This is a genomic window from Agromyces sp. NPDC052230, assembly GCF_040679595.1.
GTDB lineage: Bacteria > Actinomycetota > Actinomycetes > Actinomycetales > Microbacteriaceae > Agromyces.
In genome coordinates, this window is sequence record NZ_JBFAVC010000001.1 from 57,672 (window position 1) to 113,386 (window position 55,715).

Consider the following 55,715-nt stretch of genomic DNA (forward strand, 5'->3'; position numbering starts at 1 on the left):
AGGCCGACGAAGAAGTTCTGCTGGCGTACTGCTACGGAAAGGCTGATTCAGATGACCACGACGCGTAACCCCGGGCTGGAGGATCCAACAGACGTCCGAGCCATCCCTCGCCGGTCGATGGGGCAGACGCTCCTGGCCTCCGGCACGGTGATGGCCCTCGTCGTCCTGATCATCTTCTTCTTCGCGATGCGCCCCGATGTCTTCCTCGGCTTCACCAACGTGCGGAACATCCTGTACCAGGTGGCCATCCTGGCGATCATCTCCGGAGCTCAGACGATCGTCATGGTCGTCGGTGACTTCGACCTGTCGGTGGCGGCGACGTCGGCTCTCGCCGGCGCGGTGGCATCGTCCATGATGCTGGGCGGCACCCCCGTCCCCGTCGCGATCCTCGTCGGACTCGCCGTCGGACTCCTCGTCGGCCTCGTGAACGGCGTGCTCGTCGCCTACCTCAACCTGTCCGCGTTCGTGGCCACCCTGGCAACCCTCACCTCCGTGACCGGGCTCGCGTTCCTCGTGACCGAGGGGACGACCCTGTTCAAGATGCCGGCCGAGTTCAACAACCTCGGCCAGGGGCGGTTCCTGCAGATCCCGCTTCCGGTGTTCATCGCCACCGCCATCTCGCTGATCCTCTGGGCACTCCTCAGGTACACGACCCTCGGTCGCCGTTGGTACGCCACCGGCGGCAACGCCGAGGTCTCGCGGCTCTCGGGCGTGAACGTGCGACTCGCCCGACTCCTGGCGTTCACGGTGGCGGGCCTGGTCTCCGCCATCGGCGGAATCCTGCTCGCGGCACGACTCGGCAGCGCGAGCGCGGTGCAGGGTGAGGACAACCTCCTGTTCTCGGTCGCCGCCGTGTTCCTCGGAATGACCGTCGTCCGGTCGGGCGCTGCGAACATCGTCGGAACCCTGGTGGGCGTCGCGATCATCGGCGTCATGAGCAACGGCCTGAACATCCTCGGCGTCAACTCATATGTCCAACAGGTGGTCACCGGGTTGATCATCATCGCCGCGGTGACGCTGTCATCGCTCAAGACGCGCGAGCGATAGCGGCCCCCACGAACGCCTGGGCGGCGTCGAACCCGCCCAGTCCATCCGAATAACGCACTCACGACAACGCAATCACACAACGCAATCACAACAAGGGAGTTATCATGCGAAACACATTCAGGGCGACGGTGGTGCTCGCCGCGGCTGCAGCTCTTGCATTGACCGGATGCTCGACCGGCGGCGGAGGAGGCGGCGGGGACGCGGGCGGGGGCGGCGGCGACGAGCCGTTCCGGGTCATCGCGTTCACCTCGGGCAACCAGACGCCGATCGGCGCGTGGTGGGTCAAGGCCGTCGAGGCGAAGGCGGACGAACTCGGCTGGGATCTGACCATGATCCAGGGCGACTTCGACTTCCAGAAGATGAATCCCGCCGTCGAGAGCGCGATCGGCCAGGGTGCCGACGCCATCTTCAACGGCTACACGGATGAGGCGTCGATCCAGTCGATCGTCACGGCTGCACGGGACGCCGAGATCCCGATGTTCGCGATGGACGCGGGGACCGAGCCGACCGACGCGTACGTCTACAACGTCACGACCGACCAGCAGGGCATCGTCGACCAGACGGTCGGAGCGCTCGACGAGGCGCTCGGCGGCCTGGACGGCAAGACGGTGATGGTCATCGGGCACGACCCGCACGCGGGAATCCGGATGCGTTCCGGCCTCGCGGTGGAGGCGCTGGAGGAGGCCGGTGCCACCATCGCCGGCGGCGACATGCAGAAGGTCCAGTCGCCGGCGACCGGACGTACGGAGACGCTGTCCTTCGTCGCCGACTTCATGTCGGCGAATCCCGGCGCGCTCGATGGCGTGTGGGCCGGCTGGGACGACGCGGCCCTCGGCGCCGCGCAGGCGATCACCGAAGCCGGTGAGGCGGGCAAGGTGACCGGCGTCGACGCCGTGAGCGAGGCCCTTGCGCAGATCCAGGCCGGCGGTTCGATGCTGGCGACCGTCGAGCAGCCCTGGCCGGCCATCCTCGACCAGGTGATCGAGGCCATGGTGGCCTACCAGGAGGACGGCACGCTCCCCGATGAGAACTTCGAGGCGGCCGAGACCACGTTGGTCACCACCGAGAACGCGGCGGAGATCACTCCGTCGGACAAGTTGGAGTAGCCCGAGTCGAGTCCGCTCGCTGTGGGGCGGGGCGCTCCCGCCCCACAGCACCGACCGTCAACCTCAGACCGACCGTCACCTCAGAAGGAAGTCATCTCATGCGTTTGGAAGGCAAAGTCGCGCTCATCACCGGGGGCGCCAGCGGCATCGGGCGGGCGACCGTCGAGAAGTTCGTGCGCGAGGGCGCGAAGGTCCTCATCGTCGACATCAACCTCGACAGCGCTGAGAAGGCGGTTGCCGAGATCGAGGAGTCGGGCTTCGAGGGGGCAACGGTCGCCGCACAGGCGGACGTCTCGGTCTACGCCGAGGTCGAGGCCGCGGTGCAGCGTGCCGTCGACGCGTTCGGCAAGCTCGACGTGATCTTCAACAATGCGGGCATCGCTGGCGGCAAACCCCTGCTCGAGCACGACCCCGCCGTCGATTACGAGCCCATGATCCGGGTCGACCAGGACGGGGTGTACTACGGCATCCTCGCCGCCGGGCGCCAGTTCCGTGCCCAAGGCACCCCCGGTGTGATCATCAGCACGTCATCGATCTACGGCGAGCAGGCCGCCGAGCTCGCGTTCACGTACAGCGCGGCCAAGGCTGCGGTCATCTCGTTCACCCGGTCGGCCGCCTACGAGCTCGCGGAGTACGGCATCCGAGCCGTCGCCATCACGCCCGGCCGTGTGGGCACGGCGATCATCAACCAGTTCAGCGACGAGCTGAAGGCGACCTTCGCGTCGGAGCAGCTGCGCAACACGATGACCGCTCCTTCGGAGATCGCCGACGTCGTCGCATTCCTCGCTTCGGATGAAGCGAACGCGATCAACGGCACGGTGGTGCACGTCGACGACGGCTACTCCGTGTTCAAGCAGCGCCTCGACCTGCCCGTCTTCTGACGCTGAGGACACCTCGATGAATGCCGATCTCGACGTCGCCTGTCATCTCAACGTCCTGGTGGCGGATGCCGCACCCGAGCGCCTCGGAACGGCGCTCGACGCCCTCGCGGCCGCCGGGTACCGACGCGTCGTGCTGCCGCCGCTCGATCCCGAGACCGCGGATGCCGCGGCGTTGGCCCGGGCGTTCGCCGACCGGGGCCTCGCCCCCATCACGATCGCCGGGCAGATGCCCACGGCGGACGTCTCGTCGTCCGACGCGGCGGTGCGAGCCGACGGTGCCGCGATGCTCCGCGCCGCCCTCGATCTCACGGTCGCGCTCGGCGGCGACCAGATGAACGGCGTGCCCTACGGCCCGTTCGGCGGCCCGACGGCGCCGGTCGGGCGCGACGCGTTCGAGCGTGCCGCCATCGAGGTCGGGCGCATCGCCGACGAAGCCCACGAGCGGGGCGTCACCATGACGTTCGAGGTACTCAACCGGTACGAGACCGCGGTCGTCAACACCGCCGCGCAAGCGATGGACTTCGTCGCCGCCAGCGGCTCCGATCACCTGCGGATCCACCTCGACACCTTCCACATGGCCGTCGAGGAAGCCGATCTCGCCGCGGCCATCCGAACCGCCTTGCCCAAGCTCGGGTACCTCGAGCTCGGTCAGTCGGGGCGGGGCGCGCTCTCGTCCGGAGTGGTCGACGTCGTCGACGTGGTGCGTCAGGCACTCGACGACGGCTACCGGGGCCGGTGGGGCGTCGAGGCCTTCTCGCGTTCCGTGCTCCCCGCGCCGGTCGCCGACATGCTCGCCATCTGGCGCGAGCCGTACGACGACGGCCTCGAGCTCGCCGCCGACGCGCTCCGCGTGATCGACGCGGGCCGGAAGGCAAGCACGGCGGGCCGCGCCGCGTAGCCGAGCACGGTGACTCCCATCAGCGTGCTCGGCACGTCGTGCTCGCCGAATGCGTCGCGCACCACCTGCCAGACGGCATGGAGATCGGTTCGATCAGACGACGCGACCAGCACACGGGTGCTGATGACGTCCCCGATCGTCGCACCGGCCGCGGCGAGTGCCCGCGTCATCGTCTCGACGCAGATCCCCGCTTGACCGGCGTAGTCACCGACGGCGGCCGTCGTGCCGTCGTCATCGAGCGGGCATGCGCCAGCCAGGAAGATGAGGCGCGCATCCTTCGGGGCCGTCGCCGCGTACGCATACTCGGCGGCGGAGGAAAGGGTCGACGCGCGAATCAGTTCCACAGAAGTCGGCATACACCGATCTTGGCATTCACGTGATCACCCGATGCTGTCGGGAGTCCTGTCCTCGCCCGCCACGGGTTGCGCCGCGGACTCGGCGTGCCGGTCGCGCCCGACGAAGACGCCCACGATGGCCTGCGCGACGAGCGTGAACACGACGAGGAGGAGCGGCACGAGCCATCCGCCGGTCAGGGTCAGCAGCCCGCCGAACGCGACCGGACCGACCGCCGCGATCGCGTAGCCGCCCGACTGCGCCATGCCCGAGAGCCGGCCGGCGGCGACGGCCGAACGGGCGCGCAGGCTGAACAGGGTGAAGGTCATCGAGAGCGAGGCGCCGCTTCCGAGCCCGGACACGATGGCCCAGGTGAGGATGAGATCTGGCATGGTGATCAGCCCGGCGACGCCGACGATGCCGAGCAGCGGGATGAGCGCGGGCGTCCACCGGGCGAGGCGGGGCGCGCGGAGCAGGAACGGCACGACGAGCGACCCGATGAGCGAGCAGATCTGCAGCACCATCACGTCGATGCCGGCGACGACCTCGGAGCGGCCGAGCGTGAGTGCGAACGGCGCCAGCCAGGTGATGAGCATGTAGAACCACATCGCCTGGAGACCCATGTAGGCGAGCACCAGCCACGCGACGGGGTCCCCCCACATGCCGGCGCGGCCGGAGACGGGCTCGGACTGGTCGGGCGGTCCCGGGTCTCGTTCGCGCTGCCGATCGGCGGCGCCGCGCCGTGTGATGAGGTGCGCGCCCCAGGCGGCGATCGCCAGCGTGACGAGCGACCCCGACCACACGAGCGCCCAGCGCCATCCGAGCTCGTCACCGTCGACGACGATGTGGGAGATCGGCACGACCACACCCGACGCGAGGGCGCCGGTGCCGGCGAGGAACGCCGTGAACAGCCCCGTCATGCCGGCGACCCGATCGGGGAAGTCCCGCCTGATCACAGCGGGCAGCAAGACGTTCACGACGGCGAGGGATGCCCCGATCAGCACGGTGCCGACCCACAGGTTGGCCGGGGATCCGGGCAGCGACCGCCACACGGTGCCTGCCGCGAGCGCGACGAGCGACCACAGCACGGTCTGCGACATCCCGAGCCTCGTGCTCATGCCGTGCGCGATCGGCGAGAACACGGCGAACGCGATCAGCGGGATCGCGGCGAGCAGGCCGAGCGCCGCCTCGGTGGTGCCGAGGTCCTCGGCGATCTGGGCGAGGAGCGGCCCGACGCCCGCGATCGAGGCGCGCAGGTTCGCCGCGATGATGAGCACCGCGACGGCAAGGAGGAGGCGCGGATGCCGCACCGCTGACGGTGCCGGCATCCGCGCCTCCCTGCGCTCGATCGGGTTGTCGATCTGGTGCCTCAGTGGGCCATCGCGGCGAGCGCCTCGGGGTCGATCGTCGCGATCGAACGGGTGTCCTGGAACGCCCGGATACCCTCGATGCCCTGCTCGCGACCGAACCCGGACTGCCGCATGCCGCCGAAGGGGGCACGCAGGTCGAGTCGGGTGGCACCGTGGTCGTTGACCCAGACGTAGCCGCAGACGAGCCGCGACCCGACCCGCTGGGCGGCTTCGGGGCTCGCGGTCCAGACGCTGCCGCAGAGTCCGCTCCACGTGTCGTTCGCGGCCGCGACGGCTTCCTCCTCGGTGTCGAAGGGGATGATCGGGATGACCGGACCGAACTGCTCCTGGGTCACGACGCGCAGCGACGGGTCGGGATCGACCACGATGGCCGGCCGCAGGAAGTTGCCGCCCGCGAGCTCGGGGTCGCTCGGCAGCTCGCCGAACTCCCGCACGTCGGCGCCGGCATCCTTCGCCTCCTGGATGATCTCCTCGACGAATGCCTTCTGCGCCCCTTGGTGCAGCGGCCCCATCGTGGTGCCCTCATCCAGCCCGTAGCCGAGCCTGGCCTGCTCGAGCCGGACGGAGAGCCCGTCGACGAGCTCGTCCATGCGCGAACGGTGCACGTAGACGCGCTTGGCGTTCATGCAGATCTGGCCGGTCGTGTCGAAGATCGCGGCGTACAGGCGGTCGAGGTGGGTGTCGTCGAGGATCGCGTCATCGAGGAACACCGCTGCGTCGTTGCCGCCCAGCTCGAGCGTCACCCGGGTGAGCGACTTCGAGGCCATCTCCATGATCCGCTTGCCGCCGTTCACGCTGCCGGTGAAGCAGACCTTCGCGATGTCCTGGCTCGAGATCAGCGCCGACATGTTCGCGTCCTTGCCGGTCACGACGTTGAGCACACCGGGTGGCAGCTTCTCGGCGACGCGCTGCACCACGCGGGTGGTCGCGAGCGGCGTCGAGGGCGGTGGCTTGACGATCGCGGTGTTCCCGGCCAGCAGGGCATGCGGCAGGGAAGCGCCGAGGATCGCGATCGGCCAGTTGAACGGCACGATGACGGTCACCGGACCGATCGACTGGTATGCCACCTCGGTCGTCACCGGAATGTTCCCGGGAACGACCGGCAGCGTCTTGCCCGTGTCGACCTCGTCGGCCAGCATCAGCGCGAGATTCCACCGGATCTCGAAGACCAACGCGTCGATCCAGGACTCCATCCGGATCTTGCCGTTCTCCTGCGAGAGGATCGCGGCATCCGTGTCGCGGTCGTCGGCGATGCCGGCGATCGCCTCGGCCATCTTCGCCGCCCGCTCCTGCGCGGTCAACGCGGACCACGCCGGGTAGGCGGCCTTGGCCGCGGCGATGGCATCGGCGACATCCGCTTCGGACGCCGACGCGGCTTCACCGACGATCACACCGGGCTTGCCGGGGTCCGCGACCGTCAACACCTCGTCGGTGAACCGCTCCTCGCCGCCGATGTACAGCCCCGTCCTGACGCCCGTGGACGTCTGCACGCCGCCGGCGGCCCGCGTGTCCGTATCGGCTGCGGCGCCGGATGCGGCATTCGTACTCACTACAGCGTTCTCCATGTCGCTCATGCGACTCCCCACCTCTCTGTGTTCGGGATCATGCTCGTCTCCAGTCCATCACGGTTCCAGGTCACCGGAACCGGTTCGCGCAGATCGTCCGGGAGGGTCACTCCTTGACGATCGGCGTGCCGTGCGTGTGGAACGTCTCGATGGTCTTCATGCCCCACGCCTGGCCCTTCTTGCGCTCCTCGGCCGTCCACTCCACGACGGGCGAGTCGGGGTCGAGCAGCAGTCGCGCGCCGGCGTTCGCGAACTCGATGCGGTTGCCGCCCGGCTCCCACACGTAGAGGAAGAAGGTCTGGTTGATGGCGTGCTTGTGCGGGCCCGACTCGATGTGGATGCCGTTCTCGAGGAAGATGTCGGCCGCCTTGAGGATGTCCTCCCGCGTGTCGGGCGCGAAGGCGATGTGGTGCAGGCGGTTGCCGTGCTTCAGCCAGTCGTCGGAGTAGACGATGTCGTACGACTTGTTGTTGAAGTGGAACCACCACGCCGCGAACCCGCCCTGGTCGAGCGCGATGCGCTCGCTCTCGCGCCCGCGCAGCGCCCGCTCGACGAACTCGCCGTTGGCGACGACATCCTTCGCGAGGTAGTTGATGTGATCGAGCCGGCGGGCGTTCACGCCACGGCCAGGGAACGCCGAGGCCTGGTTCTTCAGCGCCGGCTTGTCGTCGGTGGCGACGTACCGCTCGGTCTCGTAGTAGATGCCCATCGTGTGGCCATCGGGATCGCGGAACATGAAGGTCGGGCCGACCCCGACCTCGCCGTCGACCCATCCCTCGCCGAGTCCCATCTCCTCGATGGCGGCGACCCGACGATCGAGCGCCTCCTGGCTCGTCGTGCGGAACGTGGTGCGGCCCACGCCGGCGTCGTCGGATGCCGTGAGCTTGATCGTGTAGAGCTGGTACTCGTCCCACGTGCGGAGGAAGACCGAGTCGCCCTCCTCGGCGACCACCCGCATGGCGAGCAGGTCGCGGAAGAACCAGAGGCTCTTGTCGAACGTGGGGGTCAGCAACTCGACGTTGCCGAGGTGGGCGACGTCGAACGAGGTGTACTCGGTCATTTCAGGTGTCCTCTCTGAGAGACGGGGTCGGGTTCGGCGTCACAGCCGGGATGGCGTCACAGCCGGGGTCGGGGGAACACGGTGCCGTCGAAGATCTTGCGGGCGGTGCGCAGCGAGGTCGAGGTGCCGCGCCACACGCCGTCGTCGCCGCGCTCGACGCGGACCCGTGCGGGGAAGGAACCGGTCGGGTGCTCGATGTCGAAGGGACGCCCGTCGTCGGGAAGGTCGGCGAACTCGGAGCCGACGGCGCCGGGCATGCCGACACCCGCAGCGACGGATGCCGCCATCAGCACCCCGATCGACGAATGCACCCGCGCCGGGATGAAGCCACGAGTGCCGACGACGCCACCGTGCCGGGGCGGCGAGAGCAGGAACATCTTCGGCACGGTCTGCTCGGCGACGTCGCCCAGCCCCATCAGCCGGCCGGCCTCGAGCCGGATCTCCTCGACCTCCCGGCGGAGGTCGGGGCGCGACTCGAGGTCTTCGGGAGACTCGTCGCCGTCGACGCCGAACTCGTCGGCTCGCAGCAGCACGACCGGCATCCCGTTGTCCACGAGGGTCACCCGGTGCCCGGCGATCTCGTCGACGACGTTGCCCGTCGGGAGCAGCGGCTTGTCGCCCGCCGCCATCTCGAGGTCGATGTTGCACGCGGTGCCGGGCACGCCGTCGATCGCAGCGTCGCCGTCGTAGTCGGGGCGGCCGCCCGGCGTCGCGAAGACGGCAGTCGCGACATCCCCGGTGTTCACGAGCCGGATGCGCACCGTCGTCGTCGTGTCGCCCGCCGGCACGAGGCCGCGCTCGACCGCGAACGGCCCGACGCCCGCGAGCAGGTTGCCGCAGGTCTGCGTGGTGCTCACCGTCGGCTGGTCGACGCCTACCTGCAGGAACAGGTAGTCGATGTCGAGGTCGGGATCCTCCGAGCGCGAGATGACCGCGACCTTGCTGGTGAGCGGATGCGCCCCGCCGAGGCCGTCGATCTGCTTCGGGTCGGGGCTGCCCATGATGCGCAGCAGCAGGTCTTCGCGCTCGAGCGGGTCGGACGGGACATCCGCCGCCAGGAAGTACGCGCCCTTGGAGGTGCCCCCGCGCATGAGCATGCACGGGATGCCGTCGCGTACCGGGTCAGCGCCGACCATCGTCGTATTCCGCCTGCGTCAGGTAGCGCACGCCGAGGGAGTCGAGCACGGGGCGCAGCGCGTTCACGTCCATCGAGATCTCGCCCGACTCGTACTTCGCGCGGTTCGCGGCCTCCTTCGCGGTGCGGGCGCGCGACGCCTCGAGGGCCTCGCCGGCACGCTCGCGCGGCACGATGGTCACGCCGTCGTCGTCGGCGACGACCACGTCGCCCGGGTTCACGACGACCCCGCCGAGGATCACGGGCACGTTGACCGAGCCGGCGGTGTCCTTCACCGTGCCCTCGGAGCTGACATGGGCGGTCCACACCGGGAAGCCCATCTCGCGGAGTTCCGCGGTGTCGCGCACGCCGCCCGACGTCACGTAGGCGCGAACGCCGCGCACCTGCATCTGCGTCGCCATCAGCTCGCCGATGAAGCCGTACGCCGAATCGGTCGTCGGCACGACGACGATGACGTCGCCGGAGGTGGACTGCTCGATGGCCACGTGCACCATGAGGTTGTCGCCCGGCGCGGTCTGCACGGTCACGGCGGAGCCGGCGATCGTGGCGCCCTGCTGGATCGGGCGGATTCGCGGGCCCGCGTAGCCGATGCGTCCGAGCGCCTCGTGCACCGTGGCCGAGCCGAACTCGGCGAGCGCGTCGACCACGTCGCGGTCGGCCCGCGCGATGTCGGTGACGACGATACCGGTCATTCGAGCACGCTCGTCACCTGCGGGAAGAACCGCACGTAGGCCTCGCCCATCGTCTCGTGCGGGAGGCCCAGGTTGGGGCCGGCGTTGCGCTTGACCTGCACGCCGCGGCGCACCGCGAGGTCGGTGTAGTACGACCACATGTGCTTCTGCGCCGGGAGGCACTCCATCGCCTGGCGCTTGAGCGGGAACGCGTCGGTGATGTCGAGGAGCACGTCGGGCCTGAAGTCGCACTGCTCGGGCTGGTGCGGTTCGAAGAAGAAGACGGGGGGCGCCCCGATGATGTCGTCCTTGGAGGGGAAGGAGCCGTCGGCGTTGGCCACGCCGATCGCCTGCGCGAGCACGCGCGCCTCGAGCGCCATGCGAGCGGCAGCGGGGTGGTCGCCGTTGTACGGGTCGGTGAGCGTGTGCGTGAGCACGACGGTCGGCTGCACGCGCCGGTACACGTCGACGAGCTTGGCCACCGCTTCGGGGCTCTCGCGGAGCGGGTAGTCGCCCAGGTCGAGGAACTCGATCTCGGCGCCGAGGGCGGATGCCGCGGCCTCGGCCTCGTCGCGTCGGATCTGCTTGATCTCGTCGAGGCTCTTGCCCTGCAGCCACTGGCTCGCGGACTCGCCCCGTTCTCCGTAGGAGAGGCACGCGACGACGGCGCGCTCGCCACGTTGCGTCGCCGAGGCGATGGCGCCGCCGGCCCTCCACACGAAGTCTCCCGCATGGGCACTGATGACCAGAAGGGTGTTCGCTGCCATAGGGACTCCAACCTGTCGATGCGCCATCAGTGAATCACAGCTCTGGCGGAATGGTCAACATTATGTCTACAATCTTGGCGACCGGATAACTCTGGACATAGGGAAACTCCCCCCGTACCATCGCGGACAACGCAGGACAAGGAAGTCGAGGACCACGAAATGGCCAGCAATCTTCAAGAGCTGCTCGACGAGAAGGGCAACGTCGTCGAGATGCTGCGCAACTCCCAGCTCGGCACGTACATCTACCCCGTCGTGCCCTCGGAGTTCACGAACTGGCGCCGTGAGCAGAAGGCGTGGCGTGAGACGGCGGTGCTCTACGACCAGTCGCACCACATGGTCAACTTCTTCGTGAAGGGCCCCGACGCGCTCAAGCTGCTCGCCGAGACCGGCATCAACGGCTTCAAGAACTTCCCGGTGAACACCGCGAAGCAGTTCGTGCCCACCGCCTCGAACGGCGGCGTGATCGGCGACGGCATCCTGTTCCACGAGGCCGAGAGCGAGTACGTCTACGTCGGACGAGCGCCCGGCGCCAACTGGCTCCAGTTCCACGCCGAGACGGGCGGCTACAACGTCGAGTTCACCTACGACGACCGCTCGCCGTCGCGCCCCTACGGCCAGGCCGTGAGCCGCAAGTACTACCGGTTCCAGATCCAGGGCCCGAACGCCTGGCAGATCATCGAGAAGCTCAACGGCGGACCGCTCGAGCAGGTGAAGTTCTTCCACATGGGCGAGCTCACCATCGCCGGTGAGCAGGTGCGCACGCTCCGCCACGGCATGGCCGGCGCCCCCGGCCTCGAGATCTGGGGCCCCTACGAGCAGCACGGCAAGATCCGCGACGCCGTGCTCGAGGCGGGTGCCGAGTTCGGCATCGAGCCCTGCGGCTCCCGCGCCTACTCCTCGAACACCCTCGAGTCGGGCTGGATCCCGTCGCCGCTGCCGGCCATCTACTCGAGCGAGGCCGAGCGCGCCTACCGCGAGTGGCTGCCCGCCAACAGCTACGAGGCGATCAACGCGCTCGCGGGCTCGTTCGTGTCGGAGAACATCGAGGACTACTACCTCAACCCGTGGGAGCTCGGGTACGGCTCGTTCGTGAAGTTCGACCACGACTTCATCGGACGTGACGCGCTCGAGAAGATCGACGCCTCGCAGCAGCGCAAGAAGGTCACCCTCGCCTGGAACGACGAGGACCTCGCCGCGATCTGGACCTCGTTCCTCGACCGCGACCGCCCCGGAGCGCAGTTCTTCGACCTGCCGAACGCCAACTACGGCTCGTCGAACTACGACGCCGTCGTCGATGCCGATGGCACCACGGTCGGCCTGTCGCTCTTCACGGGCGTCACGGCGAACGAGCGACGGGGCCTGTCGCTCGCCACGGTCGACGCGAACGTGGAGATCGGCACCGAGCTGCAGGTCATCTGGGGCGAGCCCGACGGCGGGAGCAGGAAGACCACCGTGGAGCCGCACGAGCAGTTCACCGTGCGTGCGGTCGTGAGCCCGGTGCCCTACGCGGTCACCGCGCGCACCGAGTACCACGGCGGCTGGCGCACGGCCGGCGTCGCCTGAGCGCCGAGGTCGCCTGACCATCCTGCGGCCCCTGCCGATCCGTCGGCAGGGGCCGCAGGGCATCCGAGACCCCGCTGCGGAGGGACGATCCGCCGGTACATCCGATCCCCACCCGTGGAGGCAGACCGTGAACCCAGACGCCGTACGCCAGGCCGTGCGTGATCTCCTGCTCGCGGTCGGCGAGGACCCCGACCGACCCGAACTCGCCGAGACGCCCCGACGCGTGACCGAGAGCTTCGCCGAGCTGCTCTCAGGATCGGAGGTCGACGCATCGGGTCTCCTGCAGGCGCTCCCGGGCGAGGGCATCGCCGACGGTGAGGCGGTCGTCGTCTCGCGCCTGTCGTTCCGCTCGATGTGCGAGCACCACCTGCTGCCGTTCCGCGGCATGGTGCACCTCGTCTACGCGCCCTCCGAGCAGGTGGCCGGCTTCGGATCGTTCGCCCGCGTGCTCGACGTGCTCGCCGCGCGCCTGCAGGTGCAGGAACGCCTGACCGGCCAGTTCGCCGATGCGGTGGAGTCGGGCCTCGACGCACGCGGCGTCGTCGTGGTGATCGAGGCGTCGCACGGATGCCTCAGCGACCGCGGTGCCCTGCAGGCCGACGCCCGGGCGATCACGATGGCGAGCCGCGGCATCTACCGCGACGCGGCCCTCCGCAGCGAGGCGCTCCGCCTCATCCCCATGCACGACGGCGACCAGCCCGCCCACCGGTGGATCACGGATGCCGCCGGCCCCGCGAACCTGGGCGGTGTGCTCGCCGGCGGCGGCCGGCGTTCGTCGGAGCCGCGCCCGCGCAGTCCTAGGATTCGAGTTCGCGCAGAGCGTCGATGACGCTGCGCAGGTGACTGCGGACGGCCTGTTCGGCCGCGTCGGCATCGCCGGCGACCACGGCGTCGATGATCGCGGCGTGCTGGAGCACCGAGACCTTGGCTCGCTGCGGGCGCGACGACAGCTTGAACTGGTGGCGCACGCTCTGGGCGTGCAGTCGTGCGAGCACGTCGGACGCGGTGGCATGCCGGCTGAGCTCGCGGATGCGCATGTCGAGGTACTGGTTCAGGCGCGAGTACTCGAGCAGGTCGCCGTCGGCGACGGCCTGGATCATCTCATCGCGCAGTTGCTCGAGGGCCGCGGCGTCGCCGGCGGTGAGGTTCTGCGACGACTTGGCGGCGCACAGTCCCTCGACCCCCATGCGCACCTCGATGATCTCGATGGCCTCGTCGAGCGAGATGGCGCGCACTCGGGAACCGCGGTTCGGCAGTCGCTCCACGAGGCCTTCGCTCGCGAGCTCCAGCAGTGCGGTGCGCACGGTGGCGCGGCTGGCCGAGAAGGTCGAGCTGAGGTCGGCCTCGATCAGGCGCTGGTTGGGTGCGTACTCGCCGCGGATGATCGCATCGCGGATGAGGTCGGTCACGCGTGGGTCGAGGGTCGCGGCGTCGGCGGCACCGGCAGCGGGTGAGTCCTGAACCGTCATCGTCATGCGCACACACTCTCTCCCGAATCGCCGGACCTGATATCGGGCCTGGGCGCGAACCACTATTGTCTACAATATTACGTGCAGTCGCCGGTCAAGGGAGTTTCCACGTGCGCGTCGCGGTGCTGGGTCTCGGGGAAGCGGGCGGCATCTATGCCGCAGAACTCGCCGAGCTGGGCTCCGAGGTCACGGCAACCGATCCCGTGGTCGCGTCCGCCCCACCCGGCGTGACGTTGGCCTCCGACATCCCCGAGGCCGTACGCGATGCCGAGATCGTGTTGAGTCTGGTCGGCGGGGGCGCCGCGGCATCCGCTCTCGACGTCGCGCTGCCGGCGATGAGGCCGGGGAGCGTCTACGCCGACCTCAACACCCTCGGCCCCGACGAGAAGCGACGCCTCGGCGCGCTCGCCGCCGAGCGAGGCATCCCATTCGTCGACGTCGCCGTGCTCGCGCCCGTGCCCCGCGCCCGGCTCCGCACCCCGCTCGCGCTGAGCGGGTCGGGGGCCGACCGGCTGCAGACGTTCCTCGAGCAACTGCAGGTGCCGACGACCGCCGCCGGCGCGGAACCCGGTGCCGCCGCCGGATTGAAGCTGCTCCGCAGCGTGTTCATGAAGGGGCTCGCCGCCCTCATCTTCGAGGCCGTCACCGCGGCTCGCGAGGTGGGGGCCGAAGACTGGGTGACCGAGCAGATCGCGTCGGAGCTCGGCCCCGGCGGCCGCGCGCTCGTGCAGCGCCTGCTCGACGGCACGCCGGTGCACGCCGTGCGCCGTGAGGCGGAGATGCGCGACGCGCTCGCCTTCCTCGAATCACTCGGCGCGGCGCATCCGATGACCGATGGCACCATCGCATGGCTGCACGCGCTCGCGGGCGGCGCCAACGCCGACGACCCGCGCTCCGCGGCATCCGACCCCTCGTAGCGGGCGGAACGCCGCCGATGCGTCCCTACGCGTCCGCCCAGACCTCGTTCGCCAGCGCGACGACGGCGTCGATCTTCGCCCACTGCTCGTCTTCGGAGAGCACGTTGCCCTCCTCGGTGGAGGCGAAGCCGCACTGCGGGCTGAGCGCGAGCTGGCTGATCGGCACGATCGTGGCCGCCTCGTCGATACGGCGGCGGATCTCGTCGTGGTCCTCGAGCGTGCCCGTCTTGGTCGTGATGAGTCCGAGTTCGACGACCTTGTCGCCCTCGGGCAGGAAGCGAAGGGGCTCGAAGCCGCCCGCGCGCTCGCTGTCGTACTCGAGGAAGTAGCCGTCGAAGTCGCACTCGCCGAGCAGCTGCTCGGCGACCGGCTCGTATCCGCCCGACGAGATCCACGTCGAGCGGAAGTTGCCACGGCAGACGTGCGTGGTGATCACGAGGTCGTCGGGCTTGTCGCGCAGCGACGCGTTGATGAGCGACGCGTACCGCTCGGCGAGATGATCGGTGCGGATGCCGCGGTCGGCGGCCTTGGCGAGCTCCTCCTCCGAACAGAGATACGCCCACGCGGTGTCGTCGAACTGGAGGTACCGGCATCCGGCGTCGTAGAACGCCTGCACCGCGTCGCGGTACGCCTGCGCGAGGTCTTCGAAGATGTCCTCGTGGCCGGAGTACTGCGAGCCCTCGAGGGCGTCGCGTTCGAGGCGGAAGTCGAGCACGGTCGGCGCGGGGATGCTGAACTTCGGCACCACGCCGGCCCGCTCGGCCACGGGCTTCAGGAAGCGGAAGTGCTCGAGCATGGGGTGGTCGGCCGGGAATCCGACCGGTCCGTCGATGTGCAGCCCGCGCGGGCGGGTCTGCACGCCCTGGAACTGGATGCCGTGGTCGAGCTCGACCACGTTCACGCCGTCGAGCATGCCGAAGAAGTCGAAGTGCCACCACGAGCGTCGGAACTCGCCGTCGGTGGCGAGCTTCAGCCCGGCGGCCGCCTCGCGTTCGACGAGGCGCTCGATCGCGGTGTCCTCGACGGCACGGAGGCCCGCGTCGTCGAGCTCACCGGCGGCGTGACGCGCTCTGGCGTCCTTGACCTCCTCGGGCCGGAGGAAGCTGCCGACGATGTCGGCACGGAACGGCGGGTTCACAGACATGACAACACCCTAATCCGCACTCCCCCGATGTCCACGGGGGTTTCGCCGGATTACGGCTCGGATGCCGGCGTCCCGGCCGGCAGCGATTCGAGGTATTCCATCGACCGCACCGACGACGCGACGAGCGGCCGGAACCGACCGCCGGGCGTCGCTGCGGGATGTCCCGTGGGCAGGTAGGCCGCACGCATGGCGACCGAGATCTCCCGCGCGGCGTGGGCGAGCAGCTCCACGTAGCCGAGCGCCGACGTGCCGTCGTTCGGCACGACGACGGAGAGCGCCGCGATGACATCGTGGTGCGCGCCCAGCACCGGCACGGCGATGCCCCGCGATTCGGCGTGGATGTGCCCCTCGGTGACGGCCCAGCCGTCGGCGCGCACGCGGCGCAGCGCCTCGCGCAGCTGCTCGGGCGTCTGGATCGTGCGCTCGTTGTAACGCACGAGCGGGGCGCTGAGCACCTGCTCGAGCAGTTCGGGGCCGGCGTACGCGAGCAGCACGAGTCCGCTCGACGAGACGGTCAGCGGCAGTCGCCCGCCGATGAGGGTCGCGTTGATGACGGCGTCGCGCGCCGAGAGCCGATCGAGGAAGACCACCTCGGTGCCGCTCAGCACCGAGAGCTGCACGTGCTGGCGCACCCGCGCGTGCACCTGCTGCAGCCATGGGCGGGCGATCTCGCGCAGACCCAGCGCCCCGGGGGTTCGGCAGGCCAGCTCCCAGAGGCGCACGCCGAGCCGGTAGGTCAGGTCGGGCATCCGCTCGAGCAGGCCCTCGCGTTCGAGTTCCGAGACGAGGCGGTGGGTGGTCGAGAGCGCGAGGCCGGCGCGCTGCGCGAGCTCGGAGAGCGTCAGGAACGGCTCGGATGCCTCGAACGCCCCGAGCACGCGGAGGTGCTTGCTGAGCACCGACTCACCGTTCGACGAACGTGCCATCGCATGTCTCCTCAGGAGGGCCATCGGCGGCCCGGTCCCGACCATCGTACCTTCCTTTCCATTGAACGGAATGGAACGAGCGGATGCCGCCGCCGCAACTTACCGTATGAATCTCCCGCGTGAACAGGGCGTTGATTCACGGGCACGAACGGGCGATCCTGTCAATAGGGGTTTCCGCGACGTGATGATCTCGATTCGATATCGACGCTCCGGGTCGTTTCCAAAATCGTTGACAATCTCGTTTTCGATCCGTAGCGTCGATTTCGTGCGGTCGTGAGATCGCGTCAGACCCGAGCAATGATGCGACAGGAAGGTGCACGATGGCCGCACGCCTGAGTCTGCACGACGTGAGCCTGCACTTCGGTGGTGTCAACGTGCTCCAAGAGGTGAGCTTCGACGTCGAGCCCGGAGTGATCTTCGGCCTCGTCGGCCCGAACGGCGCCGGCAAGACCTCCCTGTTCAACTGCATCAGCGGGCACTACAAGCCGAGTTCGGGGTCGATCACGATCGACGAGACCGAAGTCGTCGGGCTGGCTCCCTCCCGGCTCGCCCGACTCGGCCTGGCCCGCACCTTTCAGCATCCGGCGCTCCAGCTCGATGCGACCGTGCTGCAGAACGTGCTGCTCGGCGGCCACACCCGACTGCCCGGAGATCCTGCCTCGTGGTCGCTGCGTCTGCCGTTCACCGCTCGCTCCGAACGCGACATCCGCGCGGAGGCCCTCGAACTCCTCGAACGCGCCGGGCTCGGCTGGGCCGCGCACCTGCCCGCCGATGAGTTGTCGCACGGCCTGCACAAGGGCGTCGAGCTGTGCCGCGCGCTGCTCATGAAGCCCGCGCTCCTGCTGCTCGACGAGCCCGCGGCGGGTCTGTCGCACGGCGAGGTCGAGCAGCTCATCGGCACCGTGCGGCGCGTCCGCACCGAGGAGGACATCACGGTCGTGATCGTGGAACACCACATGGGACTCATCTCCGCCCTCACCGAGCGGGTCGTCGTGCTCGACCACGGCGCGAAGCTCATGGAGGGCACCGCGGCCGAGGCGCAGTCCGACCGGCGCGTCATCGAGGCCTACATCGGAAAGGACGCCGTCGATGACGTTGCTTGAGCTCACCGACGTCACCGCCTCGTACGGCCCCGTCCAGGTGCTGGAGGGCGTCTCGCTCAGCGTCCCCGAGGGCGGCGCCGTCGGCATCCTCGGCGCGAACGGCGCGGGCAAGACCACCACGCTGCGCGCGATCAGCGGCACGGTGCGCACGGGCGGGCGCATCACGTTCGACGGCCGCGACATCCGCGGCTCGCGTCCTGACAAGGTCGCCTCGCTCGGCATCGCGCACGTGCCCGAGGGTCGCGGCACGCTCGCCCAGCTCAGCGTGCGCGAGAACCTCCGGGTCGGGGCGTACCTCCGCAAGGACCGCAAGGCGATCTCCACCGACCTCGACTACTGCCTCGACCTCTTCCCGCAGCTGAAGGATCGCATCAACTCCCGGGGGGCGGCCCTCTCGGGCGGCGAGCAGCAGATGCTCGCCGTGGCCCGGGCGTTCATGGCCAAGCCCCGGCTCCTGCTGCTCGACGAGGCCTCGCTCGGCCTGGCGCCGAGCACCGCGAAGGCGGTGTACGCGGCCATCCGAAGGCTCCGGGTCGAATCGGGCATCGCCATGGTCGTCGTGGAGCAGAACGCCAACCTCGCCTTCACCCTCGTCGACACGGCGACCGTCCTCGAGACCGGGCGCAACGTGCTCACCGGCTCGTCCGACGAGCTCAAGGGCATGGACGAGATCCGACGCGCCTACCTGGGGGGCTGAGACCATGGATACCTTCATCCAGCTCGTCATCGACGGCCTCTCGACCGGTTCGATCTACGCCGCCCTCGCCCTCGCGATCGTGCTCGTGAACCAGGCGACCGGGCTCATCAACTTCGCCCAGGGCGCCATGGCCGTGCTCTCCGCCTACATCGCGTACGCGTTCACACAGGCCGGCCTGCCCATCCTGCTCGCGATCCTCCTGGCCGTGGTGATCTCGTTCGCCATGGGCGCAGTGGTCGAGCGCTTCCTGATGCGCCGCTTCGAAGGGGGCGATCCCGACACCGCCGTCGTCGTGACGATCGGCCTGCTGACGCTCATCACCGGTATCGCTGCATGGCTCTGGGGGTACAACAACCGCCAGTTCGAGTCGCTGTTCCCCCTGTCGAGCGTCAACATCCTCGGCGCGGTGGTGAGCGTCCGCTCGATCGCCACGACGCTGACGATCATCGCGATCATGGTCGTGCTGCAACTCCTGTTCCTCCGCACCAAGCTCGGCCTCGCCCTCCGCGCGGTGGCCGACAACCCCTCGTCGGCGGCCTTCTCCGGACTGCCGGTCGGGCGGCTGCTGATGATCGGCTGGGGTCTCGCCGCAAGCCTCGGCGCGGTCGCCGGCTCGCTCGTCGCGCCGCAGCTCACCCTCACGCCCGGCATGATGGACACCGCGCTCGTCTACGCACTGGCCGCCGTGATCCTCGGCGGACTCTCGAGCCCGCTCGGCACGGTGGTCGCGGCGTGGATGATCGGCATCCTCGAGAACCTCGCGGCCGTCTACGTGCCCTTCATCGGACACGACCTGAAGATCGCGGTGCCGTTCATCCTCATCTTCGTGATCCTCGTCCTCCGTCCTCAAGGCCTCTTCGGGCGAAAGGTCGTGGTGCGCGTCTGATGAACAGGTTCTCGACTCTCATGCGCAACAAGTGGGTGCAGCTCGCGCTCGTCGTCGTGGTCGCGGCGATCCTCCTCTATGCACCGCTGGTGCTCCCCGTCTTCGCCAACCAGACCCTGATCCGCATCGGCGTCTACGCGGTCGCGGTGCTCGGGCTGAACATCGTCATGGGCTACGCCGGCCAGATCAACCTCGGCCAGATCTTCTTCCTCGGCCTCGGCGCCTACGTCGCCGCCTACGGCGTCAACCAGGAGTGGAACATCCTCGTGGTGTTCATCGCGTCCCTGGTGGTCCCCGGCGTGGTGGGCCTGCTCATCGCGCTCGCGGCGGCGCGGCTCGGTGGCCTCGCGATCGCCATGGTGACCATCGCGCTCCCGATCGTCGGCGTTCCGCTGGCCAAGCGTCTGTCCGACTTCACGGGCGGCTCGCAGGGGACATCCGCCCGGTTCTCCAGTGCCCCCGACTGGACCGGCCTCTTCAACGACCAGTGGCAGTACTACATCGTGCTCGTCGTGACCGCCGTGGCCTTCATCCTCGCCCGCAACCTGGTGCGCGGGAAGTTCGGACGCGCGTTCACCGTCGTGCGCGAGAACGAGGCCGTGGCGTCGTCGATGGGCATCTCGCCCTACCGCTACAAGGTGCTCGCCTTCACCATCGCCTCGATCTTCGGCGGGGCGAGCGGCTTCCTGTACCTCGCCGCCGTGCAGTACACGTCGCCCGAGACGCTGAGCTTCGGGCACTCCATCGGGCTCGTCATCGCCATGGTCATCGGCGGCGCCGGCAGCATCGCCGGTTCACTCATCGGCGGCGCCTACTACGTGCTCGTGCCGCAGCTGACGAACGCGATCGACCCGAGCTTCACGGCGATCAGCCAGGGCGTGATCCTCCTCGCGGTGCTGTTCCTGCTCCCCGGTGGGCTCGTCAGCCTTCCGCGAGTCATCCGTCGCCTCACCCGTCGACGGACCCCTCGCTCATCGCAGGGGGATTCTCCCCAGGGAGACTCCCCGCAGACCACTCCTGCGCAGCCGCCGTCCGCGGATGCCGCGCAGGAGGGACCAGAAAACACAGAGAGGCAGATTCGACCATGAACATTCGAAAGAAGGCAGGTGGGGTCGTCGGCGTCGTCGCGATGGCGTCGATCGTCGCACTCGCCGTCTCGGGCTGCAGCACTCGCGGCGGCGGCGGCGGCGAAGACGGCGGCGATGGTGCCGCGGCGAGCCCCGGCATCACCGACGAATCCATCACGCTCGGCGTCACGACGCCGCTCAGCGGCCCGACGGCCGGCCCCGGCACCTGCACCGTCGCCGGCCTCGAGGCCTACATGGGCGCGGCGAACGCCGACGGCGGCATCGAGTTCGGCGACGGCCAGACCCGCGAGGTCGAGATCAAGACCTACGACGACACGTACGACCCGCAGAAGGCGCTCGCCAACTTCCAGCAGATGGTCTCCGACGAGGTCTTCGCGGCGACGTCTGGCCTCGGCACGCCCACGAACCGCGCTTGGCGCGAGGCGGCGATCGACGAGGAGTTCCCGCAGGTGCTCATCATGACGGGCGACCCGCTGTTCAGCAACCAGGAGGAGAGCCCCTGGTCGCTCGGCTTCGTGCCGGTCTACCAGAACGAGGGTGCCGCCTTCGGTGAACTGCTCGCCGCGTCGGGCGCCGACCACAAGGTCGCGATCCTGTCGCAGAACGACGACTACGGCGACGGCTACGTCGAGGGCTTCAAGGAGGCCATCGAGGGCGCCGACAACATCGAGGTCGTCGGAGAGCTCACCTACGAGGCCACCGACACGTCGGTCGACGCGCAGCTCACCGAGCTCGCGGCCACTGGCGCCGACGTCTTCTTCAACGCGATGTCGATCACCCCGCTCGTGATCTCGTCGCTGCAGAAGGCGCAGCAGATCGGATGGCTCCCCAGCTGGTTCCTCCCGTCGAACACCTCGAGCCCGACCGCGATCCTCGAGCCCGGTGGCGGTGCGGCCTTCCCCGGCATCTACTCGGTGTCGTTCTCGAAGGCCCCGCAGAGCCCGGCGTTCGCCGAGGACGAGGATGTCGTGAAGTTCCTCTCCGACCTCAAGGAGTACGGCAACTACCCCGACATGCCCGCGTTCCCGCACTGCATGTGGAGCTACATGATCGGGGCCACGCTGCAGGAGGCGTTCGAGAACATGGAGGAGCCGACGCGTGAGAGCTTCATGGAGTCGCTGCGCAACATCTCCGACCTCCAGGCGCCGCTCATGCTCGAGGGCACCGCGGTGAACACCACGGAGGACGGCCAGCCGGCGGTCTCCACGGTCATCGTGCAGAAGTACAACGGAAGGGGCTACGACACGGCCGAGAACTTCGGCTGATCGCAGGACGATCCCACCACGCAGTGCCGTCGCCCCGGGTCATCGACCCGGGGCGACGTGCGTGCCCGGCGCCGGCTCGTCGAGGAACGCGCGGATGGCGGCGATCACCTCGTCGGGCTGCTCCTCGAGCAGGGCATGACCCGAGTCCGCGACATCCGTCACGCGGGCCAGCGGAAGCTCGCGCGCATACGCGTCGGCGATGCCCGCATCGAGATAGTCGCACTCGGGCCTCACGATGAGCGCCGGATGCCCCCGCAGCCGGTCGATGCTCGTCGCCGTGACGCCCGTGCGGGGCGCGCGCTCCACCCCGGGCCCGTGGTTCGCGAAGTGACCGAGCCGCTCCGGGGCATCCGGAACCGCGTGCCCGTCGCAGACGAGACCGCCCGCCGCGGCGAGGTAGAGCTCGCGGTACCGGGCGTCGGCTTCGGCATCGGGCATGAAGCGGTGCGCGAGCTCCGTGTCGATGAGCGTCATCGAATAGGCGAAGAGGTTGCGCGGCTCGAGCGCCCGGGCGTACAGCCCCGCCAGGTCACGCGGCGACAGGCGGCTCTGCGGGGAACCGGGCGGCTGGCTCACGCCCTGCCAGGGAACCGCGCCGGGCGACAGGAACACCAAGCGATCGACGCGGTCGGGATGCGCCACGGCGAACGCCAACGCGACCGGGGCACCCCACGAGAAGCCGAGCAGCGTCACTCGGTCGGCGCCCGTCGACTCCACCACCGCCTCGAGGTCGCGCACGGCGCGTTCGAAGGTGTAGCCCGAGGGATCGTCGAGCCGGGCCGAGCCGCCCGTGCCGACCTGGTCGTAGACGACGAGGTCGCGGTCGGTCGCGAGCCGTTCGAGCACGCGCTCCTCGTGGGCGGTCCACGGCACGCCGGGGCCACCGTGGACGGCGATCAGTGGAACCTGGGCCCGCGCATCGTCGTCGGCGTGGGCGTCGACGGCGGGCATCGTCCGCACCGCGAGGAAGGTGCCGTCGGCCAACTGCAGCGCCCCCGGCGGCGGGTCGAACGGAACCGGCGTCGTCGGCAGGACCACGAGGAGTGACAGGGCGGTGGCGACGCCGAGCGCCAGGCCGGCCCGTGCGTAGCGGCGTCCGGCATCGTGGCGTCTGCGGGTGCGCAGCCATGTCCATGCGAGCACGACGACGACCGAGACGGTCAGCGCGATCGTGATCGCCTGGGCCGGGGTGGAGGCGAACGTGCCCGACGCCAGCACGAGGGTCACCTGCGTCGTGGCGACGAGCAGGACGACGAGCACGCGCCGGATCCACCGCCAGATCGACCTCAGCGGGCGATCGTCGGTTCGGTCGGACATTCCCTCAATCCTGCCCTGCGCCTCCGACGCGCACCTCACCCGATCGGGTGATGTCACGGCGGCGGCGGTGGCCGAGGGTGGACGCATGGGTCAGCTGCTGGAACGGGAAGTGGTGCGCATGCGCACGACCTGGCCCGTGTGGACGACGTGGGGCGCCCTCGTTTGGGCCTTGGGCTACGGCGCGATGGGGGTGGCCTGGTGGGCCGGGGCCGACTGGTACCCGTTCGCGCCGGTCCCGCCTGATCGGCGGAGCCTGTCGATCCTCGAAGGCCTGCCGGTCGAGGTCTTCGGCCCGGTGATGACGTTGGTCTCCCTCCTCGGCGCGGCCTGCGCGGTGGTGATGCTCCGGGGCATCGGATCTCCGGGCACGCGGCGGCTGATCACCGGGTTCGGCGTGGCCCTGGCCATCACGGCCACGACGGTCGTGCCCGACTACACACTCCTCGCCGTCGCCGCCCTCTGGCCGCTGTTCATCGCGTTCGCAGTGTTCGGGGTTCCCGGCCCGCAAGGCGGCATCGGCGACATCCTCTACTGGCATCGGATGAACCTCATCATCGTGTTCGCCGGCGGATTGCTCTGGGCGGCCGCGACCCTGGCCTACCGCCGGCGCAGCCGCGGCGCGTGCCCGAACTGCGGTCGCCGGCACGGCGTGGCCGGGCATCGGACGGCCACGATGGCGAGCCGCTCGTGGGGTCGAGCGTGGGTGGTGGTGGCCATCGCGGCCACGCTTCCCTACGAGGTGACGCGCATCGCCTGGTTCGCCGGCTGGCCGATCGGACTCACCGACGAGCTGTACGTGAGCCTGCAGGACCCGCCAGAACTGCTCAGCGTCGGCCTGCTGCTCGCCATGCTCTCCATCGGGGGCGCCGTCCTCACGCACGGGCTCGTGGCCGCCTGGGGCGAGCGGTTTCCGCGCTGGCTCGGCCCACTCGCCGGTCGCGCCGTACCGGCACCCCTCGCGGTCATCCCGGCAACGGCCGTCACGGTGACCCTTCCGCCGACGGCGCTCATGTCGCTCGGGCCGGCCGCGAGCGGCGGCTACGACTGGGCGAACTGGGGCACGTGGCTGCCCGGCGTGCTGTTGGTCGTGTGGGCCCTCGGGCTCGGGATGGCGACGTGGTCGTACCACCTGCGGCGACGCGGCCCCTGTCGTGTGTGCGGGGCATCCGGCTGAGCACTGGCGGTGCGGCTCAGCCGACGGGGTCGGCGAACAGCCGCGGCTGTGCCACGACCGGCGCGCCCTCGAGTTCGAGGAGGAACCGCTTGCGTTCGAGACCCCCGGCGTAGCCCGTGAGCGACCCGCTCGCGCCCACCACGCGGTGGCACGGCACGAGGATGCTCAACGGGTTGCGACCCACCGCCTGGCCGACGCGTCGAGCCAGATTGCGGTCGCCGAGACGTGCCGCCAGCTCGCCATACGTCGTGGTGTCGCCATATGGGATCTCCCGGAGCATCCGCCAGACGGCCTCGTGGAACGCGCCGCCCGACGTTGCCATCGGCACGTCGAACTGGGTTCGCACCCCGGCGAGGTACTCGTCGAGTTCTTCGCCCAGCCGCGCGATGAGCGTGTCGCGGCCCGGGTCGACCTCGATGCCGATGGCGTCGTCAGGCGGCGGGTACCAGTGGCCCGGGAAGTAGATGCCGCGGAGCGCGGCTTCGTCGGCCACCACGAGGAGTGGGCCGAGCGAGGTCGGGAGCGTGGCGTGCCGGCGGGTCATGATTCCATCCTCGCGCCGCGACGCGGTGCGGCCGCCGCAATCGGCAGCGGGAATCGGACCTCGACGCCTCGGCCGGGAGTCCGTCGCGCGAAGCATCCGTCGCCGGTGTCAACCCCGCGCGAGGCATGCGCTGGTCGGCGAGGGTGGAATGACCACGGAAGGAGCGACCATGGGCAAGGCGAATGACGACGAGGCCGTCCGGGCCGGCGATGCCGGCGGAATTCCCACCGACACGAGGGGTGACGGCGGCATCGGCACGGCCGACGGCGTCTCGGGGGTGGGCCTCGTCGGAACCGGGTTCGGCGTCGCGGGCAACGTGCCGGAGCCGCCCGGCGTCGACGAGGAGCCCGTCACCATCGAGGACGAGGACGACCCCGACGCGTGACGGAACCGCCCCGGACCGAGCCGTCTAGTGCTCGACGTCGAACACGGCCTTGACGACGCCGTTCGAGTACGCCTCGTGCTCGACGAGCTGCAGCTTGCCGGATTCGCGGCCGTTGAAGAGCCGCTTGCCCTCGCCGAGGGCGACGGGGAACACGAGCAGGTGGTAGCGGTCGACGAGGCCGGCCTCGGCCAGGCCCTGCGCCAGGGTCGCGCTGGCGTGCACGAGGATGGAGCCGCCGTCACCCTGCTTGAGCTCGGCCACCTCGTCGAGTGATCGCAGCACCGAGGTGTTGTTCCACTCGGGGTCGGTGAGCGTGCTCGAGACCACGTACTTCGGCATCGCGTTGTACTCGGCGAACTCCTCCATCTGCGGCCAGACCGGTGCGAACTCGTCGTAGCTGACCCGGCCGAGGAGCATCGCACCGGCCTCTTCCTGCTCGCGGCCCTTGATCTCGTAGGCCTCCTCCACGAAGGGAACCTCCTTGAACGACCATCCGGCGCGGGGGTGGTCTCCGCCGCCGGGCGAGTCGATGACTCCATCGATGGTGATGAACTCGGTGACGATGAGCGTGCGCATGGCAATACCTTCTTCGATCCGTGCGAGGCGGGCGTTCCGTCTCTCATTCTGGACGTCGAACGGCGGCGTCGCGAGATCGACAACGGGCTCGAAGGATTCTTGCCGGAGTTCTCGTCGCGGCCGGTCCCGGGCTGCGCGGCCGCTCGTTCCGGCTTGGGCGCAGTCGCCGAGGTTCCTCAGGCGAATGCGGGAGCGGGCTGATTCGTCAGCGTCTTGACGACGGCGTCGACGAGCGCCTTCTGCTGGTTCGTCAGTTCCTGTCCGGCCATCGCTTCGAGGAATGGTGCGAACGGGTCCATGACGTCGGTGCTCCGGCCTGCCAACTCCTCCAGCACTGCCAGCCCGCAGAATGGGACATAGGCCGGTGAGTAGCCGCCTTCATGAACGACGACGACCCGGCCCCCTGCGTGTGCTTCTGCGAGCTCGAGGATGCGGGCGGTCATGGTTCGGTAGGTCGCGCTGGTCAGCATCTGCCGACCGAGCGGGTCGAGAATGCTCGCGTCGTACCCGCTGGCCACGATGATCAACTCGGGCTGGAACGCGGATACCGCCGGGATGACCCCACGTTCGAATGCGTCCAGGTACGCCGCTCGTCCGGAACCGGGCGGGAGCGGGATGTTGAGCGCGGCGCCCGCGCCGTCGGCTCTGCCGCGTTCGGTGAGGAAGCCGGAGTCGGGCGGGTAGCAGCGGTCCTGATGCAGGGAGACCGTGAGGGTGAGCGGGTCCTCGTAGAAGATGTCCTGAGTGCCGTTCCCGTGGTGCACGTCCCAGTCCACGATTGCGATGCGTTCGATCCCCCGCACCCGACGGGCATGAGCGACCGCGATCGCGATGTTGTTGATCATGCAGAACCCCATGCCGGCGTCGGCGGTGGCGTGATGTCCTGGAGGCCGCACGAGCGCATACGCGTTCTCGACACGTCCCTCGATGACGGCGTCGACCGCCTCCATCACGCCGCCGGCCGCGAGTCGGGCGATTTCCATGCTGCCGTGACCGATCGGCGAGATTCCGTCCTCGCACACTCCGCCGCGAAGCGCGTCGCTCTGCGATTGAAGGTAGGCGAGATGCTCCTCGGTGTGGACGCGCAGGATCTCGTCGTCCGTCGCGAAGCGAGCATCGATGGCCGCAAGCTCGCGCTCCAGGCCGCTGGCCGCGACGAGCTGAGCGAGGCGCTGCTTGCTCTCGGGGCTTTCGAAGTGATGGTACGGCTGCACCCATCCACCGGCTGGGATCGCACCCGCGTAGGTGCCGGTGTCGTGCCACCCGTACCGCTCATCCCAGACGTAGCCGGTTCGACGTTCGGACATGATGAACCTCCTTGTTCGCGCGTCAGCATATTATGGACGTACGTCTGAGTCAATGATCAACTAGTAGGATCTACCGAGGAGGTTCGGGATGGTCGACAGCAGATCGAAGCGTGTTCCGATGGCCGAGCGTCGTGAGCAGCTCCTCGACGCTGCCGAACGTGTCCTCGTCAAGGACGGCGTGCGGGGCCTCACCACCCGTTCCGTCGCGGCGGAGGCGAAGTGCGCCCTGGCGACGGTTCACTACGTCTTCGACGACGTCGATGACCTGTTGGCTGGAGTACTGCAGCGAAGCGTGGCCGACGTCACGCAGCATCTCAGCGAGAAGGAGTTCCAGGCGGTTCACACCGTGGAAGAGGCGGTCGCCGAATGCCTGCTCGCGCTCTGGGAGCTCGTGGAAGCGGATCCGCAGCGACAGATCGTCCAGTACGAACTCACCCTTCACTTCTTGCGACGTGACCCGTCGAGCGGCCGGCAGCAGTACCGTGACTACGCCTCCATCGTCGAGGGAATGCTCGCTCGACTGATCGCCCCCGAACTCCTCGAGCCGGGCAGCATCGATTCGCTCGCGCGCCGGATCACCGCCTATGTGGACGGCCTGATCCTGCAGTACCTCTTGGATCGAGATTCCGGGCGGGCTCGGCAGGATCTCATCGATCCACCAGTGATGACGGTGCGCAGCGAGCGAGACACGCGCTAGAGGCGCAGCTCCGCCGTCGCCTCTTCGGGCCCCTCCGCCGCGATCGGCTCCCGCCGGCGGCGGGTGACGAGGTAGGAGCCCAGGAGCACGAGGACGAATCCGACGAGCGTCCATATGCTGATCCGCTCCCCGAGGATCAGCACACCGGCCGCCACTGCGACCGCGGGGTTCACGTAGGTGATGGTCGTCATCTTCACCGGTCCGATCTCGGCGACCAGGGCGATCATGATCAGGAACGCGAGGGCGCTGCAGATCACGGCGAGCACGATGATCGACCAGACGGCCGCCGCTGACGGCCACGCCGTCGGCCACGCGCCCGTCATCAGCACGAACGGCACGTACACCACGGCCGTCGCGCCCAGGGACACCGCGACGACGCCGACGCCCGGCAGGTCGGACATCCAGCGGGAGAGGATCGCCGGGCCCAGCGCGTAGCCGACGACCACAATGGCGATCTCGCCGACGGCGATGAGATCGGACCCGGCGATGTCGAGGCCGACCAGCGCCGCGACACCCAGCATGCCGGACAGGATGCCGAGCCAGTTCACGCGCGACAGTCGCTCGGGCCTGCCCATCAGGAACGCGACGCCGACGCCGACCAGCGGCACGGTGGCGAGCAGCAGCCCCGCGGTCGAGCTCGGCAGGCGCTGCTCAGCAGAGCTGAGGAAGTACCACGGGATGATGATCTCGACCACGGTGTAGGCGAGCATCGGCTTCCACCGGCGCACGACCTGGACGACCTCGCGCCGGAAGAATGCGAGCGGCAGCAGCAGGATCGCCGCCAGCGCCGAGCGCCCCAGGACGACCATGGCGGGGTCGAGCTCGGTGACCGCGACCTTGATGAAGAGGTACGGGATGCCCCAGGCGATGCCGAGTGCGGCGAAGAGGATCAGGCCACGTCGTGTCACCCGCCCATTCTGAACCCCGGCACCGACATCGGCACGACCATGCCTGCCGACCCAGCGCGAAATCCTGCCGCCGTGGACGACGAGGTCGGCGCAGACGACTCCGCCTCATGTGAGGCGAATCTCACATGAGGCGGAGCGATGAGCGGATGCCGCGGGCCTCAGCCCTTGGCGAGCATCTCGAGCGTGTCGATGACGCGGTTCGAGAAGCCCCACTCGTTGTCGTACCAGGCGACCACCTTGACGTGCCTGCCGTCGACGCGGGTGAGCGCCGCATCGAAGATCGACGAGTGCGGGTTGCCCGTGATGTCGCTCGACACGAGCGGGTCCTCCGAGTACTCGAGGATGCCGGCGAGCTTGCCGGCGGCGGCCTCGCGGTATGCGGCGATCACCTCGTCGCGGGTGACCTCGCGGGAGACGGTCGTGTTCAGCTCGACGATCGAGCCCACGGGCACCGGCACGCGGATCGAGTCGCCCGAGAGCTTGCCCTCGAGCTGCGGCAGCACCAGCCCGATGGCCTTGGCGGCGCCCGTCGAGGTCGGCACGATGTTGACGGCGGCGGCGCGGGCGCGGCGCGGGTCGCGGTGGGGGCCGTCCTGCAGGTTCTGCTCCTGCGTGTAGGCGTGCACCGTCGTCATGAAGCCGTGCTCGATGCCGGCGAGTTCGTCGAGCACCGCGGCGAGCGGCGCGAGCGCGTTCGTCGTGCATGAGGCGTTCGAGACGATCGTGTGGTTGTCGGCGTCGTACGCGTCGGTGTTCACGCCGTATGCAAGGGTGACGTCGGCCCCGTCGGACGGAGCGCTCACGAGCACCTTCCGCGCGCCGGCGGCGAGGTGGGCCCTGGCGGCCTCGGCGGACGTGAAGCGACCGGTGGACTCGAGCACGACGTCGACGCCGAGCTCCTTCCACGGGAGGTTGGCGGGCTCGCGCTCGGCGAGGACCTTGATGCGGCGCCCATCGACGACGAGGGTGTCACCGTCGACCTCGACCGTGCGGCCGAGGCGGCCGAGGGAGCTGTCGTAGCGGAGGAGCTGGGCGAGCGCCTTCGGCTCCGTGAGGTCGTTGACCGCGACGACCTCGAGGTCGGAGTCGCGCTCCAGGAGGGCGCGGAGGGTGTTGCGGCCGATACGTCCGAAGCCGTTCACGGCGATGCGGGTCATGGGTGTGGGTTCCTTTCGTTCCCGAGTACCCGGCCACTCTGGCCTCGAAGCACCACCGACGGAAGTGGCCGGGCGGACATGTGTCGAAAGGATCGCGCCAGCTGGCGGCATCCGGCGTCCGTCAGCGCGTGACCGGGATCAACTCCACGTCGCGCAGCGACCCGGCATCCGTCACCGCGGTCATCATCGTGCACACGGGTTGCCGGCGTCGATCGGTGGGCGAGCCGGGATTCAGCAGTCGGATGCCGCGGGGCGTCACGGTGTCCCATGGGATGTGGCTGTGCCCGAACACGAGCACGTCGAGCCCCTCGTGCTCGGCGTCCATGCGCGCCTCTCGCCCGGTCGCGGGGCCGGTCTCGTGCACCACGCCGAACCGGACGCCGTCGAACTCGACGTGCGCGACCTCGGGCAGGCGGGACCGCAGCGCCGGGCCGTCGTTGTTGCCCCACACGCCGACGAGCCGCGCCGCCCGCGCCGCGAGGGCGTCGAGGGTCGCGACGTCGATCCAGTCCCCCGCGTGGACCACGACGTCGGCCTCGTCGACGGCACGCCACACTGCGTCCGGCAGCCGCTTCGCCCGCGCTGGGATGTGCGTGTCGGAGATGAGCAGGAGCCGGGTGGCCATGCTCCATCATCGCCGCGGCACGGCAGAATCGGGGGATGATCCCCTACGAGCACACCCGCGGCGTCGGTTGGGCGCGGTTCTTCGCGTGGACGTCGGTCGGCCTCGGCCTCGCGGCGCTCATCGTGTCGGTGACCGTGCCCCTCGCCCTGCAACTCGAGCGGGTGACCTGGGTCGTGCTGTTCGCGACATTCTCGATCTGGGGGGCGTTCATGGCGGTGCCGCGCTACCGGGAGGCTGGCCGCCGGGTGCCATGGCTGATCGTGGTCGGCGCCGCGCTCGGCATCCTGACGTTCGCCCTCATGGTCTACGCCGCGGTCGCGTTCATCCTGGCGGGCTACTACGACACCGTCATCCCGATGCTGCCGAACTGGACGGAGGGCGGCACCGGAAGCCCAGCCGTACCGGGTATCGTCGCGGCGCCCCGCACCTGACTCAACCGGCCGCGGCGGTCGGTGCGAACGTGTGCCGGTACTCGGTCGGCGACGTCCCGAGGATCCGGTGGAAGTGCAGCCGCAGGTTCGCCCCCGTGCCGAGCCCGACCCGGTCGGCGATCTGCTCGACGCCGAGGTCGGTGCGCTCGAGCAGTTCGCGGGCGAGGTCGACGCGGGCGCGGAGGATCCACTGCATGGGCGTGTACCCCGTGTCCTCGACGAACCGGCGCGAGAACGTGCGCGGCGAGACGTTCGCGTTCCGCGCCAGGTCGGCGAGCGTGAGGGGTTCCTCGAGCCGGCCGAGCGCCCACTGCCGCGTCGCCGCGAACAACTCGCCGAGGGGCTCGGGCACGCTGCGCGGTACGTACTGCGCCTGCCCGCCGCTGCGATACGGCGCGGCGACGAGCCTGCGAGCGACGTGGTTGGAGAGTCCGACGCCGTGGTCGCGACGCACGAGGTGCAGGCACAGGTCGATGCCCGACGCCGCCCCTGCCGAGGTGAGCACGCGGCCCTCGTCGACGAACAGCACGTTCTCGTCGACCCTGACGAGCGGATGCTTCCGCGCGAGCGCGTGCGAGTAGTGCCAGTGCGTGGTCGCCCGCCGGCCGTCGAGCAGCCCCGTCGCGGCGAGCGCGAACGCGCCCGTGGAGATCGCCGCGAGCCGCGCCCCGCGCGCGTGCGCCGCGAGCAGCGCCTCGACCACGGCGAGCGGCGCCTCCTCGATGTCGGGGTGGCGGTAGCCGGGCACGAACACCGTGTCGGCCCACTCGAGTGCCTCGAGTCCGTCGGCCACGTGGTACGAGAGCCCATCGCCGCCGGTCACGAGTCCGGGCGCGGCCCCGCAGACGCGCACCTCGTAGGGCATGCTCGTGCGGTGGGTGAAGACCTGCGCCGGAATGCCGACATCGAGCGGTTTGGCCCCCTCGAGCACGAGCACGGCGACGCGATGGGTGCGCTGGCGGGACATCCGGTCTCCTCGGTGATGGCGTGATGCCCACGATACGCAACGTTCGAGCCAATCAGCCCGGTCAACCCCCATCGGGGCCGGAACGATCGCGAGTAGCATCCGTCGCGGGAGGCGCTCATGCCCGACGAACTCGTTCTGGTCACCGGTGGCACCGGCTTCATCGCCGCGCACTGCATCGTGCGGCTGCTCGGCGACGGCTACCGGGTGCGCACCACGCTGCGGTCGCTCGCCCGCGCCGATGAGGTGCGCGCCCTCGTGCGCGCCGGCGGCGCCGATCCGACACGGCTCGAGTACGCCCAGGCCGACCTGCTGCACGACGACGGATGGCACGCCGCGGTCGCCGGGGCCGCGGGCGTGCTGCACGTGGCCTCCCCGTACCCGGTGCGGCAGCCGAAGGACGAGAACGAACTCATCGTGCCGGCCCGCGACGGCGCGCTCCGGGTGCTGCGCGCGGCGCGCGACACCGGGGTTCGGCGCGTGGTGCTCACCTCCTCGTTCGCGGCCGTCGGCTACTCGAGCCGGCCCGATCGACCCTTCACCGAGGCGGACTGGACCGATCCGGATGCCCAGGGCCTCAGCCCGTATGCGAAGTCGAAGACGATCGCCGAGCTCGCCGCGTGGGACTTCATCGACCGGGAGGGCGGTGATCTCGAGCTCTCCGCCGTGAACCCCGTCGGCGTCTTCGGCCCCGTCCTCGGCGACGATCTCTCGAGCTCCATCGCGCTGCTGCTCGTGCTCCTGCAGGGGAAGGTGCCCGCGGTTCCGAACGGCGAGACCTCGGGCGTCGACGTGCGCGACGTCGCCGACCTGCACGTGCGGGCCATGACGCATCCGGATGCCGCGGGCGAGCGGTTCCTCGCCGTGTCGGGCCCTCCGATCAGCTTCCTCGATATCGCGAGGCTCCTGCGAGAGGAACTCGGAGATGTGGCCGGTCGCGTGCCGAGGTTCACGATTCCCGATTGGGTGGTGCGGCTCGGGGCGGGGTTCAACAGCGACCTGCGTGCGATCGTTCCCGAGCTGGGTCGCTCACGACATGCGTCGGGTGAGAAGGCGCAGCGGATGCTCGACTGGCAGCCCCGCCCGCGCGACGAGGCCATCATCTCCTCGGCCGAGAGCCTCATCCGGCTCGGACTCGTGTAGCGTGAGAGGTACCCTACAGGGGTATTTCGCGAATTCACACGTCACTGAAGGGACGGCCATGACCGGCTTCAAGCGCATCGACCTCGGACTCACCGACGCGAACGCCGCGTGCAGCTGTTGCGCGACGGACGGCTCGCACGGCGCCGGCTCGCACGCCGGCACCGTCGTCTCTGCCGGCGCCGTCGCCTCCGCCGGCGCCGTCGCCTCCGCCGGCGCCGTCGCCTCCGCCGAAGGTGCGCTCAGCGCCGAGTTCCTGGTCGAGGGCATGACGTGCTCGCACTGCGTGTCGAGCGTGACCGAGGAGCTCTCCGAGGTCGACGGCGTGCAGCAGGTGGCCGTCGACCTGCGGCCGGGCGCGGCATCCGTCGTCACCGTGAGGAGCTCGGGGCCGATCAGCGATGACGCCGTGCGCACCGCGGTCGAGGAGGCCGGCTACACGCTGGCAGCGCCGGCGGCGTGAGCACCCCCGCGGCGTCGATGCCCGCGTCGTCGGCCGCGCCGCTCGAACTCGAGATCGAGGGCATGACGTGCGCGTCGTGCGCGACCCGCATCGAGCGCAAGCTCAACAAGCTCCCGGGCGTCGAGGCATCCGTCAACTACGCGACCGAGAAGGCGCACGTGCGCTGGTCCACCGACGAGGCGCTCGATCCGGCAGAGCTCATCGCCGCCGTCGAGTCCGCGGGCTACCGCGCGACGCTCCCCCCGCCACCTGCGTCGTCGTCGGAGGCACGCGGACCCGCTGGCGCCCCCGCGCGCGACGAGGCCCGCGAACTCGGTCGACGCGTGCTCATCTCTGCGGCGCTCACCGTGCCGGTGCTCCTCATGTCGATGATCCCGGCGCTGCAGTTCACGAACTGGCAGTGGCTCGCGCTCACGCTCGCGGCGCCGGTCGCGGTGTGGGGCGCGTACCCGTTCCACCGGGCCGCCGCGATCAACGCCCGGCACGGCGCCGCCACCATGGACACGCTCATCAGCGTCGGCGTACTCGCCGCGTTCGGCTGGTCGCTCTACGCCCTGTTCTTCGGCATGGCCGGCATGCCGGGCATGCAGATGACGCTCACCCTGTTCGGCTCGCCCGAGACGGGCTCGAGTGAGATCTACCTCGAGGTCGCAGCGGCCGTCACGGTCTTCGTGTTGGCCGGGCGATACGCCGAGGCGCGCGCCAAGCGGGAGTCGGGCGCCGCCCTGCGGGCCTTGCTCGAGCTCGGTGCGAAGGATGCCGCGCTTCTCCGCGACGGCCGCGAGACGCGCGTGCCCGTCGACTCGCTGGTGCCCGGCGACCAGGTCGTCGTTCGGCCGGGCGAGACGTTCCCCTCCGACGGGCTCGTCGTCGACGGGGCATCCGCCGTCGATGCCAGCATGCTGACCGGTGAGTCGGTGCCCGTCGAGGTCGCCGCCGGGTCCCGCGTCGTGGGCGCGACGGTCAACGTCGGCGGCCGCCTCGTCGTGGAGATCACCCGAGTCGGCGCGGACACCGAGCTCGCGCGCCTCGGCCGGCTCGTCGAGGAGGCGCAGACCGGCAAGGCGCCCGTGCAACGGCTCGCCGACCGTGTCTCGGCGGTGTTCGTGCCGGTCGTGATCGGGCTGTCGATCCTCGCGTTCGCCGGTTGGCTGCTCACGGGTGCGTCGCTCGAGGTGGCGTTCACCGCCGCCGTCGCGACGCTCATCATCGCGTGCCCGTGCGCGCTCGGACTCGCGACGCCCACGGCCCTCCTCGTGGGCACGGGTCGCGGCTCGCAGCTCGGCATCCTCATCCGCGGACCGCAGGTGCTCGAGCAGACCCGCCGCATCGACACGGTCGTGCTCGACAAGACGGGCACCGTGACGAGCGGTCGCATGCGCGTGGCGCTGGTGCACCCGATCGAAGGATGCCCCGAGCCCGAGCTGCTCCGCTACGCCGCCGCCGTCGAGGACGGCTCGGAGCACCCCGTGGCGCGCGCGATCGTGGCCGCGGCAACGGAGGGCGGAGCGGGGCATCCGGCCGCCGAGCAGTTCACCGCCCACGCCGGACTCGGCGTACAGGCCATCGTCGACGAGCGCCTGGTCGTCGCCGGCAAGCCTGACTGGCTCGCCTCCCAGTGGTCGCTCGAGCTGCCGGCGTCGCTGGCCGGAGCGCGAGACGAGGCGGAGGCCCGCGGCATCACCACGGTCGTCATCGCGTGGGACGGCGCGGTGCGCGGACTCATCGGCGTCGCCGACACGGTGAAGCCAACGAGTGCCGAGGCGATTCGGCGGCTGCGACGGCTCGGCCTCCGGCCCGTGCTGCTCACGGGTGACCACGAGGGTGCCGCGCGTGCCGTCGCCGCCGAGGTCGGCATCGATGATGTCCGGGCGGGCGTGACGCCGGCGGGCAAGCTCGAGGCGATACGACGGCTGCAGGCGGCCGGCCACGTCGTCGCCATGGTGGGGGACGGCGTCAACGACTCGGCGGCGCTCGCGGCATCCGACCTCGGCATCGCCATGGGCGGCGGCACCGATGCGGCCATCGCGGCCAGCGACCTCACTGTCGTGTCGGGCGACCTGCTGCTCGTGCCCGATGCGATCCGGCTCGCGCGACGCACGCTCGGCACGATCAAGGGCAACCTGTTCTGGGCGTTCGCCTACAACGTGGCGGCGATCCCCGTGGCCATGCTGGGCCTCCTGAACCCGCTCCTCGCGGGCGCGGCCATGGCGTTCTCGTCGGTGTTCGTGGTGACGAACAGCCTGCGGCTGCGAGGGTTCCGGCCCGAATCGTAACGGGCCTGGCAGCCCACATTAGATAGTGGTACTATCCAATTTATGGAACCACTCATCACGCTCGTCATCGTCACGTTGATCCTGCTCGCACTCGGCGCACTGGGCGTGCGCATCCTCCACCCGTGGCCCGTCGCCCTCAGGGGCGGCCTCGCCGCGATGTTCGTGCTGACCGGCGTCGCGCACTTCGTCGGCAAGCGCGACGATCTGATCGCGATGGTGCCTCCATTCCTGCCCGAGCCGGAGCTCCTCGTCACGATCACGGGCGTCCTGGAACTGGCGGGTGCCATCGGGCTGCTGATCCCGCGGACAGCCCCCCTGGCGGCAGGCGGGCTGACGCTGATGCTGATCGCCATGTTCCCGGCGAACGTCCACCTGGCACTCACCGGCACCGATCTGGGCCCCATGCAGGAGCTGTGGCCGCGGACCCTCCTCCAGGTCGTCTTCATCGCGGCGACCATCACGGCGGCCGTGACGAGCGTCCGTTCCCGTCGCGTGCCGACATCCGCGGGTGTACCCGCAGGAGTCACCGACGCGGGCTCACGGGTCGGCGCATGACGACCCGGGGCGCCGACGCTGTGCATGGATCTGAGACGCCTCCACTCCTGCGGGACATACTTCGGTAGGGCGCGACTTCGCGCTCATCGGCGACCCCCACGACTGGAGAACAGTGTCTTCCCGAGCATCCGCCCGCGCCCTCGCCCTCGCCATCGCGATCACCGCAACCGTCACCCTCGCCGCCTGCAGCGGCGGCGGTCCGGGCGGAGGCGGCGAACTCACCTACGAGGACAGCCCCCTCTCCAGGTACCTCGAAGCCGCGAACGGCGGCGCGTTCGACGAGGAGCGCGCGATCAAGCAGCAGCAGCAGGTCGAGGAACTGGTCGCCGCATGCATGGCCGAGGAGGGTTTCGAGTACCTTCCGGTCGATCAGTCCCAGTACATGACGTTCGCCGACGACATGGAGGAGCGCAACACCGAGGAGTGGGTCGCCGCCAACGGCTGGGGCATGGTGCAGACCGAGGAGGAGATGGCGGAGCAGCAGGCCGAGGCACAGGAGTACGTCGACCCCAACCAGCCCTACGTCGAGTCCCTCTCGCCGAGCGAGCAGGAGGCCTACTACGCCACGCTCTACGGGGCCCCGCCGAGCGAAGAGGAGATGAACGAGGACGGCTCGTACGAATACACCTGGGAGAACGGCGGATGCACCGGCTCCGCCAATCACGAACTGCAGGGCGATTCGTACTGGGAGGACGAGCGGTTCGCCGGACTCGTACAGGACATGAACGCGCTCTGGGAGGACCTGCCGAAGCAGCCAGAGGTCGTGGAGCTCAACCGCCAGTGGTCGGAGTGCATGGCCGATGCCGGTCACCCCGACTTCGAACTCCGATGGGACGCCCAGACCTCCATCTCCGAGGAGATGAACACCTTCTGGGAGGGCCAGGAGAACCCCACCGGGCCGAGTGGGGAAGAGCTGCAGGCCCTGAAGGAGAAGGAGATCGAGCTCGCCCTCGCCGACTTCCGCTGTGCGAAGAAGCTCGACTACGACACGACGCAGTTCCGGGCGCAGTTCGCGCTCGAAGAGCAGTTCATCAAGGACCACCAGGCCGAGCTCGACGAGCTCCTCGCCGTCTACGCCAAGGGCGAGTAGTGGAACCACAGGAGTCGCCCGACGCGTATGCCCTGCCTGCCGGTGCAGCCGGTGCGGCCGAGTCGGTCGGCGCGCCCGGTGCCCCCGAGCCGAAGGCCGACCCGGCCGTCGCGGGCTGGCGTCGGGTGCTGCACGGCAATCGGGTGCTCTGGGTGCTCGCGGGCGTCGCAGTGCTCTCGCTCGTCGCAGGCGTGGGCCTCAGTTTCTTCGTCATCTCGCCGAGCCAGGCGGCGGCGAACGCGGCCCCACCCGAGCCGGGGCTCATCACCGTGCCCGTCGAACGCCGCGTGCTCTCGAACGACGTCACGATCCGTGGCGACGCCGAGTTCGCGGACTCCGTCGAGGTGAAGCTCGAGACGGGCGACCTCGGCGGGCCGGCGGTGGTGACCGGTCGAGTGCCCGAGGTGGGAGCGACGCTCGACGCGGCCTCCGTCGCCCTCGAGATCGTCGGTCGGCCGGTCATCGTGCTCCCGGGCGAGCTGCCCGCCTACCGGAGCCTGCGGGTCGGGCTCGCCGGACCCGACGTGACGCAACTGAAGCAGTCGCTCGCCGCGATCGGCATCGACCCCGGCGACCGCACGTCGGACGTGTTCGACACGGCGACCGCCGAGGCCGTCGCGGCGCTCTACGATCGCATCGGCTATCCGCTGCCCGACGCCGCGGAGGGCAGCGAGGAGGCGCTGCGTTCAGCCCGCGACGGCGTGCGCGCCGCCGAGGACGCGGTCGCCGCGGCCGAACGCGAGGTGAGCTCGGCGGCGACCGGACCGACGTCGGTGGAGCGGATCCAGGCCGACAACGCCGTGCGCGCCGCGGAACGGGCGCTCGCCGACGCGAGGAACGGCGGCGGATCGCCGACCGAGATCGCGGCCGCCGAGGACGCACTCGCACTCGCCCGCGCGGAACGCGACGCGCTGCTCGCGACCCGCGACACGAGCACGCAGCAGGCCGCGCTCGAGCAGGCACGCCGTCAGCTCGCCGACGCGCAGGAGCTGCTCGCCGACGCGCTCGAGGGCACGCAGGCCTTCCTCCCCGTGAGCGAGGTGCTCTACCTCGAGGATCTCCCCCGCCGGGTCGACGAGGTCATGGTGCAGCGCGGCGCGATCGTGAACGCGGCGGTGATGCTCGTCTCGGGGGCGACGCTCGCGATCAACGCCTCGGCCGTCGAGAGCGACGCCAAGCTCCTGAAGGTGGGCGACGCGGCGACCCTGGCCATGCCCGACGGCGGCGAGCTGGCGGCGGAGATCACCTCCGTCGCACCGCGCAAGGCCGAGGGAGGAGCATCCGCAGAGGGCGGCCCGCGCTATGACGTTGTGCTCGCGCCCATCGCCCCCACCGACGCCCAGGTGCAGTCGCTCCGCGGGCAGAACGTGCGCGTGCAGATCTCGATCGGCGCGACCGAGGGGGAGGTGCTGGCGGTTCCGCTCGCGGCGCTCACGGCGGGTCCCGGCGGCGAGTCGCGCGTCGAGGTCGTCGACGGCGACGGCGGTGGTGACGGCAACGCGACCCGCCTCGTCGAGGTCGAGACCGGACTCGCAGCCGAGGGGTTCGTGGAGATCACCGGCGAGATCGCCGAGGGCGACCGCGTCGTGGTCGGTCGATGAGCCGGGCCGCACCGGTCGTGGAACTCGTCGACGTGACGAGGTCGTTCCCCGGCCCACCCGAGGTGCGAGCGCTCAAGAGCGTGGATCTCACGATCGAGCGTGGCGACTACCTCTCGATCGTCGGTCCCAGTGGGTCGGGCAAGTCGACGCTGCTCAACGTGCTCGGCCTGCTCGACCGTCCGACCGTGGGCGAGTACCGCCTCGACGGCGTGTCCACCGGTGAGCTCGACGAGGAACAGCGCGCCGGGCTCCGCGCGCGCACCATCGGCTTCGTCTTCCAGGCGTTCCACCTGCTGCCCCGGCGAACGGTGCTCGACAACGTCCTGCTCGCCACCCTCTACAGCGGAGTGCCGAGGGTCGAGCGGATGTCGCGGGCGACCGCGGCACTCGAGCGCGTCGGCCTCGGACACCGCATGGGGTTCCTGCCGACGACGCTCTCGGGCGGCGAACGCCAGCGGGTCGCCGTGGCACGAGCCGTCATCGCCTCGCCGCAGCTCATCCTCGCCGACGAGCCGACCGGCAATCTCGACCAGCACACCTCCGATGAGGTGATGGACCTCTTCGAGGAGCTCAACGACGACGGGCTCACCCTCGTGGTGATCACGCACGACGCGGCGACCGCCGACCGGGCGGCCCGGAGCATCCGCATCGCCGACGGCCGGGTGAGCGAGCCGTGAGGCGCCCGAGGTTCCCACGCATCGGACGCCGCAGCACGTCACCCGAGCCGGCCGCCCCGCCCACGCCGCGCGCCGACCGGTTCACCGTGCAGGACCTCCTCGTCGAGGTGAGCCACGGCATCGGCGGCCACACCGGCCGGCTCGTGATGACGACGCTCGGCACCGTGCTCGGCATCGGCTCGCTCGTCGTCACGATCGGCTTCGCGCAGACCGCGGCGGGCCAGCTGAGCCGACAGTTCGACGCCGTCGCCGCGACCCAGGCCGTGATCTCGCCCGCGACCACGCGGTCGATGAACGGCACCGAGACGCCGAACGCGCGGCTCCCGTGGGACGCTCCCGACCGCGTCGAACGACTCGCCGGTGTCGAACGCGCAGGACTCATCGGCGAGGTGCCCATCGGCGAACAGCAGATCACCGCGGTTCCCATCAACGACCCCTCGGCGCCCGAGGTGCTGAGCCCGACCCTGCTCGCGACCTCCGACGGGCTGCTCGACGCCGTACGCGGCACCGTGGTGACCGGACGCTACTTCGATGCCGGTCACGAAACCCGAGGCGATCGGGTGGCCGTGCTCGGAGCCCGAGCCGCCGAGAAGCTCGGGCTCAACCGCGTCGACAGCCAGCCGTCGATCTTCATCGGCGAGCGCCCCTACGCCGTGATCGGCATCGTCGACGAGGTGCAGCGACGACCCGACCTGCTCGACTCGGTCATCGTGCCGCTCGCCACGGCCCGTGCCGACTTCGGACTCGTCGCGGCCGAGGAGTTGCAGGTGCACATCGCCCCCGGCGCGGGCGCGCTCGTCGCCGAGCAGGCGCCGGTCGCGCTCGACCCGAACGCACCCGAGAACTTCGACGTCGAGGCGCCGCGCTCGGGCTCGGAGCTGCAGGAGAACGTGCAGGCCGACATCAACGTCGTCTTCCTCGTGCTCGGCGTGATCGCGCTGCTCGCCGGCGGACTCGGCATCGCGAACGTGACGTTGTTGTCGGTCTCCGAACGCACCGGCGAGATCGGGCTGCGCCGCGCCCTCGGCGCCACCCGGCGCGACATCGCGGCGCAGTTCATGGTGGAGTCGGTGATCATCGGACTGCTCGGCGGCCTCATCGGCGCCGCCGTCGGCGTCTTCGCCGTGGTGGCCGTCGCGCTCGTGCAGCAGTGGACGCCGATCATCGACCTGCCGATGGTGTTCGGCGCCGCCCTGCTCGGCGCGCTCGTGGGGCTCGGCGCCGGGGCGTTCCCGGCCCGCAAGGCCGCGCGGATCGAACCCATCGCGGCCCTGCGGGGCGGGGTGTGAGCAGCGGATGCCCCGCTCCGAGGCTCACTCGTAGCGCAGCGACTCCACGGGGTCGGCGCGTGCCGCCCGCACCGCGGGCAGTGTGCCCGCGAGGAACGCGACGCCCATCACCACGACGACCGTGAGCGCGACCGACACCGGGTCGAACGCGATGAGCGTCAACCCCGGCAGGTCGGCGAGCAGCGCTCCCCCGAGCGTCGAGCTGATCGCGCTGCCCGCGATCATGCCGAGTCCCGCGCCGATGGCGCTGCCGAGGAATCCGATGAACACGGCCTCCAGGCTGAACAGCCCGAACACCTTGCCGCTGGCCATGCCCATGGCCTTCATGAGCCCGATCTCGCGCGTGCGTTCCTGCACCGACATGAGCAGCGTGTTCACGATGCCGAAGCTCGCGGCGAGCAGCGCGATGATCGCGAACGCGTTCAGTACCAGCACGATGCCGTCGATCACGCTCTTGAACGCGCCGAGCCGCTCGGCGACGGTCGTGGCGTCGTACCCGGCGTCGGCGAGTCGGTCCTGCAGGGCGCTCGCCTCCTCCTCGGTCGACGCGGCGTCGAACCAGACGGTCGCCTGGCTGTAGATGTCCCGTTGGGCGGCATCCAGTCCCGTCGACTGCGCCTCGAACAGCGCGTCGTTCAAGGCATCGTTCGGCACGGCCGAGCTCGTCGTGCCGAGGCTCGCCTCGGTGATCCCGACGATCGTGGCCTCGATCTCGTGCTGTGTCCGCTCGGCATCGGTCACCGCGAGCGTGACAGGCTCGCCGAGCGCGGCATCCGCGTCGTCGAAGCCGAGCACGTCGAGATAGGAGTCGGGGATGACGACCTCGAATCCGGATGCCGCGGCATCCGGCTGCTCACCGGCAGCGAGCGGGAGCCGCATGCCGCTGACGAAGCCGCCGACGCCGATCTCGTATTCGGTGCCGGCGTCGCGGGCGATGTAGTCGACGTCGACGCTCTTCACGGGCTGGACCCGCAGGACACCATCGATGGCGGCCAGCTCGTCGAGTTCGGCCGAGCCGATCGGCGCGACGACGCTCGTCGTGCCGGGCGGGCCGTTCTCGGGGCGGATGATCGCGTCGGGGTCGTATTCACGCGGGCCGTCGGAGACATCCGTCGCATTCTCGGCGATCTTGGTGACGGTCATGACGTCGTCGGTGCCGATGGCGGCCACCGTGTCGTCGATGTACCGGTTGATGCCCGTGCCGAGTCCGTTGGTGATGGTGAGCGTGAAGGCGCCGACGAAGATGGCGAGGATGGTCAGGATCGTGCGCGTCTTCGAGCGGAACGTGTTGCCGATCGCCGAGCCGACGAGGTCGACGGGGTTCATGCGGCCCGCCCCTCCTCGGTTGCGGCCGCGTCCGGCGCTGCAGCCGCCCCCGATGCCGCTGCCCCTGTCGCGCCCTCGACGACGTCGACGATGAGTCCGTCGCGGAGGTGCACGCGGCGATCGCACCGCGCCGCGAGCTCATCGTCATGCGTGACGATGATGAGGGTGATGCCGTGTTCGCGGTTGAGGTCGAACAGGATGTCCTCGACGACCGCCCCGGTGGCGGTGTCGAGGTTGCCGGTGGGCTCGTCGGCGAAGATCACCCGCGGCGTGTTCACGAGCGCCCGGGCGATGACCGTGCGCTGCTTCTGCCCGCCGGAGAGGTTCACGGCCTTGTTCTTCGCCTTGTCGGCGAGCTCGAGCTGCTCGAGCGCGGCGAGGGCGCGGCGCTTCCGCTCGGCTCGACCGACGCCCGCGATCTTCAGCGGCAGGATGACGTTCTCGAGCACGGACGCATTCGGCGTGAGGAAAAACTGTTGGAAGACGAAGCCGAAGGTCTGGTTGCGGGCGCGGTTCAGCGCCGCGCCGCTGAGCGAGCGGGTGTCGGTGCCGGCGAGCTCGACGGTGCCGTCGGACGGGCGGTCGAGCAGTGCGAGCACGTGCATGAGCGTCGACTTGCCCGAGCCGCTCTTGCCGATGATCGCGATGCTCTCGCCCTCGCGGATGTCGAGGCTCACTCCCTTCAGCGCGTCGAATCGGTTCGCCCCGCGGCCGTACGACTTGCGTACGTCGCGCGCCGAGAGGATCGGGGTGGTCATCGTGTGATCGCTCCTGTCGTGACGAGGTCTGGTTCAAGCCTCGTCGGGAGCGGCGGCCGGCACATCCATCCAACGGATGCACCTCGGCTACTGCCGTGGCGGTACAGGCGAGCGGGTGGGGCGATCGCGCCCCACCCGCTCGGTGGTTCCGAACGCCTCGGCTACGCGGCGACCTCTTCGCGCGCCGTGCTGTCGGCATCGGGGGCGGCGCCGGCGGCCGTCGGCCGGCGGAGGAACGCGGCAGCGGCGAGCGCGCCCACGGCGGCGAGCGCGGCGGCCCCGAGGAACGCGGCGGAGTAACCGGATGTCGCGGCCGCGACATCCGTGCCACCCTGCGCGACGGCGGCGGCGACTGCCGTCATCGCCGCGAGCCCGACCGCCGAGCCGATCTGGTAGCTCGTGTTCACGAGGCCGGATGCCACGCCGGTCTCCTCGGGGCGGGCGGCGCCGATCGCGGTGCCGAGCGACGGCACGAACGCGAGCGCCATGCCGAGCGCCGCCACGAGCGAGGCGGGCAGCACGTCGACAGCGTAGCTGCCGTCGGGCCGCGCGAATCCGAGCCAGCCGAGGCCGACCGCGAGGAGCACGAAACCCGCCACGATCAGCGGCTTCGCACCGAACCGCGCGAGGAGGCGGGGCGCCAGGAGCGTCATGCCGACCACGATGAGGACGGTCATCGGCAGGAGCGCCGCGCCCGAGGCGAACGCGCCCGCGCCGAGGACGTTCTGCAGGTAGAGGTTCAGGAAGAACCACATCGGCACCCACGCGGCGCCGAGGAGGACCTGGGCGAGGTTCGCGGCACCGAGTTGCGGCGCACGGAAGATGCCGAGACGCAGGAGCGGCTGGCGGCTGCGCGCCTGGATCGCGAAGAACCCGATGAGCAGGGCTGCGCCCGCGGCGAGTGCGACGAGCGTTTCGACCGATGCCCAGCCGGCCTCGGGGGCACGCACCACGCCGTACACGACGGCAGCGAGGCCGAGCGTTGCCGTGACGGCTCCGCCGAGATCCACGCGGCCGCGTCCGGGGCGTACGCTCGGGAGCGCGAGGGGCGTGAGCGCGATGACGACGAGCGCGATCGGCACGGTCACGTAGAAGACCCACGGCCAGCTCGCGTACTCGGTGAGGACGCCGCCGAGGAACACGCCCGCAGTACCGCCGATGGGGGCGGCCGCGCCGTAGACGGCGAACGCCTTCGGGAGGTCGGGGGTTCCGCCGAAGAGGGTCATCAGCAGGGTGAGCGCGGCCGGGGCGATGAGTGCTGCGCCGGCGCCCTGCACGGCGCGGCCGGCGATCTCGACGGCGGCATTGCCGGCGGCGCCGGCGAGCACGGAGCCGAGGAGCAGCGTCACCCAGCCCGCGACGAAGACGCGCCGGGCTCCGAACACGTCGGAGAGGCGGCCGCCGAGGAGGAGCAGTCCGCCGAAGGCGACGACGTAGGCATTGAAGACCCATGACAGCGACTCGGGCGTGAAGCCGAGCGCTGCCTGGATGTCGGGAAGGGCGACGCCGATGATCGAGGTGTCCATGATGACGACGAACTGAGCGGCGGCGATCAGGGCGAGGCCCAGCCAGCGGCGACGCGCGGGCGGACTCACGGATGGTGCGGGCATTGGAGTTGCTCCTTGTCTCGAGTACGAATGACTCGAGGAAATGTAACTTGGTACCCCTAGGGGGTATTCAGGCTGTGGCCAGCACGGCAGCAATTCGTGCATCAGTGGCAGGAATCGGTCGAGCGGATGTCCCGAGGAATCGTTTCCGTTCCGCGTGCCGCCCCACTCCACCACTTCGGCCCTTCGGCACTCCGGCACTCCGGCACTTCGGCACCACGGCACTCCGGCACTCCGGCACTCCGGCACTCCGGCACTCCGGCACTCCGGCACTCCGGCACTCCGGCACTCCGGCACCCCGGCACCCCGGCACTCCGGCACCCCGGCACTCCGGCACCCCGGCACTTCGGCACTCCGGCACTTCGGCACTCCGGCACTTTGGCACTCCGGCACCCCGGCACTTCGGCACCGGGTTCGAGAACCGGAACCACACTTCGGCGGTCGAATGCCGCTTGCCGGCGCCTCGGGGCGAGCGGTCGCCGCGCCCCCTGTCAAGGCCGTGCCGGGGGACGGCCCGGCGTGTCATCGTGAACGACGACCGCGATTCGAGCAGGAGACCCCATGACCGACGCATCCGGCATCGACGACACCTCCGACCAGGGCGGCCTGGGAACTGACGGAACCATCCCCGACGAGCCCGGCAGCGTCGGCGTCGGCGCAGGCGAGGCGACCACGTTCGAGCCCGAGGAAGATCCGGAAGCCGCGTCGAACCGCGACCCCGACGCCCCGGGCGATGGAGCGGACCCCGACTCCGACGCCCACTCGGACACCGACGACTGAACCCGCCGAGCGAGAACGGAAGCTCCACGACTCCCGCGACGCTCAGCTCACCGACAGCCCCGAGTACCACGGGCCCGCCGCGTCGAGCAGGTCGACGTCGCCGCGATCGCCCAGGAGCTCCCAGCGTTGCAGCGACAGCGGCACGTTGCCGTTCCGCCACACGAAGTCATGGAAGTCCCGCAGCGAGAACTCGGCACCGTCGAGCTGCGCGGCCACCGCGGCATCCGCCAGCATGCGCTGCACTTCGAGCTTGCCCACGTGATAGGCCATCGCCAGACCCGGCGTGGCCACGTAGTACGACGTCTCCTCGGTGGCCGTCTCGAGATCCATGGGCACCATCCGTACGAAGAAGTCGACGGCGTCGTGCAACGAGAACACGCCCGTCGCCAGGTTCACGTCGACGACGACGCGCAGGGCCCGCAGGCGGATGAAGTTGTACACGGTCGTGCGCGAATGCGGGGCATCCACGAAGAGCCCCGCCGTGAGCATCAGCTCCTCGTTGTAGTGGGCGATGCCCTCGTTCGCGACCGAGTCGATGAAGTGCCGGCGCGCCGGATCCGGGTGCGCCCACGACAGCGCCAGCTGCTGGGCGTGCGCGCCCTCGTGGATGATGCCGAGCCGCGGGTCGCGGGCGCTCGCGGCATCGAAGTACGGCAGGTCGGGCGACGGATCCGGCACATACGACGTCGCGTCGTCACCGACGCGCCGGACGCTCGTGAGGTCATCGGTGACGCCGAGGAACGCGACGGGCTCGAGGTAGGCCGGCGTCGGCGCGAACCGGTACCGACGCAGCGACGGGGGCTGGCTGAGGAGACCCGAGTCCTCAGCGAAGGCACGCGTCTGGTCCTCCGCCAGCTCCTCGGCGGCGACCAGGGCGGCGGCATCGGCCGCGAGCGGCGACTCGGGAAGGTTGCGGTGCCGAGTGCGCAATACGGCCTCGCCGACGACGCTGCGGTGGTAGTCCTGCATCGCGGCCCGCACGAGCTCCTCGGGCTCCGCCGTGACGAGCGCCACGTGCCGCAGGTACCAGACGAAGGCGTCGCGGCCGACGATCGCGTCGGGACCGAGTCGGTCGGCGGATGCCTCGAGCCACGTCCGATACCGCTCGAGCGCGTCGCTCGCCGCGGGCTGGGCCTCGGCGAGCGACCGCGCAGTGACGCGGTGCAGCACCGGGGTCAGCGCGGTGACGGAGGCGGCGAGCCGTTCGCCGATGCCCTCGAGCTCGGTGGCCGCGACGCGGGCGAGCGTCGCCACGCCCGCGCGCTCCAGGTTCGCGATCGCCTGGTCGACCCCTGTCGGAACAGCCTCGAGCACGCGCACGAGGTCCGACTGCCGCGACGCCTCGAACGGCGGCGGCGCGAGCAGGAGGTCGAACCACGGGCCCAGGATCTGCGACGTGAGGAACACGGCGTCACGCTCCCAGTTGCGGAGCACGTCGAGCTCCCAGTGCACGCGGGCGAGCGCCGCGCCGAGCAGTCGGTGATCCACCTGCGCGTCGACCGGGAGCGTTCCGACGCCCGCGGCGTCGAGCGCGCGCCAGCGCTCCGTGAACCCGGCGAACGCCAGCCGTACCTCGTCGATCGCCTCGAGGTCGAACCGCGGTACCCAACCGGCCGGACGCTCCACGCGCGGGATGTCGTCGGACGTGCGGAACGACGTCGCGTCGCGCCACTCCCAGAACTCCGTGGCGAGCCGGGCGAGGTCTGTGGCGAGCGCAGTCATGCGGGCCACGCTATCCCCCTCCGCCGACGCGGTCGCCCACAGTGGAGGCCCGGAGACGACGGATGCCGCGAGCCCCCGCCCGCGGCATCCGCCTCATCCCCGATGGTCAGCTCGACGCGTTCGCGCCGGTCGTGACCTCCTTCTCGGTCTGCGGCGAGCTCTGCACCTCGACCTTGCGCGGCTTGGCCTTCTCGCTCACCGGGATGACCACGCTCAGCACGCCGTTGTCGTAGTGCGCGCTGATCGAGGTGGTGTCGAGGCCGTCGCCCAGGGTGAGCTGGCGCAGGAACGAACCGCTCGGGCGCTCGTGCGCGAGCCACTGCACGTCGTCGGAGCGCAGCGTGCGCTCCGCGCGAATTGTGAGCAGCTGCCCATCGACATCCACGTCGATCGAGCCGGGGTCGACGCCCGGCAGATCGGCCGAGAGCACATAGTGGTCGCCGTCACGGTGAAGGTCGATCGGCATCATGCGCGGTGCCTGCCGGGTGTCGAGCAGCCCCTGCGCGAGGCGATCGAGGTCGCGGAACGGGTCCCAGTACATGGCCATGGCTTCTCCTCCTTCTTCGCTGCCGCGTTCGCGGCGGTGTGTCCAAGAGTTGAGTCCATCCGACTCAAGTACCTCCAGATTAGCACTCTCGGGTAGAGAGTGCCAAGACCCCTCGAGGAGAATTTCCGCGCGACTTGCGGTGCCCGGCGAGCCCGCGTTGACTGGGGCGATGCGCGTCGTCATCGCCGGAGGCCACGGCCAGATCGCCCTCGTCCTCGAGCGCCTGCTCGCCGATGGGGGGCACGAGCCGATCGCCATCATCCGCAACCCCGAGCACCGCGCCGATATCGACGCCACGGGCGCGGCGGCGGTCGTGCTCGACCTGGAGGAGGCATCCGTCGACGAGGTCGGCCAGGTGCTGAAGGACGCGGATGCCGCGGTCTTCGCGGCCGGCGCCGGCCCGGGGAGCAGTGCCGCGCGCAAGTTCACGGTCGACCGTGATGCCGCCATCCTGCTCGCGGATGCGGCCGAGGCGGCCGGCGTGCCCCGCCTCGTGGTGATCTCGGCCATGAGCGCCGACCGCTTCGACCCCGATTCGCAGGACGTGTTCCAGCTCTACCTGCGCGCCAAGAGCGAAGCGGATGCCTCGGTGCGATCCCGCGACCTCGGCTGGACGATCGTGCGCCCCGGCCGTCTCACGAACGATCCCGGCACCGGCTCGGTTCGCGTGGGCGACTCGCTGCCCGCGGGCTCGATCCCCCGTGCGGATGTCGCGGCGACGATCGCTTTGCTCCTCGAGACCGGTGCGGCATCCCGCACGCAGTTCGATCTCGTCTCGGGCGACGAGCCGATCGCCGACGCCCTCGCCGGGCTCGCCTGACATACGTGAGAATCGTGGGATGACCACGCGCACGCCCCGGCACACGAGCTCCCTGCACCCGGCGTGGATCGTCGCCGCGGTCGCCTTCCTCGCACTCGTCGGGGCGGCCGGCTTCCGCGCGGCGCCGGGCGTGCTCATGCTGCCCCTCGAGGCCGAATTCGGCTGGACGCGCACCGAGCTCTCCATCGCGGTGACGGTCAACCTCCTCCTGTTCGGTCTCACGGCCCCCTTCGCCGCCGCGCTCATGGCGAGGTTCGGCATGCGGGCGGTGACGAGCTTCGCCCTCGTGCTGGTGGGGGCCGGCGCGGCGCTCAGCATCTTCGCCACTGCACCGTGGGTGCTCGTGCTCACGTGGGGCGTCATGATCGGGCTCGGCAGCGGATCGATGGCGCTCGTCTTCGCGGCCACGGTCGCCGACCAGTGGTTCGTCAGGCGCCGCGGCCTGGTGGTCGGCGTGCTCACGGCCGGAAGTGCGACGGGCCAGCTGGCGTTCCTACCGCTCATCGCGATCCTCGTCGAGCAGCAGGGCTGGCGACAGGCGTCGCTCCTCGTCGCCGTCGCGGCATTCGCGGTCGTGCCGCTCGTGCTCCTGTTCCTCCGCAACCGGCCCGCCGACCTCGGCACGACCCCGTTCGGCGCCCCCGACGGCTGGACTGCGCCGACGCGGGCGAGCGGCAACGCCGCCCGGCTCGCGCTCGCGACCCTCGTGCGGGCGAGCCGCAAGCGCACGTTCTGGGCGCTCGTCGCGGGCTTCGCGATCTGCGGCGCCACGACGAACGGACTCGTCGGCACGCACTTCATCCCGGGCGCACACGATCACGGCATGCCCGAGACGACCGCCGCGGGCCTGCTCGCACTCGTCGGCATCTTCGACATCGTCGGCACCGTGGCATCCGGCTGGCTCACCGACCGGGTGAACCCACGCATCCTGCTCGCGGTCTACTACGCCGGACGCGGCGTCGGGCTCGCGGTGCTGCCGTTCCTCCTCGACGCGACCGTGCAGCCGCCGATCATCGTCTTCGTCGTCATCTACGGCCTCGACTGGGTGGCGACCGTGCCGCCGACGGTGGCGCTCTGCCGTGAGGTGTTCGGCCACGACGGGCCGATCGTCTTCGGCTGGGTGTTCGCGTCGCACCAGGTGGGCGCCGCGATCGCGGCCACCGTCGCCGGTCTCGTGCGCGACAACACGGGCGAGTACACGCTCGCCTGGTTCGGCGCGGCGGGACTCTGCGTGGTCGCCGCCCTCGTCAGCGTGTCGATCCGGCGGGTGCCCACGGTGGAGGCGCCGGAATCGGCGGGGCCGGCGGGGCCGGCGGGGCCGGCCGAGCCCGTGGAACCGGTGGGGAGCGCACGCGGCTAGCCTTGGCGCATGCGCATCACGGCGACGTTCCGGGCGACGACGCGGGCGCCGCTGCTGCAGGTCCTGAAGTCGGCGGTCGCGACCATCGCCGCGTGGCTGGTCGCGGGCTGGCTGGTGCAGGGCGAGTTGCCGGTGTTCGCGGCGATCGCCGCCCTGCTCGTCGTGCAGCCGAGCGTGAACCAGTCGTTGGGCAAGGCCGTGGAGCGGTCGATCGGCGTGATCCTCGGGGTGCTCGTCGCGTCGGGTCTCTCGCTCGCGCTGGGGCAGAGCACGTGGGTGATCCTCGTGGCGGTCGTCGTCGCGATGCTCGTCGCGTGGCTTCTGAAGATGACGCCCGTGACCTCGAACCAGGTGGCGATCAGCGCCATGCTCGTGCTCGCGCTCGGCGCGTCCTCGCCGGAGTACGCGCTCGACCGGGTGCTCGAAACCCTCATCGGTGCGGCGATCGGCATCATCGTGAACGCGCTCATCGTGCCGCCCGTGGCGGTGACGCCGGCTCGGGAGCAGCTCGCCGGCCTCGGCGGTGAGCTCGCGGCATCCGTCGACCGGCTGGCCGACGCGCTCGAGCAGGCGCGCTCGCAAGCCGACCTCGAGGGACTCATGATCGAGGCACGGCTGCTGCGTCCGATGCGGGATGCCGCGGATACCGCGATCGTCGCCGGTGAGGAGTCGCTCACGCTCAATCCGCGCCGCTCCGCGCACCGCGACGAGTTGCGGCAACTGCGGGAACTGCTCACGAAGCTGAGCCCGATCGTGACCCAGCTGATCGGGATGACGCGCGCGTTCGCCGACCACTACGACGAGACGCTGCACGACGAGCCGACAGTGCGCGCCATCGCCGAGCAGCTGCGCCGGGTCGCGCACGACGTACGCCTGGCCGCGCGCGTCGCGGAGCCCGAGCCCGAGCCGCTCACGTCGGAGACGCCGGCACTGACCTCGGCGCTCGTGGTCGCACCGCCGAAGTCGGGGCACTGGATCCTCGTGGGCTCGCTCATGGAGGACCTGCGGCGCATTCGCGAGGAACTCCGCGCGGATTGACGGGGGTGGACGCGTCACCTGCATAGGCTGGCACTGCGACACGACCGGGATCGACGAGACGACGGCAGGAGCGGTGATGACGACGACGTCAGCGGCGGCAGGACAGCGGACGGGCGGCGACCTGGTCCGGCAGCTCACGGTTGCGGTGAGCGCAGTGGTGGCTGTGGTGGGAGCGTTCATCGGCTCGGGCGCAGCGGGCGGGACGCCGATCCAGGATGCCGCGGGCGGCGCGCTCGCTGCCGATGCGACGCTCATCGCCCCCGGCGGGCCGGCGTTCGGCATCTGGTCGGTCATCTACGTCGGGCTGCTTGCGTATGCGGTGTGGCAGTTCCTGCCTGGGCAGCGCACCGACGAGCGGCACCGCCGGGTCGGCTATCCGGTGGCCGCGTCGCTCGTGCTCAATGCGGCGTGGATCCTCAGCATCCAGTTCGACGTGCTCTGGCTCAGCGTGCCCGTCATCGTGGTGCTGCTCGTCGTGCTCGTCTACGCGTTCGGTCAGTGCTTGGAGTACCCGCCGAAGAACGTCGTCGACGGGATCGTGACCGATGGCACCGTGGGGCTCTACCTGGGATGGGTGGTCGTCGCGACGGCCGCGAACGTGACGGCAGCGCTCGTGGCGGCGGGGTTCGACGGGTGGGGGATCCCGCCAGAGACCTGGGCGGTGATCGTGGTCGCCGTCGCGGGTCTCGTGGGCGGCGCGCTCGCCGTGTGGGACCACGGACGCATCGCGCCGACACTCTCGCTCTGCTGGGGGCTCGCCTGGATCGCAATCGCTCGGCTGACGGATGCCCCGGGCTCGACCGTCACCGGAGTGGCGGCGATCGTCGCCGTGGTCGCCGTCCTCGTGGCGACGGTCACGGCGCGCGTGGCGGCGGAGCTGCGCCAGCGTCGCGCCGCGGCACGGCCTCCGGCGGCGGCCTGACGGGCGCTGCCACGCGTGGGGGCGATCTCGCGCAATCCGGACGACAGTTTCGCTGGCGGATGCGGTCGCCTCCGGCACTCCGGCACTTCGGCACTTCGGCACTTCGGCACTTCGGCACTTCGGCACTTCGGCACTTCGGCACTTCGGCACTTCGGCACTTCGGCACTTCGACACCTCGGCACTTCGGCACTTCGACACCTCGGCACTTCGGCACTTCGGCACTTCGGCACTTCGACACTTCGGCACTTCGACACTTCGGCACTCCCGCACCTCGGCACTCCGGGACATCGGCACCGACTCCGTGAATGAAACGGTCGTTCGCTCGACGCGTCCTCCACAGGTCCCCGGCGGCGGTCGCGTTTCACATCTCGTTCGCACAGACGAATGGCGCAGACGCGCGCGGCTAGCGTGGGCACGCCCTCGCGACTCGCGGTGGCCAACTCAGAAGAGAGCAGGAGTCGACTTGTCCGAGCGCAGCGTGAAGATCGACGCGTCGACCGGTCTGATGGTCGCCGACCTGGCGCATTTCCTGGGTCGCACGAAGAAGGCCGTGCTGCACGAGGCCGTCCTCGCCTTCACCGAGGTGCACGAACGCACGATTTCCCACGGCGCCGCGGTCTCGGCCGACCGCGCGGCCGGGACATCCGGCTCCTTGGAAGGGGCGCGACTCCTGGCCGCGGCGGCCGGCGACGTCGGGTCACTGCCGCTCCGCGACCGCATCACCGTGCTTCGCCGCCAACTCCTCGACGTGCTCCGCCGCTACGACGCGCAGAATCCGCGCATCGTCGGCGACCTCGCGCGAGGCGTCGACACCGACATCCTCGAACTCCTCGTGGAACGCGACCTCGTCTCAGCGCGCTGGAACCTCCTGGAGTGCATCCACGAGTCGCAACAGCTGCTCGACGCCACGGTGCATCTCCACGACGCGACGGCGCTGCAGCTGCTCGCATCCGACCGGCTCGAGCGCCTCGAGCGCGAGGCCGTCCCGCTCTGACCGGCGCGACGGCGAACGGCGGGCAGCCGGTTCGACGTGGCGGCTATCCCGGCGCATCAGGCCGGGTGGCTATCGTCGAAGCGGAAAGGGGCGCGGATGTCGCACGCCAGCAACGGAGACCCAGGTCGCACGACGGACGGCGATGCCCGATCGGGTGCCACCGGATTCGACTTCTTCGAGGCCGGTGAACTGCCCGCGCCGAACCTGCCCGCCGCAGAGGTCGCCCGCATCGTGCGCGAGCACTGGCGCCTCGACGTCGAGCTCCAGACGCTCGGCAGCCAGCAGGACCAGAACTTCCTCGCCAGCGCCGGCGGCTCCCCCGTCGGCGTCGTCAAGATCACCAACCCCGCGTTCACGGCGACCGAGCTCGCGGCACAGGAAGCGGCAGCGGCACGCATCGCAGCGAGCGCGCCCGACCTGCGCATCGCCACGACGACGACGGATGCCTCGGGCTCGCCACGTCACGCCGTCGCCGAAACGAGCGACGGTCCCCGGAGCATCCGACTCATCCACTACCTGCCCGGTGGCACCCTGTCCGGCGGCGGATACCTCTCGCCGCCCACCATCGCCCGGATGGGCGAACTCACCGCACGCACGAGCCTCGCCCTCGCCGACTTCGAGCACGACGGACTCGACCGCGTGCTGCAGTGGGACCCGCGGCACGCCGACCGTGTCGTCGAACTCCTCGCGCCGCATCATCCCGATCCCTCGCGACGCACGCAGGTGACGGATGCCGCGGCCGCCGCCTGGGCACGCCTCGCCACCGTTGCCGCCGACCTGCCGCAGCAGGCCGTGCACCTCGACCTGACCGATGACAACGTCGTCTGCACGACCGAGCGCGGCATCCGCTCGCCCGACGGGCTGATCGACTTCGGCGACGTGACGCGGAGCTGGGCCGTCGCGGAGCTCGCGATCACGATCTCGTCGGTGCTGCACCACGCGGGCGCCGAGCCCGCGTCGGTGCTGCCGGCCGTGCGCGCCTTCCACGAGCGGCGACCGCTCTCACCTGCCGAGATCGCCGCCGTCTGGCCGCTCGTGGTGCTGCGCGGCGCGGTACTCGTCGTGAGCGGCGAGCACCAGGTGCAGCTCGACGGCGGCGCCAACGCCTACGCCACGAGCGGCGTGGAACGAGAGTGGCGCATCTTCGAGCAGGCCGTCTCGGTGCCGATCGACGTGATGACGGCGGTGATCGCCGACTCGCTGGGTGTCGACGTCGGTGCTGCAGAAGCGTCGACGGAGACGCGGCTCGAGACCTCCCCGGGCGACGTCGCCCGCGCGGTTCGCCTCGACGTCTCGATCACGTCCGACGACGTCGACGCCGGGGCCTGGCTCGACGCCGACCTCGAGGAGCGGCTGGCGCTGGCGGCGCTCGATGCCGGAGCATCCGTCGCCTGGCTCGAGCGCGGTACGCCCCGGCTCAGCGCGTGCCGCATCCGCTCGGCCTCGTCGTCGGCGACCGTGCCGACGGGCATCGACGTCTGGTTCGCCGAGCCGCAGAAGCTGAGCGCTCACGGCGGCTCGCGGCTCGTCATCGAGATGGCCGACGGCGCGATCATCCTCGACGGCGCAGTGCTCGCGCGCACACGCGCGCGCATCCGGCTCGAGAAGCCGGGAGCCCCGCGCTTGCCGCACCTCGTGCGCCCCGAGTACGCGACCGGCTGGCTCGCGCTGACCGAAGATCCCGCACAGGCAATGGGGCTGGGTGGCGTTGGCACCGGTCCCTCGACCATCGCAACGAGCGATGCCGCGACCCTCATCGCCCGCCGCGACCGCTCGTTCGCCGACGTGCAGGGGCACTACTACGCCGACCCGCCCCGCATCGAGCGCGGTTGGCGCGAGCACCTCATCGGCACCGACGGGCGTGTCTTCCTCGACATGGTGAACAATGTCACGCCGCTCGGACACGGCCACCCGAAGCTCGCGGCGGCCGTCGCGAAGCAGCTGCGCACGCTCAACACCAACTCCCGCTTCAACTACGGCGCCGTCGTCGCATTCTCCGAACGCCTTGCCGCCCTGCTCCCCGACCCGCTCGACACGGTGTTCCTCGTGAACTCCGGATCGGAGGCCACCGATCTCGCCATCCGCGTCGCCCTCGCCGCCACCGCGCGCCGCGACGTCGTCTCACTGCTCGAGGCCTACCACGGCTGGACATACGCGTCCGACGCCGTGAGCACCTCGACCGCCGACAACCCGAACGCGCTCGCGACGCGCCCCGACTGGGTGCACGCTCTCGATGCGCCGAATCCGTTCCGCGGCGTCCATCGGGGGGCGGATGCCGCGCGCTACGCGCCTGAGGCCGCCGACCGCATCCGCCGCCTCGCCGCCGACGGCCGCCCCGCCGCCGCCCTCATCGCCGAGACCTTCTCCGGCAACGCCGGCGGCATCCCGCTGCCCGACGGCTACCTCGCCGAGGTGTACTCGGCCGTTCGCGAGGTCGGCGGGCTGGCGATCGCCGACGAGGTGCAGGCCGGATACGGGCGCCTCGGCCACTGGTTCTGGGGCTTCGAGCAGCAGGGCGTCGTGCCCGACATCGTCGCCGTGGCGAAGGCCGCCGGCAACGGGTATCCGCTCGGTGCCGTCATCACGACGCGTGCGATCGCCGCCCGTTTCCGCACGCAGGGCTACTTCTTCTCCTCGACGGGCGGGAGTCCGGCGTCGAGCGTCGCGGGGCTCGCCGTGCTCGACGCGTTCAAGGAGGAGCGGCTGCAGGAGAACGCCGCCGAAACCGGCGGGTACCTCAAGCACCGCCTCGAGGAGCTCGCCTCGCGGCATCC

At 70.4% G+C, this 55,715-nt stretch carries 54 protein-coding genes and 1 pseudogene (2 of these 55 cut by a window edge); 32 read left to right on the top strand and 23 right to left on the bottom strand.

Going from position 1 to position 55,715, the window contains the following annotated elements:
- The 5 genes from AB0K73_RS00250 to AB0K73_RS00270 all read left to right on the top strand — a co-directional run.
- On the top strand, positions 1-68 hold the end of the coding sequence (locus AB0K73_RS00250; RefSeq protein ID WP_360511196.1) for a sugar ABC transporter ATP-binding protein. 1,468 nt of this gene lie to the left of the window's left edge; 68 of the gene's 1,536 nt are visible here — the last part of the coding sequence; its start codon lies beyond the left edge, outside the window; its stop codon occupies positions 66-68.
- Entirely contained in the window at positions 52-1,047 is a 996-nt protein-coding gene (locus tag AB0K73_RS00255) for an ABC transporter permease (protein ID WP_360511195.1), read from the top strand. The genes AB0K73_RS00250 and AB0K73_RS00255 overlap by 17 nt, the downstream gene beginning before the upstream one ends.
- Positions 1,048-1,151: 104 nt before the next feature.
- Positions 1,152-2,153, top strand: a complete 1,002-nt coding sequence (locus AB0K73_RS00260) for a sugar ABC transporter substrate-binding protein (RefSeq protein WP_360511194.1) — start codon at positions 1,152-1,154, stop codon at positions 2,151-2,153.
- 98 nt (positions 2,154-2,251) lie between these two features.
- Positions 2,252-3,034 (top strand): SDR family NAD(P)-dependent oxidoreductase, encoded by a 783-nt coding sequence (locus AB0K73_RS00265; protein ID WP_360511193.1) that lies wholly within the window; start codon positions 2,252-2,254, stop codon positions 3,032-3,034.
- A gap of 16 nt (positions 3,035-3,050) precedes the next feature.
- Positions 3,051-3,932 (top strand): sugar phosphate isomerase/epimerase family protein, encoded by an 882-nt coding sequence (locus AB0K73_RS00270; protein ID WP_364774738.1) that lies wholly within the window; start codon positions 3,051-3,053, stop codon positions 3,930-3,932.
- Here AB0K73_RS00270 and AB0K73_RS00275 read toward each other — a convergent pair.
- The 7 genes and pseudogenes from AB0K73_RS00275 to AB0K73_RS00305 all read right to left on the bottom strand — a co-directional run.
- Positions 3,929-4,288: pseudogene (locus tag AB0K73_RS00275) on the bottom strand (Rid family hydrolase); the annotation flags it as partial. The gene AB0K73_RS00270 and the pseudogene AB0K73_RS00275 sit on opposite strands and share 4 nt — an antisense overlap.
- Before the next feature lie 24 nt (positions 4,289-4,312).
- Positions 4,313-5,593: an MFS transporter gene (locus tag AB0K73_RS00280; RefSeq protein ID WP_360511191.1), complete on the bottom strand. Its 1,281-nt coding sequence runs from the start codon at positions 5,591-5,593 to the stop codon at positions 4,313-4,315.
- Between the two features lie 41 nt (positions 5,594-5,634).
- A complete protein-coding gene (locus tag AB0K73_RS00285; protein ID WP_360511190.1) occupies positions 5,635-7,185 on the bottom strand; it encodes an aldehyde dehydrogenase family protein in 1,551 nt (516 codons plus the stop codon).
- 121 nt (positions 7,186-7,306) lie between these two features.
- Entirely contained in the window at positions 7,307-8,260 is a 954-nt protein-coding gene (locus tag AB0K73_RS00290) for a VOC family protein (RefSeq protein WP_360511189.1), read from the bottom strand.
- 56 nt (positions 8,261-8,316) lie between these two features.
- Positions 8,317-9,396, bottom strand: coding sequence for a 4-oxalomesaconate tautomerase (locus AB0K73_RS00295; protein ID WP_360511188.1), 1,080 nt, complete (start codon positions 9,394-9,396; stop codon positions 8,317-8,319).
- Positions 9,383-10,087 (bottom strand): 4-carboxy-4-hydroxy-2-oxoadipate aldolase/oxaloacetate decarboxylase, encoded by a 705-nt coding sequence (locus AB0K73_RS00300; protein ID WP_360511187.1) that lies wholly within the window; start codon positions 10,085-10,087, stop codon positions 9,383-9,385. The genes AB0K73_RS00295 and AB0K73_RS00300 overlap by 14 nt, the downstream gene beginning before the upstream one ends.
- Positions 10,084-10,833, bottom strand: coding sequence for a PIG-L deacetylase family protein (locus tag AB0K73_RS00305; RefSeq protein WP_360511186.1), 750 nt, complete (start codon positions 10,831-10,833; stop codon positions 10,084-10,086). The genes AB0K73_RS00300 and AB0K73_RS00305 overlap by 4 nt, the downstream gene beginning before the upstream one ends.
- Before the next feature lie 159 nt (positions 10,834-10,992).
- Here AB0K73_RS00305 and AB0K73_RS00310 point away from each other — a divergent pair, with 159 nt between their 5' ends.
- Positions 10,993-12,396 (top strand): aminomethyl transferase family protein, encoded by a 1,404-nt coding sequence (locus AB0K73_RS00310; RefSeq protein WP_360511185.1) that lies wholly within the window; start codon positions 10,993-10,995, stop codon positions 12,394-12,396.
- Between the two features lie 127 nt (positions 12,397-12,523).
- Positions 12,524-13,225, top strand: coding sequence for a GTP cyclohydrolase I (gene folE / locus AB0K73_RS00315; RefSeq protein ID WP_360511184.1), 702 nt, complete (start codon positions 12,524-12,526; stop codon positions 13,223-13,225).
- Here the strand turns inward: folE and AB0K73_RS00320 are convergent.
- Positions 13,194-13,871 carry a GntR family transcriptional regulator gene (locus tag AB0K73_RS00320; protein ID WP_360511183.1) on the bottom strand — a complete coding sequence of 226 codons (678 nt, stop codon included), beginning with the start codon at positions 13,869-13,871 and terminating at the stop codon, positions 13,194-13,196. The genes folE and AB0K73_RS00320 overlap by 32 nt on opposite strands.
- A gap of 104 nt (positions 13,872-13,975) precedes the next feature.
- Here AB0K73_RS00320 and AB0K73_RS00325 point away from each other — a divergent pair, with 104 nt between their 5' ends.
- A complete protein-coding gene (locus AB0K73_RS00325) occupies positions 13,976-14,782 on the top strand; it encodes a DUF1932 domain-containing protein (RefSeq protein ID WP_360511182.1) in 807 nt (268 codons plus the stop codon).
- Between the two features lie 25 nt (positions 14,783-14,807).
- Here the strand turns inward: AB0K73_RS00325 and AB0K73_RS00330 are convergent, their stop codons facing one another.
- Both AB0K73_RS00330 and AB0K73_RS00335 read right to left on the bottom strand, forming a co-directional pair.
- The gene (locus tag AB0K73_RS00330) at positions 14,808-15,926 is read right to left on the bottom strand and encodes a 5-methyltetrahydropteroyltriglutamate--homocysteine S-methyltransferase (RefSeq protein WP_360511181.1); all 1,119 of its coding nucleotides are present in this window, start codon (positions 15,924-15,926) and stop codon (positions 14,808-14,810) included.
- 50 nt (positions 15,927-15,976) lie between these two features.
- On the bottom strand, positions 15,977-16,852 hold the full coding sequence (locus tag AB0K73_RS00335) for an IclR family transcriptional regulator (protein WP_360511180.1): 876 nt from the start codon (positions 16,850-16,852) through the stop codon (positions 15,977-15,979).
- 320 nt (positions 16,853-17,172) lie between these two features.
- Between AB0K73_RS00335 and AB0K73_RS00340 the strand changes: the two genes are divergently transcribed.
- Genes AB0K73_RS00340 through AB0K73_RS00360 form a run of 5 tightly spaced genes read left to right on the top strand, consistent with a single transcriptional unit; the run spans position 17,173 to position 21,891 of the window.
- Complete coding sequence (locus AB0K73_RS00340) at positions 17,173-17,955, top strand: ABC transporter ATP-binding protein (RefSeq protein WP_360511179.1); 783 nt, start codon at positions 17,173-17,175, stop codon at positions 17,953-17,955.
- Positions 17,942-18,652: an ABC transporter ATP-binding protein gene (locus AB0K73_RS00345; RefSeq protein ID WP_360511178.1), complete on the top strand. Its 711-nt coding sequence runs from the start codon at positions 17,942-17,944 to the stop codon at positions 18,650-18,652. Before AB0K73_RS00340 ends, AB0K73_RS00345 begins: the two co-directional genes overlap by 14 nt.
- Positions 18,653-18,656: 4 nt before the next feature.
- Complete coding sequence (locus AB0K73_RS00350; RefSeq protein ID WP_360511177.1) at positions 18,657-19,538, top strand: branched-chain amino acid ABC transporter permease; 882 nt, start codon at positions 18,657-18,659, stop codon at positions 19,536-19,538.
- A gap of 20 nt (positions 19,539-19,558) precedes the next feature.
- Positions 19,559-20,626 (top strand): branched-chain amino acid ABC transporter permease, encoded by a 1,068-nt coding sequence (locus AB0K73_RS00355; RefSeq protein WP_360511176.1) that lies wholly within the window; start codon positions 19,559-19,561, stop codon positions 20,624-20,626.
- Entirely contained in the window at positions 20,623-21,891 is a 1,269-nt protein-coding gene (locus AB0K73_RS00360) for an ABC transporter substrate-binding protein (RefSeq protein ID WP_360511175.1), read from the top strand. Before AB0K73_RS00355 ends, AB0K73_RS00360 begins: the two co-directional genes overlap by 4 nt.
- 39 nt (positions 21,892-21,930) lie before the next feature.
- Here AB0K73_RS00360 and AB0K73_RS00365 read toward each other — a convergent pair whose 3' ends face one another.
- Positions 21,931-23,208, bottom strand: a complete 1,278-nt coding sequence (locus AB0K73_RS00365) for an alpha/beta fold hydrolase (RefSeq protein ID WP_360511174.1) — start codon at positions 23,206-23,208, stop codon at positions 21,931-21,933.
- An 85-nt stretch (positions 23,209-23,293) separates the two neighbouring features.
- Between AB0K73_RS00365 and AB0K73_RS00370 the strand changes: the two genes are divergently transcribed.
- Positions 23,294-24,382 carry a hypothetical protein gene (locus AB0K73_RS00370; RefSeq protein WP_360511173.1) on the top strand — a complete coding sequence of 363 codons (1,089 nt, stop codon included), beginning with the start codon at positions 23,294-23,296 and terminating at the stop codon, positions 24,380-24,382.
- A 16-nt stretch (positions 24,383-24,398) separates the two neighbouring features.
- Here the strand turns inward: AB0K73_RS00370 and AB0K73_RS00375 are convergent, their stop codons facing one another.
- Positions 24,399-24,926 carry a methylated-DNA--[protein]-cysteine S-methyltransferase gene (locus AB0K73_RS00375; RefSeq protein ID WP_360511172.1) on the bottom strand — a complete coding sequence of 176 codons (528 nt, stop codon included), beginning with the start codon at positions 24,924-24,926 and terminating at the stop codon, positions 24,399-24,401.
- A gap of 169 nt (positions 24,927-25,095) precedes the next feature.
- Here AB0K73_RS00375 and AB0K73_RS00380 point away from each other — a divergent pair, with 169 nt between their 5' ends.
- Entirely contained in the window at positions 25,096-25,311 is a 216-nt protein-coding gene (locus AB0K73_RS00380; RefSeq protein ID WP_360511171.1) for a hypothetical protein, read from the top strand.
- A gap of 24 nt (positions 25,312-25,335) precedes the next feature.
- On the opposite strand, the gene AB0K73_RS00385 is transcribed toward AB0K73_RS00380, so the two are convergent.
- Complete coding sequence (locus AB0K73_RS00385) at positions 25,336-25,887, bottom strand: dihydrofolate reductase family protein (RefSeq protein WP_360511170.1); 552 nt, start codon at positions 25,885-25,887, stop codon at positions 25,336-25,338.
- 176 nt (positions 25,888-26,063) lie between these two features.
- Positions 26,064-27,194, bottom strand: coding sequence for a class II histone deacetylase (locus tag AB0K73_RS00390; RefSeq protein ID WP_360511169.1), 1,131 nt, complete (start codon positions 27,192-27,194; stop codon positions 26,064-26,066).
- A gap of 88 nt (positions 27,195-27,282) precedes the next feature.
- On the opposite strand from AB0K73_RS00390, the gene AB0K73_RS00395 reads away from it, so the two are divergent.
- The gene (locus AB0K73_RS00395; protein WP_360511168.1) at positions 27,283-27,891 is read left to right on the top strand and encodes a TetR/AcrR family transcriptional regulator; all 609 of its coding nucleotides are present in this window, start codon (positions 27,283-27,285) and stop codon (positions 27,889-27,891) included.
- Here AB0K73_RS00395 and AB0K73_RS00400 read toward each other — a convergent pair.
- From AB0K73_RS00400 to AB0K73_RS00410, 3 genes are all read right to left on the bottom strand, one after another.
- Entirely contained in the window at positions 27,888-28,799 is a 912-nt protein-coding gene (locus AB0K73_RS00400; RefSeq protein WP_360511167.1) for an EamA family transporter, read from the bottom strand. The two genes, AB0K73_RS00395 and AB0K73_RS00400, sit on opposite strands and share 4 nt — an antisense overlap.
- Positions 28,800-28,957: 158 nt before the next feature.
- Complete coding sequence (gene gap, locus AB0K73_RS00405) at positions 28,958-29,956, bottom strand: type I glyceraldehyde-3-phosphate dehydrogenase (RefSeq protein ID WP_360511166.1); 999 nt, start codon at positions 29,954-29,956, stop codon at positions 28,958-28,960.
- A 121-nt stretch (positions 29,957-30,077) separates the two neighbouring features.
- A complete protein-coding gene (locus AB0K73_RS00410) occupies positions 30,078-30,581 on the bottom strand; it encodes a YfcE family phosphodiesterase (RefSeq protein ID WP_360511165.1) in 504 nt (167 codons plus the stop codon).
- A 35-nt stretch (positions 30,582-30,616) separates the two neighbouring features.
- Here AB0K73_RS00410 and AB0K73_RS00415 point away from each other — a divergent pair, with 35 nt between their 5' ends.
- Positions 30,617-31,012 (top strand): hypothetical protein, encoded by a 396-nt coding sequence (locus AB0K73_RS00415; protein ID WP_360511164.1) that lies wholly within the window; start codon positions 30,617-30,619, stop codon positions 31,010-31,012.
- A gap of 1 nt (position 31,013) precedes the next feature.
- Here the strand turns inward: AB0K73_RS00415 and AB0K73_RS00420 are convergent, their stop codons facing one another.
- On the bottom strand, positions 31,014-31,979 hold the full coding sequence (locus AB0K73_RS00420) for a helix-turn-helix domain-containing protein (protein WP_360511163.1): 966 nt from the start codon (positions 31,977-31,979) through the stop codon (positions 31,014-31,016).
- Between the two features lie 117 nt (positions 31,980-32,096).
- Between AB0K73_RS00420 and AB0K73_RS00425 the strand changes: the two genes are divergently transcribed.
- The 8 genes from AB0K73_RS00425 to AB0K73_RS00460 all read left to right on the top strand — a co-directional run bounded on the left by AB0K73_RS00425 (position 32,097) and on the right by AB0K73_RS00460 (position 41,067).
- A complete protein-coding gene (locus tag AB0K73_RS00425) occupies positions 32,097-33,119 on the top strand; it encodes an aldehyde reductase (RefSeq protein ID WP_360511162.1) in 1,023 nt (340 codons plus the stop codon).
- Between the two features lie 58 nt (positions 33,120-33,177).
- A complete protein-coding gene (locus AB0K73_RS00430) occupies positions 33,178-33,579 on the top strand; it encodes a heavy-metal-associated domain-containing protein (protein WP_360511161.1) in 402 nt (133 codons plus the stop codon).
- Between the two features lie 17 nt (positions 33,580-33,596).
- Positions 33,597-35,855, top strand: coding sequence for a heavy metal translocating P-type ATPase (locus AB0K73_RS00435; protein WP_360511321.1), 2,259 nt, complete (start codon positions 33,597-33,599; stop codon positions 35,853-35,855).
- A gap of 42 nt (positions 35,856-35,897) precedes the next feature.
- Entirely contained in the window at positions 35,898-36,410 is a 513-nt protein-coding gene (locus AB0K73_RS00440; RefSeq protein ID WP_360511160.1) for a DoxX family protein, read from the top strand.
- A 112-nt stretch (positions 36,411-36,522) separates the two neighbouring features.
- On the top strand, positions 36,523-37,500 hold the full coding sequence (locus AB0K73_RS00445; protein ID WP_360511159.1) for a hypothetical protein: 978 nt from the start codon (positions 36,523-36,525) through the stop codon (positions 37,498-37,500).
- The gene (locus AB0K73_RS00450) at positions 37,500-39,101 is read left to right on the top strand and encodes a hypothetical protein (RefSeq protein WP_360511158.1); all 1,602 of its coding nucleotides are present in this window, start codon (positions 37,500-37,502) and stop codon (positions 39,099-39,101) included. The genes AB0K73_RS00445 and AB0K73_RS00450 overlap by 1 nt, the downstream gene beginning before the upstream one ends.
- Positions 39,098-39,778: an ABC transporter ATP-binding protein gene (locus tag AB0K73_RS00455; RefSeq protein ID WP_360511157.1), complete on the top strand. Its 681-nt coding sequence runs from the start codon at positions 39,098-39,100 to the stop codon at positions 39,776-39,778. Before AB0K73_RS00450 ends, AB0K73_RS00455 begins: the two co-directional genes overlap by 4 nt.
- 20 nt (positions 39,779-39,798) lie before the next feature.
- Positions 39,799-41,067, top strand: coding sequence for an ABC transporter permease (locus AB0K73_RS00460; protein ID WP_360511319.1), 1,269 nt, complete (start codon positions 39,799-39,801; stop codon positions 41,065-41,067).
- 24 nt (positions 41,068-41,091) lie between these two features.
- On the opposite strand, the gene AB0K73_RS00465 is transcribed toward AB0K73_RS00460, so the two are convergent.
- From AB0K73_RS00465 to AB0K73_RS00475, 3 genes are all read right to left on the bottom strand, one after another.
- On the bottom strand, positions 41,092-42,393 hold the full coding sequence (locus tag AB0K73_RS00465) for an ABC transporter permease (RefSeq protein ID WP_360511156.1): 1,302 nt from the start codon (positions 42,391-42,393) through the stop codon (positions 41,092-41,094).
- Positions 42,390-43,151, bottom strand: a complete 762-nt coding sequence (locus AB0K73_RS00470; protein WP_360511155.1) for an ABC transporter ATP-binding protein — start codon at positions 43,149-43,151, stop codon at positions 42,390-42,392. Before AB0K73_RS00470 ends, AB0K73_RS00465 begins: the two co-directional genes overlap by 4 nt.
- Before the next feature lie 161 nt (positions 43,152-43,312).
- On the bottom strand, positions 43,313-44,761 hold the full coding sequence (locus tag AB0K73_RS00475) for an MFS transporter (RefSeq protein ID WP_360511154.1): 1,449 nt from the start codon (positions 44,759-44,761) through the stop codon (positions 43,313-43,315).
- A gap of 558 nt (positions 44,762-45,319) precedes the next feature.
- Here AB0K73_RS00475 and AB0K73_RS00480 point away from each other — a divergent pair.
- Entirely contained in the window at positions 45,320-45,538 is a 219-nt protein-coding gene (locus tag AB0K73_RS00480; protein ID WP_360511153.1) for a hypothetical protein, read from the top strand.
- Positions 45,539-45,580: 42 nt separating this feature from the next.
- Here AB0K73_RS00480 and AB0K73_RS00485 read toward each other — a convergent pair whose 3' ends face one another.
- A complete protein-coding gene (locus AB0K73_RS00485) occupies positions 45,581-47,260 on the bottom strand; it encodes a DUF885 family protein (RefSeq protein ID WP_360511152.1) in 1,680 nt (559 codons plus the stop codon).
- A 106-nt stretch (positions 47,261-47,366) separates the two neighbouring features.
- A complete protein-coding gene (locus AB0K73_RS00490) occupies positions 47,367-47,807 on the bottom strand; it encodes an Hsp20/alpha crystallin family protein (protein ID WP_360511151.1) in 441 nt (146 codons plus the stop codon).
- A gap of 169 nt (positions 47,808-47,976) precedes the next feature.
- On the opposite strand from AB0K73_RS00490, the gene AB0K73_RS00495 reads away from it, so the two are divergent.
- The 6 genes from AB0K73_RS00495 to AB0K73_RS00520 all read left to right on the top strand — a co-directional run.
- The gene (locus AB0K73_RS00495; protein ID WP_360511150.1) at positions 47,977-48,627 is read left to right on the top strand and encodes an NAD(P)H-binding protein; all 651 of its coding nucleotides are present in this window, start codon (positions 47,977-47,979) and stop codon (positions 48,625-48,627) included.
- 19 nt (positions 48,628-48,646) lie between these two features.
- Positions 48,647-49,987: an MFS transporter gene (locus tag AB0K73_RS00500; protein ID WP_360511149.1), complete on the top strand. Its 1,341-nt coding sequence runs from the start codon at positions 48,647-48,649 to the stop codon at positions 49,985-49,987.
- A 9-nt stretch (positions 49,988-49,996) separates the two neighbouring features.
- Complete coding sequence (locus AB0K73_RS00505; RefSeq protein ID WP_360511148.1) at positions 49,997-51,025, top strand: FUSC family protein; 1,029 nt, start codon at positions 49,997-49,999, stop codon at positions 51,023-51,025.
- Between the two features lie 76 nt (positions 51,026-51,101).
- Positions 51,102-51,947 carry a tryptophan-rich sensory protein gene (locus AB0K73_RS00510; RefSeq protein WP_360511147.1) on the top strand — a complete coding sequence of 282 codons (846 nt, stop codon included), beginning with the start codon at positions 51,102-51,104 and terminating at the stop codon, positions 51,945-51,947.
- Between the two features lie 463 nt (positions 51,948-52,410).
- Positions 52,411-52,941 carry a hypothetical protein gene (locus tag AB0K73_RS00515; protein ID WP_360511146.1) on the top strand — a complete coding sequence of 177 codons (531 nt, stop codon included), beginning with the start codon at positions 52,411-52,413 and terminating at the stop codon, positions 52,939-52,941.
- A 96-nt stretch (positions 52,942-53,037) separates the two neighbouring features.
- On the top strand, positions 53,038-55,715 hold the 5' portion of the coding sequence (locus tag AB0K73_RS00520) for an aminotransferase (RefSeq protein WP_364774743.1). The gene runs 250 nt beyond the window's last position; the window shows 2,678 of its 2,928 coding nt (coding positions 1-2,678); it begins with the start codon at positions 53,038-53,040; its stop codon lies off the right edge, out of view.

Bases quoted from the DNA above. Each gene is read 5' to 3' on its own strand.
- AB0K73_RS00480 (WP_360511153.1), top strand. From the start codon at position 45,320: ATGACCGACGCATCCGGCATCGACGACACCTCCGACCAGGGCGGCCTG.
- AB0K73_RS00270 (WP_364774738.1), top strand. From the start codon at position 3,051: ATGAATGCCGATCTCGACGTCGCCTGTCATCTCAACGTCCTGGTGGCG.
- AB0K73_RS00335 (WP_360511180.1), bottom strand. From the start codon at position 16,852: ATGGCACGTTCGTCGAACGGTGAGTCGGTGCTCAGCAAGCACCTCCGC.
- AB0K73_RS00330 (WP_360511181.1), bottom strand. From the start codon at position 15,926: ATGTCTGTGAACCCGCCGTTCCGTGCCGACATCGTCGGCAGCTTCCTC.
- AB0K73_RS00475 (WP_360511154.1), bottom strand. From the start codon at position 44,761: ATGCCCGCACCATCCGTGAGTCCGCCCGCGCGTCGCCGCTGGCTGGGC.
- AB0K73_RS00395 (WP_360511168.1), top strand. From the start codon at position 27,283: ATGGTCGACAGCAGATCGAAGCGTGTTCCGATGGCCGAGCGTCGTGAG.
- AB0K73_RS00415 (WP_360511164.1), top strand. From the start codon at position 30,617: ATGATCCCCTACGAGCACACCCGCGGCGTCGGTTGGGCGCGGTTCTTC.
- AB0K73_RS00435 (WP_360511321.1), top strand. From the start codon at position 33,597: ATGCCCGCGTCGTCGGCCGCGCCGCTCGAACTCGAGATCGAGGGCATG.
- AB0K73_RS00470 (WP_360511155.1), bottom strand. From the start codon at position 43,151: ATGACCACCCCGATCCTCTCGGCGCGCGACGTACGCAAGTCGTACGGC.
- AB0K73_RS00355 (WP_360511176.1), top strand. From the start codon at position 19,559: ATGCGCAACAAGTGGGTGCAGCTCGCGCTCGTCGTCGTGGTCGCGGCG.
- gap (WP_360511166.1), bottom strand. From the start codon at position 29,956: ATGACCCGCATCGCCGTGAACGGCTTCGGACGTATCGGCCGCAACACC.
- AB0K73_RS00320 (WP_360511183.1), bottom strand. From the start codon at position 13,871: ATGACGATGACGGTTCAGGACTCACCCGCTGCCGGTGCCGCCGACGCC.
- AB0K73_RS00365 (WP_360511174.1), bottom strand. From the start codon at position 23,208: ATGTCCGACCGAACCGACGATCGCCCGCTGAGGTCGATCTGGCGGTGG.
- AB0K73_RS00465 (WP_360511156.1), bottom strand. From the start codon at position 42,393: ATGAACCCCGTCGACCTCGTCGGCTCGGCGATCGGCAACACGTTCCGC.
- AB0K73_RS00370 (WP_360511173.1), top strand. From the start codon at position 23,294: ATGGGTCAGCTGCTGGAACGGGAAGTGGTGCGCATGCGCACGACCTGG.
- AB0K73_RS00485 (WP_360511152.1), bottom strand. From the start codon at position 47,260: ATGACTGCGCTCGCCACAGACCTCGCCCGGCTCGCCACGGAGTTCTGG.
- AB0K73_RS00310 (WP_360511185.1), top strand. From the start codon at position 10,993: ATGGCCAGCAATCTTCAAGAGCTGCTCGACGAGAAGGGCAACGTCGTC.
- AB0K73_RS00260 (WP_360511194.1), top strand. From the start codon at position 1,152: ATGCGAAACACATTCAGGGCGACGGTGGTGCTCGCCGCGGCTGCAGCT.
- AB0K73_RS00350 (WP_360511177.1), top strand. From the start codon at position 18,657: ATGGATACCTTCATCCAGCTCGTCATCGACGGCCTCTCGACCGGTTCG.
- AB0K73_RS00360 (WP_360511175.1), top strand. From the start codon at position 20,623: ATGAACATTCGAAAGAAGGCAGGTGGGGTCGTCGGCGTCGTCGCGATG.
- AB0K73_RS00255 (WP_360511195.1), top strand. From the start codon at position 52: ATGACCACGACGCGTAACCCCGGGCTGGAGGATCCAACAGACGTCCGA.
- AB0K73_RS00290 (WP_360511189.1), bottom strand. From the start codon at position 8,260: ATGACCGAGTACACCTCGTTCGACGTCGCCCACCTCGGCAACGTCGAG.
- AB0K73_RS00305 (WP_360511186.1), bottom strand. From the start codon at position 10,833: ATGGCAGCGAACACCCTTCTGGTCATCAGTGCCCATGCGGGAGACTTC.
- AB0K73_RS00300 (WP_360511187.1), bottom strand. From the start codon at position 10,087: ATGACCGGTATCGTCGTCACCGACATCGCGCGGGCCGACCGCGACGTG.
- AB0K73_RS00385 (WP_360511170.1), bottom strand. From the start codon at position 25,887: ATGCGCACGCTCATCGTCACCGAGTTCATCACCATCGATGGAGTCATC.
- AB0K73_RS00455 (WP_360511157.1), top strand. From the start codon at position 39,098: ATGAGCCGGGCCGCACCGGTCGTGGAACTCGTCGACGTGACGAGGTCG.
- AB0K73_RS00390 (WP_360511169.1), bottom strand. From the start codon at position 27,194: ATGTCCGAACGTCGAACCGGCTACGTCTGGGATGAGCGGTACGGGTGG.
- AB0K73_RS00490 (WP_360511151.1), bottom strand. From the start codon at position 47,807: ATGGCCATGTACTGGGACCCGTTCCGCGACCTCGATCGCCTCGCGCAG.
- AB0K73_RS00505 (WP_360511148.1), top strand. From the start codon at position 49,997: ATGCGCATCACGGCGACGTTCCGGGCGACGACGCGGGCGCCGCTGCTG.
- AB0K73_RS00440 (WP_360511160.1), top strand. From the start codon at position 35,898: ATGGAACCACTCATCACGCTCGTCATCGTCACGTTGATCCTGCTCGCA.
- AB0K73_RS00510 (WP_360511147.1), top strand. From the start codon at position 51,102: ATGACGACGACGTCAGCGGCGGCAGGACAGCGGACGGGCGGCGACCTG.
- AB0K73_RS00265 (WP_360511193.1), top strand. From the start codon at position 2,252: ATGCGTTTGGAAGGCAAAGTCGCGCTCATCACCGGGGGCGCCAGCGGC.
- AB0K73_RS00295 (WP_360511188.1), bottom strand. From the start codon at position 9,396: ATGGTCGGCGCTGACCCGGTACGCGACGGCATCCCGTGCATGCTCATG.
- AB0K73_RS00345 (WP_360511178.1), top strand. From the start codon at position 17,942: ATGACGTTGCTTGAGCTCACCGACGTCACCGCCTCGTACGGCCCCGTC.
- AB0K73_RS00280 (WP_360511191.1), bottom strand. From the start codon at position 5,593: ATGCCGGCACCGTCAGCGGTGCGGCATCCGCGCCTCCTCCTTGCCGTC.
- AB0K73_RS00425 (WP_360511162.1), top strand. From the start codon at position 32,097: ATGCCCGACGAACTCGTTCTGGTCACCGGTGGCACCGGCTTCATCGCC.
- AB0K73_RS00380 (WP_360511171.1), top strand. From the start codon at position 25,096: ATGGGCAAGGCGAATGACGACGAGGCCGTCCGGGCCGGCGATGCCGGC.
- AB0K73_RS00420 (WP_360511163.1), bottom strand. From the start codon at position 31,979: ATGTCCCGCCAGCGCACCCATCGCGTCGCCGTGCTCGTGCTCGAGGGG.
- AB0K73_RS00495 (WP_360511150.1), top strand. From the start codon at position 47,977: ATGCGCGTCGTCATCGCCGGAGGCCACGGCCAGATCGCCCTCGTCCTC.
- AB0K73_RS00430 (WP_360511161.1), top strand. From the start codon at position 33,178: ATGACCGGCTTCAAGCGCATCGACCTCGGACTCACCGACGCGAACGCC.
- AB0K73_RS00375 (WP_360511172.1), bottom strand. From the start codon at position 24,926: ATGACCCGCCGGCACGCCACGCTCCCGACCTCGCTCGGCCCACTCCTC.
- AB0K73_RS00340 (WP_360511179.1), top strand. From the start codon at position 17,173: ATGGCCGCACGCCTGAGTCTGCACGACGTGAGCCTGCACTTCGGTGGT.
- AB0K73_RS00500 (WP_360511149.1), top strand. From the start codon at position 48,647: ATGACCACGCGCACGCCCCGGCACACGAGCTCCCTGCACCCGGCGTGG.
- AB0K73_RS00410 (WP_360511165.1), bottom strand. From the start codon at position 30,581: ATGGCCACCCGGCTCCTGCTCATCTCCGACACGCACATCCCAGCGCGG.